The sequence below is a fragment of the Thiocapsa roseopersicina genome, from assembly GCF_900106925.1.
Classification (GTDB): Bacteria; Pseudomonadota; Gammaproteobacteria; order Chromatiales; family Chromatiaceae; genus Thiocapsa; species Thiocapsa roseopersicina.
The window spans coordinates 57,348-112,922 of the sequence record NZ_FNNZ01000016.1; the positions used below are offsets into that span (position 1 = coordinate 57,348).

The window sequence follows — 55,575 nt, forward strand, 5'->3', positions numbered from 1 at the left end:
CCGTCACAAGCGCCGCGACTCGGTAAGAGTCGAAGGCTCCGCGGCGATGGAAGGCGCTACTTGATCTTGCCTTCCTTATACATCACGTGCTGCCGGACGACGGGATCGAATTTCTTGATCTCCATCTTGCCCGGCTGATTGCGTTTGTTCTTGGTGGTCGTATAGAAATGACCGGTACCGGCGCTGGAATTGAGCCGGATCTTATCGCGTGCTGCCTTGGCCATGGTGTGCCCTCCGGTTAGACCTTATCGCCGCGTGCACGGATCTCGCCGAGCACGATGTCGATACCGCGCTTGTCGATGATGCGCATGCCCTTCGTGGAAACCCGCAGCTTGACCCAGCGCTTCTCGCTCTCCACCCAAAACCGATGGTCGTGGAGATTGGGCAGAAAACGCCGCTTCGTTCTGTTGTTCGCGTGCGAGACGTTATTGCCGGTAATCGGGCGCTTACCGGTGACCTGGCATACCTTGGACATGGCGGAATCCCTAGAATTCGGAGGTCGTGCTTCGGGGTAGAAAGAAGCGGAAAGCTAACATGTTTCCGCGATTCGACGCAACGCAAAATTCCTTGTCGTCGTCATCGGCCGAACCGTGTATGCGTTTTTTTGCCGCCCCGAGCCCGTGACAAGTGCGCGCAGCACGACTATACTTTCCGGCTCGGGCTGAGTGGCAGAGTGGTCATGCAGCGGCCTGCAAAGCCGTGCACCCCGGTTCGATTCCGGGCTCAGCCTCCATCATCAATCCCCGCCGGAACTCTTCGCCGATTGTTTGCTCGTAGGGTGTCGCCCCTTGTCTAGTTAAGGATCGCACGACGCACGAGCAGACGGACTCATCCGACAACCTAAACGGACGCCGCGCCCGGGTGGCGAAACTGGTAGACGCAAGGGACTTAAAATCCCTCGACTTCGGTCATGCGGGTTCGAGTCCCGCCCCGGGCACCATCCCTCTTCGGACGGACTCATGTCGGAGCAAGATCCCCTCAAAGAGCTGCACATCGACCGCGCCGACCGTGACGGCGGCGGTCGCCGCGGGCTTTGGCTCATTCTCGCGATCGTCCTTGTCGGCGCCCTCGGCGGCGGCGCCTACTATAGGGTCTCGGAAAGCCCGATTCCGGTGGATGTCGCGATCGCGCAGGCACCGTCCGCGGGTCCGACGGCCGTCCTGGATGCGACCGGTTATGTGATCGCCCGCCGGCAGGCGACGGTGTCGAGCAAGATCTCGGGCAAGCTTGCCGAGGTCTTGATCGAGGAAGGTGTGGAGGTCGAAGCGGATCAGGTGCTTGCACGTCTCGACGACACGGACGCAAAGGCGCAGCTGGATCTCGCCCGGGCGCGTCTGGCGGCAGCCCAAGCCCGCCTCGGCGAGATCCAGGTCCAGTTGGAGCAGGCCCGTCGAGGGCTCGAGCGACAAACCGAGCTGCGTTCGCGCCAACTGGCTTCGGAGGAGGCGCTCGAAACCGCCGCGACGCAGGTCCAGACCCTCTCTGCCCAGCTCCAGGCACAGCGCAGTCAGGTCCGGGTGTCCGATGCCGAGGTCGCGGTCGCACAGGTCGCCTACGACAACACGGTCGTGCGCGCCCCCTTCGCGGGGGTCATCGTCGCGAAGGCGGCCCAGCCCGGCGAGATCGTCTCGCCGATGTCGGCCGGCGGCGGCTTCACCCGCACCGGGATCGGGACCATCGTGGATATGGATTCGCTGGAGATCGAAGTCGACGTCAACGAGGCATTCATCAATCGTGTCAGACCCGACCAGCCGGTTCAGGCGGTGCTCGACGCCTATCCGGATTGGACGATCCCGGCATCGGTGATCGCGATCATCCCCACGGCGGACCGCAGCAAGGCGACGGTGCGGGTGCGGATCCGGATCGACGCGAAGGACCCGCGCCTGATCCCGGAGATGGGCGTGCGGGTGTCCTTCCTTCAAGACGACACCGAGATATCGGACGGTGCGACCGACGGGGTGCTGATCCCCGCGGGCGCAATCCGTGAGCACGGCGAAGGCGGCCTCGTCTTCGTCCTGGACGGCGATCATGTCCGCGAACGGCAGGTGGCCGTCGGCGAGGAGATCGGCGATCGACGCCGCATCGCGCAGGGCCTGACTGCGGGCGAGCGCGTCGTGCGCGATCCGCCTCTCGCGTTGGCAGATGGGATGCGAGTGTCGCCGCGAGGTGAGGTTGAAACCCCGTGACGCCGAACAGATCGGATTGAATCTCCGGCCCGAAACCATGTCCGAGGTGACCCCGACCCCCGAATCCCACGGCCCCGAACCCTTGGTCGCCATCCGCGGCGTCAGCAAGGTCTACGAGCGCGGAAGACAACGCATCGAGGTCCTGCATCATGTCGACCTGGATATTCCGGAGGGCGATTTTCTCGCCTTGATGGGGCCGTCAGGATCGGGCAAGAGCACGCTGCTCAACATGATCGCAGGGCTGGATCTGCCGACCGAAGGCTCCTTGAGCGTCGCCGGACATCGGATCGATCGGATGTCCTCCACCGAGCTCGCACGCTGGAGGGCGGCTAATGTCGGCTTCGTCTTTCAGTTCTACAATCTCCTGCCGGCACTCTCGGCACAGAAGAACGTCGAGCTCCCGCTGCTGCTGACCCGGCTGTCCGGGGCACGGCGCAGGCGCAACGCGGCGATCGCGCTTGATCTGGTCGGACTCGCCGACCGCGCATCGCACAAACCCAACGAGCTCTCCGGCGGCCAGCAGCAGCGCGTCGCAATTGCCCGCGCGATCGTGTCGGATCCGACGCTCTTGGTCTGCGACGAGCCCACGGGCGATCTCGACCGTCACTCCGCCGAGGAGGTGTTGACCCTCCTGCAACGGCTCAACCGCGAGTACGGCAAGACCATGATCATGGTGACCCACGATCCAAAAGCGGCCGAGTTTGCGCGACGGGTCCTGCATTTGGATAAGGGGATTCTGGTCGAGCAAGCTGACATCGGAGCGTGAAGGATGGGTTTCGCTGTGCTCTACCCATCCTACGTGCTGCTCCCGACGTCGGTCGGCAGGAGGCCGGAGGCAGGCGGCAGGCGGCTCCCCCCGAGATGAAATACCTCCCCCTCCTCTTCGCCGCGCTCATGCGCAAGAAGACGCGCACACTGCTGACCCTGCTTTCCGTAGCGGCGGCCTTTGCGCTCTTCGGCATGCTGGATGCCGTGCGGGTGGCCTTCAACGCACCTCAGAGCGTGATCGGGATCGATCGGCTCATCACCTCCTCGCGCCTCTCGCTGATTCAGCCTTTGCCCTACGCGGATCTGGCCCGGATCCAGTCGACGCCCGGCGTGGAGGCGGTCACCTATGCGAGCTGGTTCGGCGGCATCTATCAGGACCCGAAGAACTTTTTCCCGAACTTCCCGGTCGAGCCCGAGAGCTATCTCGACATGTATCCCGAGCTGGTCCTGCCCCAAGCGCAGCGCCAAGCCTTCCTCAAGACGCGTACCGCGGCGATCGTCGGCGAGGCGCTCGCGGATCTGCACGGTTGGAAGGTCGGCGACAAGATCCCCTTGCGCCCGACCATCTATCCGCATCGCGACGGCGGGGAGGTCTGGACCTTCGACCTCGTCGGCATCTTCAAGGCTGCCCAGCCGGAGCTTCGCGGCTCCGAGAAGCAGCTGTTGTTTCACCACACCGCGTTCGACGAAGGGCGCGATATCGGACAAGGCACGGTTGGTTGGTACATCGTGCGGGTCGAGGACGCATCGAAGGCTGACCAGGTCGCGCAGGCGATCGACCGCCAGTTCGCCAATTCCGCCTTCGAGACCCGCACCCAGAGCGAGCGCGAGTTCCAGCTCTCCTTCGCGAAGCAGATCGGCGACATCGGGCTCATCGTCACGGCGATCATGGCGGCGGTCTTCTTCACCCTGGTGCTGCTCACCGGCAATACCATGGCGCAATCCATCCGCGAGCGGATCCCCGAGCTGGCGGTGCTCAAGACACTCGGGTTCACCAACCGCGCGGTCCTGCTTCTCGTCATGGCCGAGGCCCTCGTGCTGCTTCTGCTCGGGGGTCTGATCGGACTCGCGCTCGCCACTTTGGCCCTTCCGGTGATCGGCGAGGCCAGCTCCGGACAGCTCGACGTGGCGATGCGTCCGGAGAGCTGGGTGCTGGGGATCGGGCTGATGTCGACCATCGGCATCCTGGTCGGGCTGCCGCCGGCGCTCAAGGCGATGCGCCTTGGGATCGTCGATGCGTTGGCGGGCCGATGAGCGAGCGACCGACCGCGTATAGCATCGCCCTGACTCGCATGCGCTCGACGCTGCCGACGGTCTCCGCCGGGCTCGCCATTGCAGCCTTCTTCGGAACCTGGATCCTGGCCCCGAGACTCATGATCCCGGTCGCGTTGATCTTCGTCGGCTGGCTGGCGCTGACGCGAACCGGGCGGCAGGCGCTCGCCGTCGCCCGGGTCGGGTTGAGCACGGTACCCGAGCGTCTCGGGGCGACCTCGGTCGTGGTGGTCGGTATCGCCGGGGTGGTCGGGGTGCTGGTCGCCCTACAGGCGATGGCTGCGGGCTTCGAGGCGACACTCAGTGGCGCGGGCAGCGACGACACCGCGCTGGTGCTGCGCGCCGCGGCCAATGCCGAGCTTTCTTCGGCGCTGGATCGCCCGTCCACGACGCTGATCATCCAGGCACCGGGCATCAAGCGCGACGCGAACGACCGCCCCGTCGCATCGGCCGAGGTCGTGGTCGTCGCCAGTGTCCCGAAGCGAACGACGGGGACGGATGCGAATCTCGAGGTCCGCGGGGTCGGTCCAGCCGCCTGGCAGATCCGTCCGCAGGTTCGGATTGTCGAAGGACGCCGCTTCCGGGCGGGGCTGCGCGAGCTGATCGTCGGTCGGGGCGCGTTGCAGCAGTTCAGCGGGGTCGAGATCGGCGACAGCATCGTCCTCAACAACCAGAACTGGTACATCGTCGGCGTCTTCGCCTCGGACGATACGCACGAGTCCGAGGTCTGGGGCGACGCCGAATCCATCGCGGCGGCCTATCGGCGCAACGGCTTTCAGTCCGTCGCCGTGCGGTTGACCGAGCCGGCGGCAATCGAGCGTCTGCGCACCGCCTTGAGCGCCGACCCGCGCCTGAGGGTCGAGGTGCAGACCACGCGCGAGTATTACGGCAAACAGTCGGAGCGCCTTACCCGTGTGATCCGGGCGGTCGGCATCGGGATCGCCGTCATGATGGCGCTCGGTGCCGTCTTCGGCGCACTCAACACCATGTATGCGGCGGTCGCGAGCCGCGCGCGCGAGATCGCCACCTTGCGCGCGCTGGGCTTCACCGGACTGCCGGTCGTCGTGGCCGTCATGCTCGAGACCATGGCCCTGGCCTGTGCCGGCGGGATCCTCGGGGCGGGGATCGCCTGGGCCTTGTTTCACGGCTTCACGGTCTCGACCCTGGGATCGAACTTCAGCCAGGTCGTCTTCCAGTTCCAGGTGACCCCGGAACTCCTGATTCGCGGCCTTCAGTGGGCGCTCGGCATCGGATTTATCGGGGGTATCTTCCCGGCGCTCCGCGCTGCAAGGCTTCCGGTGACGACGGCGTTGCGGGAGTCTTGAGCGGCAGCGTCCGCGCGCCGAGTTTAATTTGATCCCCCAGAGACGGCCGACTAGACTCGGCGTCCGAGAATTCGGAGTCGCGCGACTGCACGTGACCTGAAGCAGGCACCCAAACACGCGGGGAAAGACGTCCGATGTCCCATACGCTCGTGCGCTACTCGAAGGTCGTCGAGATCGTCGGCGACCTCCTCAAGGTCCTGGTTCCGCCCCCGGTGTCCGAGCAGGGCCAACGGGTCGCGTTCGGCGACCTGGGATTGGTCGAGGACCCGAGCGGTTTCAAATCGATGGCGCGCGTGATCAGGCTCGAAGGCGAGCTGGTGTCGCTTCAGGTCTTCTCGGGGACGAAGGGACTCTCCACGCAGGCGTCGGTCCGCTTCCTCGGTCATCCGATGCGGGTGACCTACTCGCCGAACATCCTGGGTCGCGTCTTCCGCGGCGACGGCACCCCCTTCGATACCGGACCTGGGCTCGCTCAAGACCCCAAGATCGAGATCGACGGCCCCTCGGCAAACCCGGCGCGACGCTCGCTCGCATCCAAGATGGTGCGCACCGACGTCCCGATGATCGACATCTTCAACTCACTGGTGGAGAGTCAGAAGATCCCGATCTTCTCGGTCGCCGGCGAGCCCTACAACGCCCTGCTCGCACGCATCGGCATCCAGGCGGATGCGGACATCGTCGTCTTTGGCGGACTCGGGCTCATCTTCGATGACTATCACTTCTTTCTGCGTCGCTTCGAGGACGCGGGCGTGTTTGCCCGCACCGTCATGTTCGTCAACCTCGCCTCCGACCCCGTGGTCGAGCGCCTGCTGGTTCCCGATATGGCCCTTGCGGTCGCGGAGCGGTTCGCGGTCGAGGAGGGCAAGCGTGTCCTCGTCTTACTGAGCGACATGACCGTCTATGCCGACGCCATGAAGGAGGTGGGTATCGCGATGGAGGCCGTGCCGTCCAATCGCGGCTACATGGGCGATCTCTATTCTCAACTTGCGCGACGTTACGAGAAGGCCGCCGACTTCAAGGACGGCGGCTCGCTCACCATCCTCACCGTGACCACCATGCCGGGAGGCGATGTCACGCACCCGGTGCCGGACAACACCGGCTATATCACGGAAGGCCAGTTCTATCTGCACGACGGCATGCTCGACCCCTTTGGCTCGCTCTCGCGCCTGAAGCAGCACGTGATCGGCAAGGTCACGCGCGAGGACCACAGCCAGATCATGAACACCATGATCCGCTTCTACTCGGGTGCCCGCGATGCCGAGCAGAAACAGGCGATGGCCTTCGATCTGTCCGAATTCGACATCCGCTTGATCAAGTTCGGGAACCTCTTCCGGGAGCGCTTCATGGACATCGATGTGAGCATCCCGCTCGAGAAGGGGTTGGATCTTTGCTGGCAAACCCTGGCCGAATGTTTCAATCGCGACGAGCTGCTGATGAAGGAGAACCTGATCGACAAGTACCTCCCGACGCTCGATGAGGACGAGCCGATTCAAGCGGCGGCTTGACGCGGAGCAGACCATCGCATGTCACGCGTCAGTCTCAGCAAGTCGTCGCTCGCCAAGCAGAACCGTGCCCTGCAGACCTACGAGCGCTACCTGCCTTCGCTCGATCTGAAGCGCAAGCAGATCATGACCGAGCGCGCCAAGGAGGTCCTGGCCCAAGCGGAGACCCATCGCAAGATCGCGGCGCTGCGCGAGCGCGTGACCGAGAACCTGCCGATGCTCGCCAATCGCGAGATCGCGCTGAGCGACCTGGTGCATGTACGCGGCGCGCGCCTCGGCGAGGAAAACCTCCTCGGAACGCGACTGCCCGTGCTCGAAGGGCTCGATCTCGTCAAGCGCGGCTATGGCTTCCTGAGCAAGCCGCATTGGGTCGAGGTCCTGGTCGATGCACTCTCCGAGATGCTGACGCTCCAAGCGCAACTGGCGCTTCACGATCGTCGTCTCCTCCTGCTCGATGAGGCGGTCCGCAAAGTGACACAGCGGGTGAATCTCTTCGACAAGGTCTTGATCCCGCGCACGCGCGAGAACATCAAGCGGATTCGCGTCCATCTCTCCGACGCCGAGCGCGCGGCGATCGTGCGCTCGAAGATCGCGAAGGGCAAACGACTCAGAGAGGCATCGGCATGAGCATCCAACGTCTGACGCGCCTGACCCTGGCCGGTCTCGCCACCGACAAGGATGCCGTCCTCGAGCAGCTCCAAACGCTCGGCTGTCTGCATCTGATCCCGTTGCGACCGGCGCCGCGGGAGCCCGAGAAGGAGCCGGCCAGCCACGCCGTGGAGGCGCTGCAGGCACTACGGTATCTGCAGGATATGCGCGAGAAGCGTCGGCAGGTCCGAGACCCGGCGGGCTTCGATCTGCCCGGGACGGTCGCAGCCGTGCTGGAGAATCAGCAACGGCTGCGCGACACGAGCGATCGCCGCGACGCCTTGGTCGAGCGCATCGCCGAGCTCGAGCCCTGGGGCGATTTCACCCTGCCGCCCACTCGGGATCTGGCCGCGCGCAAATTTTGGTTCTATATCGTGCCGCAGCGCCAGATGGCGCAGCTTGCCTCGCTGGATCTGCCCTGGCAGGTGGTGCATCGTGACAACCGTCAGTCCTGGGTCGTGGTGATCCACCCGGACGAGCCGCCCCGCGACGCCCTGCCGGTGCCACGCACCCTGGCCGGGGCCTTGAGTCTCTCCGAGGTCCGCCGCCGTCTCGAAGCAGCCGAGCTGGAGCTCGAAGAGATCCAGGCCGAGCATGTTGCTTTGACGCGCTGGATCTATCTCATCTCGACACATCTCGCTCAAGCCGAGGACGCGGCGCAGCTTCGCCATGCACAGGCGCAGACGCGCGACGAGGAGTCGCTCTTTCTGGTGCAAGGCTGGGCGCCCGAGGACGCGGTCGCGCCGGTCCAGGTGTTAGCCGAGCAACAGGGCCTGGCACTGCTGATGGAAGAGCCCGGACCGCACGACGCACCGCCGACACTGCTCGATAATCCCGGCCCCATCGCCGCCGGCCAGGACCTGGTGGCCTTCTACCAGATGCCGGCATACGATGCCTGGGATCCCTCGCGCGTGCTTTTCTTCTCCTTCGCGGCCTTCTTCGCGATGATCCTCTCGGATGCCGGCTACGCCGCCCTCCTGGGTGTCCTGCTGCTGGCCTATTGGCGCAAGATCGGCGCTAGCGCGCTCGGCGGGCGCCTGCGTATCCTGGCCGCGGCGCTGGTCGGGACATCCGTGGTTTGGGGTGTTTTGGTCGGCAGCTATTTCGGTTTCGCGCCGCGGCCGGACAGTCTCCCGGGACATCTGCATCTGCTCGATATCAACGACTTCGAGGTCATGATGCGTCTGTCGGTCGGGATCGGCGTGGTCCACCTGATCCTTGCCAATCTCGAAATGGCGGGCGCCCAGCGCGGCCGCGCCGCGGGACGTGTGGCGATCGGCTGGATCGCGGTGATGTTGGGCGGCTTCACCCTCTGGATCGCGGGCGATGCCGGTGCACCCGAGTGGGTGGTCCTCGCGGCACGGATTCTGATCGGCCTCGGGTTCGCCGTGGTCTTCCTCCTGGGTAGCGATCGCCGCGTGGACGGTGTGAAGGCGCTCGCCCTGCGCGGCTTCGACGGCCTGAGCAACCTGGTGCGGGTGACGCAGGTCTTCGGGGACGTGCTCTCCTATCTGCGACTCTTCGCGCTCGGCCTGGCCTCAGCCTCGATGGCGATGACCTTCAACGGCTTGGCCCGCGATGTCGCGACCGAGCTGCCCGGTCTGGGACTACTGCTCGCCATCCTGATCCTCCTGGCCGGTCACACGCTCAACCTGATGCTCGCGCTCATGAGCGGCGTGGTCCACGGGCTGCGCCTGAACTTCATCGAATTCTACAACTGGGCCTTGGCCGGCGAAGGCTACCCCTTTAAACCCTTTAAGCGGACGGAGTTGCGCGAATGAACGAATTTGTAACTGCGCTGGGCTGGGCCGGACTCTTCGCCCCCATGGCACTGGGTGCGATCGGCAGCACCATCGGCTGCGCGGTCGCCGGACAGGCGGCGATCGGCGCCATGGTGGATACGGATTCCGGCTACGGGCGCTACATCGGTGTCTCGGTGATGCCCTCCTCGCAGGTCATCTACGGCATCGTCATCATGTTCAGCCTGCAGCGGGACGTCACCCCCGAGACCGCACCGGCCCTCTTCGGCATTGGCCTGCTCTCGGGTTTCGCGCTGCTCTTCTCGGCGATGCGTCAGGGTCAGGCGTGCGCCTCGGCGATTCATGCGAGCAAGACCAAGCCCGAGATCTTCGGACTGTCGTTGGCGCCGGCCGCCATCGTCGAGGGTTTTGCCGTGTTCGCCTTCGTGTTCGCGCTGGTGTTGGCCGGCGGGATTCCCGGATGAGCCGCACCAGCAGCGAGGGGCGCGACACCATGAGCACAGAAGAGAAGGGCGCACTCAAGGGACTCGCATCCTCCGGCGTCGAGGCGCTGATCGAGCGACTGCGCGACGAGGGTGTGCAGGTCGGTCAAGCCGAGGCGCAGCGGATCGAGGCGGAGGCGCGGCGCGAGGCCGCCCGCATCGTTCGCGAAGCCGAGAACCGCGCCAAGGCCATCCGCGAAGCGGCCCAACAGGAGGTCGATGCGCTGCGCAAGGGCGGCGAAGAGGCGCTGCGGATCGCGATGCGCGACACGGTGCTGCGGCTCAAGGCCGATCTCGCCGATCGTTTCAGCGACGAGGTCAAACGGCTGATCGCCGCCAAGATCGAGCAGGAGGCATTCCTTGAGCGATTGATCCTGGAAGTGGCCGCCAAGGCACGCGCGGAGGCCGGGATCGACACCGGACAGGCCGTCGAGGTCCAGTTGCCGAAGGCGCTGGTGAGCCCCGAGGAGCTTCGCCGCAACCCGCTGGAGCTGCGCGAAGGATCCTTGTCGCACTTCGTCCTCTCCTTGGCGGGCAACATCCTGGCCGAGGGCGTGACCTTCGGGGTTGCCGCCGGAACGGACGGCAAGGGCATTCGGCTCGCACTCAAGGGGAAGGACGTGCACATCGACCTGACCGACGAAACGGTCGCCGCCACCCTGCTTGCGCACCTGCAGCCGCGCTTTCGGGCGATCCTCGAAGGCATGGTGAAGTAAGGATACGAGGCAGCCGTGGCGCACTCCGACCGTTATGCGATGCTCCTGAGCTCCCTGCCGTATCACGGCCCGCTCTTCGGTGCAAAGCAGACCCCATTGTCGCGGATCCGGCTGAACCAGCGTCTCGCCTTGTTGGATCCCGTCGAAGCGGAGTGTCTGCACCACGCCAGACGGTTGCTCGAATGGGCGCAACAGGAGCCCGACCGGACCGACGCGCAAGCCGTGGTCCGAGCGAAACAGGTCATCGACGGGATCACGAACCCCTTCATCCGGGACCTGGTGACCTGGCGTCTCGAGCTGCGCACCCTGATCGCCGCCCTGCGGCGGCGGCACCGGGGCGAGTCTGCGCCGCGCGACCGCCGCTGGGGCTTCGGCCGCTGGGTGAGCCGGATCATGCAGCACTGGAACGAGCCCGCCTTCGGTCTAGAGCATGCCTTTCCCTGGCTGCCCGAGGCCGAGCGTCTGCTCGCCCGCGGCGCCACCGTCGATCTCGAGCGCCTGCTGCTCGGCGCGGTGTGGAACTACTTGGAGCGCCGAAGCGACGGGCACTATCTCGATTTCGAGGCCGTCGTCATCTACGTCCTGCGCTGGGACATGATCGCGCGCTGGACGACGTACGACGGCGAGGAGGCCGCACGACGCTTCGACGAGCTGGTCGAGCAGGCGATGGCGGGGGTCGAGAAGAGCCTACACCCGCCCGCCGCCGCTCCCCGATCGGAACGCACTTAAACCGCGCCCGGTGCGGTATGTGTCATGTGTTGGAGTGGCTTGGCCGCGCCAGCTCCGACGACTGTCGGAGCTGGCGCGGTTTAAGGTATTCAAAAAGATTAAGTTTTAAACTGCGTCTCACCGAGATCGAGGACATCTCCAAAGTCGAACGTAAAATGAGAATGACGCATGTCACTCTAGACGCGGTTTAACCCTGTCGACCGCTGGCTCGACGTCGGCGCCCTACTGGATCTATTCATGGCAAGACACACGACCCGAGGCAAGCCCAGGCACGAGGAACGGCCGCGTGCGTCCGAAGGCGCCTCACCGACCCAGGATCTCGCCGAGATGCGCGACGACGACTCGACCGCACCGCCGGCGCCACCCGTGCAGGCCGATGCACTCGCCCGTGTCGTGGCGGTGCAGGAGAGCTTGGTGACCATCGAGGCCGGTTGGGAAAACGGGACACGTCGCTCCCTGATGAAGAACGAGGTGGTCCTCATCCTGCCGGGGCGGGCCGCCGCCGACGGACGCCAGGAAAGGCTCAAGGCCGAGGTCCTGCGGGTGCGTGGCTATACCGCCGACGTACAGGTGTTCGAGGACACGCGCGGCATCACCATCGGCGACCCGGTCGAGCAGACCGGCGAGATGTTGTCGGTCGTCCTCGGCCCCGGCTTACTGGGCCAGGTTTACGACGGCCTGCAAAGTCCGCTCGACAAGATCGCCATCGAGCATGGCATCTTCCTGCCGCGTGGCGTCGATCTCGATCCGCTGGACCGAGAGCGCAAATGGTCGTTCGTCCCCGCCGTGTCGCAAGGCGCGCGCTTGGGGGCCGGCGGTCTGCTCGGCACGGTCGCGGAGGGCCGCTTCAAGCACAAAATCATGGTGCCGTTCGACCAGGCCGGCGAGGTCGAGGTCACCTGGATTCAGGAAGGGAGCGTGACGCTCGACACCCCGGTCGCGCGCATCCGCGATGCCCGGGGCGAGGAGCACTCGGTCGACCTGACCCAGCGCTGGCCGGTCCGCCGCCCGCTGACCGAGCACATGCTGCGCGAGCGCACGACCGAGCGGCTCTATCCGAACGAGCCGATGATCACGACCATGCGCACCATCGATACCTTTTTCCCGGTCGCGCGCGGCGGGACCGCTTGTATCCCGGGCCCCTTCGGTGCCGGCAAGACGGTGCTGCAGCATTCGCTGGCCAAGCATGCGGACGTGGATATCGTACTGGTGGTCGCCTGCGGCGAGCGTGCGGGCGAGGTCGTGGAAACCATCCAGGAGTTCCCGCGCATCAAGGATCCGGCGACCGGCGGATCGCTGATGGACCGCACCATCATCATCTGCAACACCTCGTCCATGCCCGTGGCGGCCCGCGAGGCGTCGATCTACACCGGCATCACCATCGGCGAGTATTACCGCCAGATGGGCTATCACGTCCTGCTCCTGGCGGACTCGACCTCCCGCTGGGCGCAGGCGATGCGCGAGACCTCGGGGCGTCTGGAGGAGATCCCGGGCGAGGAGGCATTCCCGGCCTATCTGGAGTCGGCGATCCGCAGTGTCTACGAGCGCGCCGGCCTGATCCGCGGCGCCGACGGCAGCTTGGGCAGCCTGACCATGATCGGTACCGTCTCCCCGGCCGGCGGCAACTTTGAAGAACCCGTCACGCAGGGGACACTCAGCACGGTCAAGAGCTTCCTCGGGCTCTCCTACGATCGTGCGTATCGCCGCTTCTACCCGGCGATCGATCCGCTGATCTCCTGGTCGCGCTACCTGGAGCAGCTGTCCGACTGGTATGCCCGCAACCTTGACCCGACCTGGACCGAGCGCGTCAAGGCATTGAAGGATCTGCTGGTTCGCGGCGACAGCGTCCAGCAGATGATGCAGGTCACGGGCGAAGAAGGCATCACGACCGACGACTATGTGGTCTATCAAAAGGCGCTCTTCCTCGACATGGTCTTCCTCCAGCAGGACGCCTTCGACGATGTCGACGGCGCGGTTCCCATGGATCGCCAAAAGCTCACCTTCGACCGCGTCTGGGGCATCGTCGAGCAGGAGCGCAGCTTCGCGGACAAGACCGCGGTGCGACACCACTTCAACAAGCTGACGGGGCTCTTCAAGAACTTTCACTATGCCGCACCCGAATCGCCGGATTACACGCGTCTGCTCGCCGAAATCGATGCCATGACGGCCTGAAGACTGACTCACTCCTCACACCTCGTTACTCACTCCTCTCCACCATGACCCCTGAATTCTGGCTTGAACGTTGGCGGCACAGCGAAACCGGTTGGCATCTCCCCGAGGTCAACGTTCATCTCCAGGAGTTCTGGCCCGGTCTCGGGCTTGCGCCCGAGACCCTGGTCTTCGTTCCGCTCTGCGGCAAGACACTCGACCTCCTCTGGCTCGCCAGCCGGGGCCACGGCGTGGTCGGGGTGGAGATCAGCGAGCTGGGGGTGACGGAGCTCTTCGCCGAGAACGGGCTGGAACCGCGCGTGACGGAGACACCGCCGTTTCGCACCTATGCGGTCGACGAGCTGCGGGTGCTCGTCGGCGACTACTTCGACCTCACCCCCGCGCATCTGGAGGGCGTCGGTGCCGTCTTCGACCGCGCCTCGCTGATCGCCCTCCCGCCGCAGATGCGTCCGGCCTACGCCGAGCACTTCAAGACCATCGTGCCCGCGACTGCAAGGAGCCTCCTGATCACGCTCGAGTATGATCAAGCCGAGATGTCCGGCCCGCCCTTCTCGGTCGGTCGCGACGAGGTCCAAGCGCGTTTCGGGGACCGTTACGGCATCGAGCCGCTGGCAAGTTTCGACGTGATCGACGAATCACCGGGCTTTCGCAGACGCGGCCTCACCGCGCTCGCCGAGCACGTCTGGAAGCTGGAGCCGCGGCCCCGAGACGTCGCATGCTGACCCTTTCAGCCCAGTTACCGAGACCCCCGAGGCCCCCGAGGCCTCTCGGTGCAGACTGAGCCGGCAGCCGGTTCGACTCGGATGCGCGATCCGGATGCTCGCGAGAAGGTCGTCTTTTCCGTCAGAGACCTCACCAAGATCTACGTCATGGGCGAGGTCGAGATCCAAGCCCTGCGCGGCGTCGACATCGAGCTTTATGCCGGCGAGCTGGTGGTCATGCTCGGGGCATCGGGCTCCGGAAAATCCACCCTGCTGAACATCCTCGGCGGACTCGACCGCGCGTCCGGAGGCGAGGTCCGCTATCTGGACCAGGACCTGACAGGCGCCGACGACAAGGCCCTGACCGCCTTCCGGCGCCGCCATGTCGGCTTCGTCTTCCAATTCTACAACCTCATCTCCAGCCTGACCGCGCGCGAGAACGTCGCCATCGTCACCGAGATCAGCCCCGACCCCATGATCCCGGAAGACGCCCTCGCCCTAGTCGGGCTAGAAGACCGTTTGGATCACTTCCCCTCTCAGCTCTCCGGCGGCGAGCAGCAGCGCGTCGCCATCGCACGCGCCGTCGCCAAGCAGCCGGCCGTCCTGCTCTGCGACGAACCAACCGGCGCGCTCGATTCCAAAACGGGCATCCGCGTGCTGCAGGTCATCCAACAGATCAACCGTGAACTCGGCACCACCACGGCCGTCATCACACACAACGCCGTGATCGCCGACATGGCCGACCGTGTGATTCGCTTGGCCGACGGGCGGGTGCAGGAGGTTCAGGGCAACGCGCATCGACGGGATCCCGCCGAGTTGAACTGGTGATCTCAACCGCGTGCCACGCCGCCGCCGCGGCTCAACGACCGGGGTTGAGGGCCGGCAATGCAGCGCGTTTGATTCGCAAGACGCGACTCTTGCGCGGGCGAAGCCCGGCGCCGCGGCCGACTTGCCGCATGAAGTCGCGCTTCCATCGCGCGAAGTCGAGGCCCTGCCGGCCGTAGAGCGCGGCGTCCAGCTCCTGCATCAGCCGGGTCAAGGTTGCCGGATCTGCGTGCGGACGTAGGCTCAGGATGAGTCGGGTCAGGTTGGGCTGTGTGGCCTCGCCTTGGAAGCGCAGCCGGCTGCGTGCATCGGCTTCGAAGCGGTCGCACCAGTCGATGGGGTCCGCTGCGCGATTGGCGTGGCGCACGCAGAGCAGGAATCGGCTGCTCGGCGGGAGTGCTGCGGCCGCGGCGGCGCGCATGCGCGCAACCAGCGGCGCGGGTCGCAGCCGACGGCCGACGCGATTCCACCCGTTGCCGATCAGGGCACCGAATGCGCTGAGTCTGCCGACTAGCCCTGCCGCCGTGCGGGCGCGTGGCCGATCTTTCGTCTGCGGCTTGGTGGCGTAGATGACGCCGCCCCAGTAGCCGGCGAGCAGCAGCAGAAGCCCCGTCAGCGGGAGCCACACGACGCTCCAGTCCTCTGCGCTCATGACGGAGGAGGGCATGCCGAAGGGGCCGCTCTCGCCGCCGATACTCAGGGTGCGCATCGGCAGAGTCGCGACCTCTCGCGTGCCCAGGCCGGTATTCCACCAGGGAACGCCGATCTCGGGCAGGGCCAGTCGACCGGATGACTGAGGGACCAGGGTGTAGTACTCGGTGCGGCGCGCGACCAGATCGCTGCGGTCCGCCGAGAGGCCGCTCTCGGTCAGCACCTGCTCGCGATAGACCCGGTGATCCGGTCCGGCGAGCTGGTCTTCCAAGCTCGGCAACTGAGCTGCAGTGCCTCCTGTGGCGAGAAGCTCCAACGCCAAGGTGACGGGCTGCCCGGGGGCCAGGTCGGTCTCGCGGTCGATCTCGGCCTTGAGACTCAGTGATTTCAGGGGCAGCCACGGCGTCACCGCGCTCATGGCAGGTCTGACCCGTAGGCGAATCGGTCGGTCGGTGACCGACTCGAAGCGCTGCATGCCGCCACCCATGCCTCGAACGGTTCCGGTCACCTTGATGGGTGGGATCTCGATATCGCCCGGCCGCAACGGGATCAAGCTCAGGATGAAGGTGTTGACGATCTCGCGTCGGCCGCCCTCTGCGGAACGTGATTCCGGGGTCGGTCCATCCACGCGCTGCAGCAGCGCGTCTCCGGTCGCCGGGAGATCGAGCGTGGCCTCGCCGGGATTCTCCGAGGTGACGAGCCGAAGACGCAGCAGCAAGGGTTGCTGCACATAGGGCTCCGGCTCGTCGAGCGTGGCTTCGAGCCGAGGCGGTGTGACTTGAGCCTGTGTTCGGTATTGCCCCGGATATTGCCTGGGCATCTGGTTCGGCATCTGGCCCGGAAACTGGCCGTAACCGGGTGCCCGCATCTGGCCCGGAGGATAGGCCGGTGGAACACCCTGCGGATAGGCAGGCGGGGTGCCTTGCGCGTTGGTCGGCGCCTGGGGGCGGAACTGCCAGGCTCCGGCCTGCGGCGGGGGTTGGCCGTAGGGGCCCTGCGGCTGGAAGGGCTGCTGTCCCGGGGGGGCGTAGGGCCAGGCGCTCGCCGCTTGCCCGCACAAGGCCAGCATAAGGCCCAGTATCAGACCCGGAATCAAGCCCGGCATCGGACTCGGCCCCGGAATTATCGGCCCGGATAGCCTGGTCGGACGCCGCAGACCAGCGATGCGCATCACCACGGGCGATTCTCCAAGATGGGCGCCCCCGTGGTCTGCATCCAACGCAGCTCCTCCAGACGATACTGATTGCGGATCAGGAGTGAGGGGTCCCCCTCCACCTGCTTGAGCCGCTGCTCCATCACGGCCATGCCTGCGCCCAGTGCGGGCGATCCGTCGATCGCGCCGCGTTCGTCCGTCGCGTCCTCCCCCAATTGGTCGCCGGGCCGGTCGCCGAGCTGATCGAAACGCTCTGCGGCCTCGGGCTGGGTCTCGGTGCCGAGCGTCTCGGGTGGCTTGACCTCTGCCGGACCGGGCGGACCCTTACGGGGTGTTCGGCCGGTGGCCTCGTCTGTGCCACCGTCATCGCGATCGGGCTGGCTCGGATCCGAGCCGGGGGCGTCCGAGCGTCCCTGATCGGCGGAATCCGGCTCTTCGCCGTCCTGTTCGGGTGATTCGGGCTCGTCGCGACTCGGGTCGCGTCCGTCATTTGGATCATCCTCGGAGGATGGGGCCCCGGACGACTCGTCTTGCGGTGCTTGCGTCGGGTCTTCCTCGCCGTCGGCGGGCTCGCCCGCTTGCTGCGGTGTTGCGGAGGTTTCGGTCGATGGCTTGGATTCGGACTCGTCCTCGCCGTCCTCGCCGCCGGCGTCGCTCGCATCGCCGGGCTCGCCGTCCTTTCCGGACTCGGATGCGGATGCGGTCTCCTCGCCGGACGTGCCGTTCGGCGTGGTCCGGTCCCCGGTGTCGCCTCGATCGCTCTCGCTCTCCGTTTGGTCGGACTCGCCGGTATCCGAGTCGGTTGCGCTGTCCGGTGCCGAGCCGGTCTTGTCGGTGTCGTCGGCGCCACGCGCGTCGCTGGACTCGCCCTGCGCCTGACCCTCGGTGGATTCGGAGCTGTCGCTGCCTTGGCCTTGACCCGTCTCGTCGCCTTCGCCCTCGGTTTGCGACTCGCTTTGCTGGCCGGAGCCCTCGGAGAATTGATCCTGCGAGCCGCTGTCCTCGCTTTGCTCGTCGCCGGACTCTTCGCCTTCGGATTCTTGTTGCTGCTCCGCGCCTTCTTGTTGCTCGGATTGCTGTTGCTGCTCGCCCTGCGACTCCTCCTTGGACTGCTCGTCCTCCTTGGATTCCTGCGCCTCCTCGGACTTTTGCTGCGGCGATTGCTGCTCCTGTTGCTCTTCTTCTTGTGATTCACGATCGCGCTCTTCGGGGCTCGGTGTCGGATCGTCGCCTTCTTCCTGTTTCGCCTCCTCGCGAAATTGCTCCTGCTCAAGCCTCGCCAAGGTGGCGCGAGTGACCGCGAGGTTATGGGCCGCATCCGCGTGGCTCGGATCCTCGCGCAGAACCGACTCGTAGGCAGATGCTGCGCCCGTGTAGTCGCCGCGCTCGAATCGGGTGTTGCCGAGGTTGTAGCGGGCCGACTGGCCCTCCTTGCCCGGTTCGGCCTCGCCGAAGGCCCGTTCTGCTTCTTCGAGTCGTCCCGCGCGATAGAGGGCCACGCCTTGTCGATAGGGATCCGAGAAGGCCTCCGCCGCGGCGTCGAAGTCACCCGCCTGATAGGTCTCGAGCGCCTCCTGCTCTGAGGTCTTGAACCATCCGGCGACTGCCTGGTACGGCAGACAAACGGCGAGCATCAGGAGCGCTGCGCCCGAGCAGGGCTGAACGCCGTGGCGCAGGATCGACGCGATGCTCATGAGGATGTTCTCCGCCGAATCGGTGCGCGGAACCGGGTCAGCAGAAGCAGCATGACGAGAACGACGGGGATCCAATAGCGCTCGTTCCACACCCGGGTGCGCTCGTCGCTCGATTGCGGCGGCAGACGCGAGACCGAGACCGCGCGCAGGATGGCGTCCGAGTCCGAGTCACGATAGTCGGAAATCCGATGGATGCCGGCGCCGGCCTCCGCCAGATCCGCCAAAAGCACGGCATCGAGCGAGGAGCGGACCGGCTCGCCGCTGAGATCGCGGATGAATCCGCCGGCCGGCCCCGGCACCAATCCGCCCTCGGCTGTGCCGATCCCCAACGTGTGGATGCGGATCCCTTGCGATGCCAGTCGTGCGAACTGCTCGGGGAGATCAGGCTCCTCGAAGTCGCCGTCCGAGATCAAGAGGATGGAGCGGGCACTGTCCTCGGGCAGACCCGCCAGGAGCAGCTCCGCGCGCGCGAGCGCCGCCCCCACGCGACTGCCCTGCAGGTTTGGATTGGCAAGCTCGCTCGACAGTGCAGGCAGTGCATTGAGGATCGTCTGGGTGTCCTCCGTGATCGGCGAGATGACGTGCGGCACGGAGGCGAAGACGATGAGCCCGAGACGCGCCTCGCGGTTCTTGCCGATGAGATCGCTGATCTCGTGACGGGCGCGGCCGAGGCGGTTCGGGGTGACGTCGGCGACCTGCATGGAGCGCGAGATATCGAGCAAGATCAGCAGGTTGTTCCCTGGGTGGAAGAGCCGCACGTCGGTGGCATCCCAGCGCGGGCCGGCCATCGCCGTCAGGACGAGCGCCCACAAGAGAGCCCAGCTCAGGTATCGGCCCCAACGCTCGGTGGTGCGTAGATCGCGCGTCCCGGTCAGGTGCGGCAGCAGATGCGGATCGGCATAGCGGTGCAGCGGGCCTTGGGCGGCGCGTGCTGCACTGCGCTTGAGCCAGTAGGCGACCGGGAGCAAGGCCAGGAGGCCGAGGAACCACAGTGGTTGCTCGAAGTGAAAACCGCCGTCAAACACCCGCTGTTCTCCCGACGAAACGCTTGCGACCTTCGGGGAAGAGACCGAGACCGAGCAAGGCGATCAATGCGAGTCCGAGTGGCCAGCGGTAGAGCGGTTGCGGCAGGTAGGCGGTGCGGGTCTCCGCCTCGGTCTTCTCGAGCTGGCCGATACGCGCCGAGATCTCTTCGAGCGCGCGGGTGTCGGTCGCGCGGAAATACGCCCCGCCGGTCAGCTCGGCGATCTCTTCGAGGACGCCTTCGTCCATGGTCAGATCGTCGCGATACCGCACCACGCCCTCTTCGAGGATCGGGATGCTCGCCTGCTTGCTGCCGACCCCGATCACGTAGACGCGTACCCCGTTCTCTCGGGCGACCGTCGCCGCTTCGGACGGTGCGAAACGCCCGGCATTGTTGTCACCGTCGGCGATGACGATCATGACCCGTGATCCCTCGGGGCGCTCGCGCAGCTTCACCACCCCGAGCGCAATGGCGTCGCCCAGCGCGGTCGCCGGGCCGGCGATGCTCGGGACGATTCCGTCGAGGAGTTGACGCACCGCGAGCCGGTCCAGGCTCAGGGGCGAGAGCACGAACGCTTGGCTGCCGAAGACCACGAGACCGACGCGATCGCCGCTGCGGCCCTCGATAAAGCGGCCCATGACCCCGCGCACGACGCTCATGCGGTTGACCGGGCGGCCATCGACCGTGAAATCCAGCGCCTCCATCGAGTGCGAGGCGTCGACCGTGATCATGAGGTCGTAACCCGGCGTGCTGATCTCGGTATAGGGCGTCAGCCACTGCGGCCGCATCAGCGCCAAGACCAGTGCGATCCAGAGCAGATAAAGCAACGCGCGGTAGAGCCAGCCGGTGAGCTGCAGACCGGGGCGTCGCGCGGTAAAGGCCGCCTGGAGTGCGATGATCTGCGGGTGCAGCAGGGTGACACGCTGACCTTCGAGCGTCGTCTCGGCGGGATCCTGTCCGCGCTCCGGCCAGAGCCAGGGCAGGAGGAGCGGAAAGGGCAGAAGGAGTGCGGCCCAGGGCCAATGAAACTCAAACATGGCGGATCTCAAGCACGGGCATTCCCCCGCGCCCTGCGCCACGGCAGGCGCCGGGTCAGGCCCTGGATCGCGCGTTGGCTCAGGCCGTGGCGTCGACCCTGCGGAGCGTCGCGGACCTCGACCCAGGCGAATGCCGCGTCGATCAAGGACAGGAGATCCTTCGCGCCGACGCGGCTGCGCAGCGCGTCGGCCGGTGCATAGGGTGCGTCGATCAGGACGCGTCCCCGCTCGGGCCAGGGAAAACCGTTCGGATCCTGTGCGGCGAGCCAATCGAGCCAAGCCGTCCCCGTGAGGCCCGCGCAGACCGGGCGTCCGAGCCTGGCCATGGCGATACGCCGCAGCAGCTCGGAGAGCTCGCCGAGGATCTGTTTGGCATCCTGCCCCTTGCCGGCGCGGCGTCTGAGATCGCGCAGCGCGGCGGCGGCCTCCCAACGCCAGGTGCCGAGCGTGATGCCGGGGATGGGGATGCGTAGACTGATTCGGGCACGCGAGCGCCAAACGAAGATGACGAGCAGCGTCAGCGCGATCGCCAGCAACCACCAGCCGGGGGCCGGCGGCCACCAGTGGATGGGCGGTATGTCGTGGATATCGCGCAGCATCGCGATGGGCGGGGAGGGGGGGAGGATCGGGTCCATCACACCGCCCGCGAGCGTGCCCGCTGCTCCAAGGCGCGGATCAGGCTGAGATGGATCTCGGCATCGGTGCGCACCGGGAGCAGGATGATCCCGAGACGATGGACCACCGCCTGGAGCAGGGCGCGCCGATCTTCCCATGCCGCACGATAGCTGCGCCGGGCCTGTGGGTCGTCGGTGTCGACCTCGACCAGGGTGCCGTCGGTGCCGGTGAAGGTGGTGATGCCCATCGCCGGGATCTCCCAATCCGCCGGGTCGTCGACCGGGATCAGCGCGACCGAATTGCGTTGTCCCAGATCACCGAGGATCGCCTCCAGGCCCATGGCATCACGATTGAGATCGGCGATCACGAAGACGAGCGAGCCGGTGGGCAGACCCGAGGTCGCGCGCCGCAGCGCGCCGCCGAGACAATCGACCGATGGATCCAGCTCGGCACCGGGCACGGTGAGGGTGCGCAGCAGTTGCCAGAGTGCGCGGCGACCGCGCGAGGGACGAAAGTGTTGGAGTCCGGTGGAGGGATCGCCGAAGACGAGCCCGCCGACCCGGTCGTTGAGCCGACTCGCCGCCCAGCCGATCAAGGCCGCCGCACGGGCCGCCTGCACCGACTTGAAGGTCCCGCGCGTGCCGAAGGCCATATGCGGACCCTTGTCGACACAGAGCACCACCGAGCGCTCGCGCTCCTCGCGGAAGATCTTCATGTGCGGCTCGTTGGTGCGGGCCGTCACCTTCCAATCCATATAGCGGATGTCGTCGCCCTCGCGGTACTCGCGCACCTCCTCGAAGTTGACCCCGGCGCCGCGAAAGACCGACGCGTAGAGCCCGGCGAAGGTCGAGTTGACCAGATGATGGGAGGGAAGGCCGAGCGTGTGCGCCTGATGGCGCAGCTCCAGCAGGTCGTCGAGACGGGGATAGAGGCTCATCGTCAGCCGGCCGATGTCAGGGGATGGCCACCAGGGTCAGGAGTCGGTTGACGAAGACGTCCGTGGTGACCCCCTCGGCTTCTGCCTCGAAGGTCAATAGCAAACGATGGCGCAGGATCTCGGGGACGACGGCCTGGATATGGTGCGGTGCGACGAAGTCGTCGCCGTCGAGCCAAGCCCGCGCGCGGGAGCAGCGGGCGACGGCGATACTGGCGCGCGGCGAGGCACCGAACCGGCACCAGCGTCCGAGGTCGCGGTCATAGAGCTTCGGCTGACGGGTCGCCTGCACCAGGTCGACGATATAGCTGTGCAGCTTCGGGTCCAGATAGAGCCCGGCGACGTCGCGGCGCATCGCGAAGAGATCGGCCTGGCTCAGGCGCTCGACCGGCGCGGTCTCGGGCTCCTTCTGCTGGCGGGCGTCGAGCTCGAGGATCTTCAGCTCCTCGTCGCGGCTGGGGTAGGTCACGACCGCCTGCATCAGGAAGCGGTCGAGCTGCGCCTCGGGCAGGTGGTAGGTACCTTCCTGCTCTACTGGGTTCTGGGTCGCCAAAACCATGAAGAGCTTGGGCAGCGGATAGGTCTTCAGGCCGACCGTGATCTGGTGCTCGGCCATCGATTCCAGCAAGGCCGATTGGACCTTGGCCGGCGCGCGGTTGACCTCGTCGGCGAGCAGGATGTTGTGGAAGAGCGGGCCGGGTCGGAACTCGAATTCGCCCTTCTCATGGCGATAGATGTCGGTGCCGATCAGATCCGACGGCAAGAGATCCGGCGTGAACTGGATGCGGTGGAAGTCGCCCTCCAGTGCATCGGCCAGCGCCTTCACGGCGGTTGTCTTGGCCAAACCCGGCATGCCCTCGACCAAGAGATGCCCGTCGCTCAGCAGGCAGATCAGCATGCTGTCGATGAAGGACGCTTGTCCGATGATGCGGGATGCGATGTGGTCGCGAACGGGCTTGAGATCGCTTGGCGTCATGCTCTTTTACGTCTTGTCCGGGTGGCTGACTGCTTGAGGGGGGCTGGACCGCCGATTCTTCCGATCGGTCGCGTCCGGCCACTTATGCTGTGCCTTTTCCGGGGCAAGTGCAAGCCTCGTCCGGACCTGCGGGCTTACCTGATTTATCAGCATATTCAGATGTTTTCATCCGGTCGCCTGCCGTATCGGCGCTGGCTGAGACATGCGCATGGGATGGCAATGTCCGTCCGTCGACTCGACAGCGAACAGACGTCGCGCAAGCCTTGACAAACCGGTTGTACACATGGGCTCGGAACCTCTTCTCGCCGAGCCTTTGATCTTTTGAAGAGTCGAGCATCGATCGGCCACGAAACGTCAATCAATTGGTTTTTAATAGCGAATTTTAGGCGATCAAGATCTGACCGATCTGTTTTCAGTCGAGCAACCGCGAGCCTTCCGGCGTGTTGATCAGGCGTTCTCCACATACTTATCCACAGGTTCTGTTGGCATCTCCGAAATGCCTACTGGGGCGGATGTGTTGCCGTGCAGTTGCGAGTCCGGGACGCAAGTGTTGCCGCTAAGTTGCGAAAAGCCTGAGTTCCGGTTCGGCTCGACTGGCCGGCGTGTTGGATGGCGGACCGGTGCGACCCTGCAGGCGTTTGCGTCGCATCCTATCGGCGGACCGATCAATCCGGCTAGGCTTGCGGGCGCGGCGGCTGATGGCCGAGCTGCGCGGAGATCTGCTCGGCGGCCTCGATGAGGTCCGTGGTCCACTCGAGCCGGCGTCGATCGATCGGCGCGGAGACCGACAGCCCGGCGCTCACGTTGCCGGTGCTGTCGTAGAGCAGGACGCCGATACAGCCGACATCGAGCTCGGCCTCCTCGTTGTCCAAGGCATATCCCTTCGCCAGCGACTCGCGGCACTCGGCGAGCAGGCGGGGGAGGGTGCTGACGGTGTTGCGGGTGTAGGCGGGCAGATTGGTGCGTGCGGCATAGGCACGAATCGCCTCCTCGCCCGCGGCGCCCAGCATCAGCTTGCCCACTGCGGTGACGTGCAGCGGAGCGCGCGAGCCCACCAGTTGCTGCACGTGGATCATCCGGTTCGGCGTCGCCTTCTCGATGTAGACCACCGCGTCGCCTTCGCGGATGGTCAGGTTCACGGTTTCGCCCAACCGGTCGCGCAACGACTCCATTACGGGCCGCGCGATGGCGCGGACATCCACGTTGGCGTGCAGCCTCACGCCCAATTGGAGCAACCGCAGCCCGAGACGGTAACGCCCGACCGCGTCCTTCTCGACGAACCGGTTCTGGATCAGCGAGGCTAGGATGCGATGCGCGGTCGAGGCATGCAGCCCCGTCTCGGCGGCCAGGATCTTGAGACTCACGGGCTCGGAATAACGGGCGATCGCGTCCAGGAGGGCGGCGGCCCGGTCGATGACCTGGATGTGGGCTTGGATCTGATCCGGTTTGGATTGATCGGTCATGGTCGGCTCAATCCAAGGTCTCGACCGCGAAGCCGACCAGCTGTCGGCGCTCGCGACTGAATTCCACGCCGATCAGATGCATGGGTTGGCCGTCGGCGCGGTACTTGTCCGCGTAGCCGCGGCCCTTGATCTGCTGCAAGGCCCGGCCCTCGGGCTCCAATTCGACGACCTTGAACTCGAACAGATAGATCTGCCCGTTGAAGCGCAGGGCCAAATCCAGCCGGCCGGCGTGACTGCTCTCCTCCGGGGTTAGATCCAATCCGAGTGCGGCGAAATAGGCGTAGAAGACGCTCGCGTAATAGCCTTCGTAGCGGGCGATCGGGTTGTTGCGATACCAGTCGTTGGGGATGCTCGCGAAGAAGGCGGTGAAGAGCTGCCGCAGTCCGTCAAAGTCATTGGCCAGCAGCAGGCGATAGAGGGATTTGCGGTGCTGGACCTCGGTCTGGTCAGGCGGGGTCCACGCGGTCAGCAAGGCGCCGTTGAGGCTTTGGTAGACCTCGCGATTGGGGTAGCGCAGTTGATAGAAATAGGTGCCGCTGATCTCCTCCTCGCGCTCGATGGTGAGATAACCGCTCTGGAAGAGCAGCGCCTCGGTCGCGATGTGGTCGACCTCGAAGGCGGAGAGCAGTGTGGCGTCGGTCTCCATGTGGCCGAGCCGGGGGAGCCAGGTCTCGCGTTCGGTGAGCAGGTCGACGAGAAAGGTCGGGGTGCCGGTCTCGAACCACCAGGGGCGGAACTGGCGCTCCTTGAACAGCAGCAGCACATCGAAGGGGTTGTAGACGGCCTCGCCGGTCCAGTTGTAACCGTTGTACCAGAGCCGGATCCGCTCTCGATCCAACCCCTCGAGCTCCGGGGCGAAGACACAGTCCAGATCCGTCTCGGTATAGCCGCAGATGCCCGAATATTCGCGTGACAGGGTGACATCGCGCAGATTATTGAGCCCCGAAAAGAGGCTGACCTTACTGAATTTGCTGACCCCGGTCAGAAAGGCGAAGCGGATATGGGCGTCGGAGTCCTTGATCACCGAGTAGAGGTTGCGCAGCCCGTCGCGCAGCTCGCGGGCGACCTCCGGGTGGCCGAGATTGTCGAGGATGGGTTTGTCGTATTCGTCGACCAAGACGACAACGCGTTGGCCCCTCGTTGTATGCGCGGCTTCGAGTAGCTCGGCGAAACAGCCGACGATGTCGGTCTCGTCCGAACAGCTCAGATCCAGAGCCCGGCGGTTCTTCTGCAGGAGTGCCAAGATACGCCGATCAAGCTCCCCGCGCGTCTGAATCACCCCGCCGCCGAAGCTTATTCGGATGACCGGATAGCGCGTCGCCCAATCCCAGTGCTCATGAATGTGAAGGCCGCGAAACAACGGCTCGGTGCCCGCGAACAGCTCGCCCAGCGTGTCGAGAAAGAGCGACTTGCCGAAGCGACGCGGGCGCGACAGGAAGTAATATTTGCCCTCGCCGATCAGACGCCGAGCAAAGTCGGTCTTGTCGACATAGTAGTGGTCACCGTCGCGGATCTCGCGAAAGGTCTGGATGCCGATGGGCAGGATCTTCCGGGTCATGGCAGGGGTCTGAACGGTGAGTGAGCATCCCGGGATTGTAGACCCTGGCGAGCACGCGACGAACTCGACGGACCGAAACACCGCTGGCGTTGGCCGTTTCTGTTCGAACCACCGATTTGATCACCGAGCTGGTCGGGTTTGTGAGCAAGACCCGCAGCTCGACCGCCGTACCCATGCCGTTTGCCGGGAGGTCACGAAATGCGTGCCGGTGCACAATCATCATCGATCGCATGAACCATATTTCGACGCGGACCGCCGACTGCACGCGGACCCTTTCGATCATCCAAGGACGACACTCATGATCCTCTTCAAGCTCCCCGTCAAGCTGATCCTCCTGGTCTTGACCGCTATCGCGGCAGGTGTGCTCTGGCAGCAGGCGCAATTGAGCGTCCTGGCCTTGAGCCGTATCGATCCCGTCCCCGAGACGCGGGCGATGGTGGCAGAGGAACGCTATGCCGATGCGGCCGGCTATCTCGACTTTTTCATGGCCTATGACTACGTCAATCAGGATCCGGCCGCCCGAGCGCTGCACGCCGAGATCCAATCGGTGCGCGACAGCTTGAGCTATCAGGCCGGCAAGTTGTCCGAGGGTCTGATCAGCGGCAGCAGCGACGAGAACATCGGCAGAGGCGCAGGTGTCATCACCGACCTCTTCGTCATCGGCGATATCCGCGATCTTGCCAACCAGGCGACCAAATTCGTTCAGGGCGAGGACGTCGACGAGGTCGTCACCGCGCTCGCGTCCATCGGCCTGGTCGCTACGGGCGCGCAGCTCGCGAGCATTGGGGCCACAGCTGGTACCGCCGGGGCCGCGGCCCCGACCGTTGCTGCGAGCACGACGGCCAAGGGCGGCATCATCATCCTCAAGGCCGCGCGTAAGCTCGGCAAGCTCCCGCCGTGGCTCGGCAAAGCCATCATCAAAGGCGCCAAAACGGTCAAGCAAACCAAGAAGCTCGACGCGGTCACCGATCTCTTCAACGACGTCTATCGACTCGCCAAGACCCGCGGGGGGCTGACCCTGCTGAGCAAGACCACTGACGCCGCATCGTTGCGCCGCATGGCCAAGCTTGCCGACACCTTCGGCGATCAAACCGCGACCCTTTATCGCATCGGCGGCAACAGCTTCGTCCGCGCCGCCGGGCGCGCCGGGGATCTGGGTGTGGACAGCATCAAGGTGGCGGCGACCTACGGCAAAGGCGGCCTGCAGGTGCTCGACAAGGTCGGTGCATTGAAGTTTGCGAAGTTCACCGCCCGCGGCAGTAAAATCGCCTACAAAGGAGACGTCGTTCAATTGCTTGCGCGTCTGTTCCTCAAGGTGCCCGATTGGGTGTTGTATCTCCTGGTCGCGCTCGGTGCCTTCGTCTGGGTGCCTTGGCGGTGGCTCGGGCGGCTCCGAAGGACGACGAGGCAAATCAGGGTCTCGATCGGTCGCTCGGTCGCTCGGTCCGTCCGGTGATCACGAGATGATCTGCGTGCGAATGGGATGGCGACGTGAGGCGGGCTCAGATCCGTTCGGCTTGCGCCGGAGTGCATCGAGGCGGACTGATCGAGGCGGACTGGCGGAGCGATGCAACCGCATGCTCGCGGGCCGGAGCCGGGGGTTGCCGGTCGAGTGAGGTGCGAATGGGAAACATCGGCCGATGCAGCAGCTGCTAAGCTGTCGCTGTCCGGTCTAGACCCGGCATGGCTCCACCACACACATCGCCTACACCGACACGTTCCGAACGCACATGGCACACCCACACCCGCAATCATCGTCTCGCGCCTCGCGAGGCAAGACAGCGACCCAATGCCCCTTTGACTACAGTCGACTCAAGGCACGTTGGGCCGAGCAGAGGCAGGAATCCGCGAATCTGTCCGAATGCCTGCTGGATCAGGTGGAGCGCGAGGGTGCGGCCGTCTTCAGTCGTTATCACGCGACGCGCGCCATCGCGTTCGGCTCATTGGTCGAGGGTCGAGTGCACCCGCGCTCCGATATCGACTTGGTGGTCTTGGGAACGGACCCCACGGACTACTGGGCGCTGCGCCGCGATCTGGAAGAGACGATCGGGCGCCCGATCGACCTCCACACCGAGTCTGACGACGCCCGTTTTGTTGCCAAGGCCATTGATCGAGGCAAAGTGATTTATGCCGCATAACATCGCACTGTTGCGTGCCGACATCGAAGATGAGTTGGCCAAGCTCGAAGAGTTGGCACGGGTCTTCGACACGGTCCGCGAAAAGCTTGATCTGGAGCCGGCCGAGGTCTCCGTGTACGATCGAGGCGCCATCGGCTACTTGCTGCACAATTTCTACAGCGGCTGCGAGAACATGTTTCGGCGCATCGCGGCCTTTTTCGAGAACGACATCGGTACGGACACCTGGCATGCCGACCTGCTGCGCCGCATGAAGCTGAATGTCGAGGGCTACCGACCGGCGGTCATCGATGACGAGCTGTACCGACTTTTGCAGGATTTTCGCGGTTTTCGTCATGTATTCCGCAACGCCTACTCGTTTGAGCTGGATTGGGAGCGCGAGCGGCTGGTGGCCCTGCGTTTCGAGACAACGCTGAACCTGGTCCGAGAGCAGGTCGCAGCGTTTCTGGATGGATTGGATGAATTGCGATAGAGACGACTCCCGCGACAAGCGCTACGCCGCCGACCGAAAAATCCGTCCCGAATAGCGACGCCGGCGCGGGCTCACTTGACAGCGACGGGCCGCAAGGGAATCCCGAACTCGCGTCAAATACCCGCGAAAAGAAACCAACAGGCGGCGACAGCCGCGATGACTGCAACCAGATCGGCAGTGAGTGCCGCGGCCAGCGTATGGCGCATCCGCCGGATCCGCACCGCGCCGAAATAGACCGCGAGCACGTAGAAGGTGGTTTCGGTCGAGCCCTGGATCGTCGAGACCAGATAGCCGACATAGCTGTCCGGGCCGATGGCGGGGTCGTTGATGATGGAGGCCATGACGCCATAGGCGCCGGAGCCCGACAGCGGGCGGAGCAGGGCCATCGGCAGGGCCTCGGCGGGTAGTCCCACCCGGGAGGTGAAGCCGCCGAGCAGGTTGACCAGCACGTCCATCGCACCGCTCGCGCGGAACATGGCGACCGCGACCAGGATGGCAACCAGATAGGGAATGATCCGCAGCGCGACCTGAAAGCCCTCTTGCGCCCCTTCCACGAAGACCTCGTAGACACGCACGCCGCGCAGCACGCCGAACATCAGAAATCCCAGCATCAGCGAGGGCACGATCCAGGGCGAGACACGGTCGCCCCAGAGGATCGCCGCCGGGATGAGCGCGACTACGCCGCCCAAGGCCAGGATCGAGACCCAGATCGGATAGGCGCCGGAGTCGGCGGGTAGTTCAGCCGGCGGATCGGCACCGGCCGGGGTGTCCTCGACCGGAGTCGTCGCCGTGATCGTCGTGCTTGGCTCGGGCGGTCCGAGCGGTGAGAAGCGCTGATAGGCACGCGCGGCGAGAATGGCGGCGATGGTGGCACACAGGGTCGCGAAGAGTGTCGTCGGCAGGATCCCGGCCGGATCGTTCGACCCCGCGGCGGCACGCAGCGCGATCACGCCGGTCGGCAGCAGGGTGACGCTCGAGGTGTTGATGGCGAGAAAGAGCGCCATCGAGTTGGTCGCCGTGCCGGGCCGCGTATTGAGCTTGTCGAGCTCCTGCATTGCGCGGATGCCGAAGGGCGTGGCGGCGTTGCCCAGCCCGAGCGCGTTCGCGGACATGTTCAGGATCATAGCCCCCATCGCCGGATGGTCGGGCGGAACCTCCGGAAAGAGGCGCGTCATCAGCGGGCGGATCAGGCGCGCGATGACGACGAGCATGCCGCCGGCCTCCGCGACCTTCATCAGTCCGAGAAACAGCGTCATCACCCCGACCAGGCCGATGGCCAACTCCACCGCACCGCTCGCCGCCGCCAGCATCTCGCTCGACAGCACGGCCATCGGCGTCTGTGCGCCCTCGACTACGGGTAGGGTCAGCTCCCGCCAGGCGGTGGCGAGGAAGCCGATCAGGACGATCCCGAAGAAGATCCCGTTCATGTAAACCGCGTCATGTGCGACATGTGTTGGTTTGGGGTTGGGATTGATGTCGCCGCATCCTGCGACCTCAGTCGGTGACGCGGTTTAGATATTTGGAATTCTTTATCTCCGAAACGCGTCGCGCAGAGGTCGTGAATTGAGCCACGCTCAAGCCCAGCTCGACACGACCTGACTTCAACGAAACGCGTTTCGGATGGTACCTCGCAGGGGGGCTACAGGGCTTGCAGGGATCGCCGGAATCGGCAGTTCGTCCGGAATCCGGAGGAGGGGTCGAGTTGTCGAAATCCCAATATTTTGCATTGTGAAATCAAATGTCGGCACACTTTTCCGGAGTAGGTACGCTTCAAAATATTGATTTTAATATCGTATTTCTCGCTCGCGAGAAATATTCCGTATTGTGATATAGATTACCTATTGCGGAATCTCTCCCTCGTTTCTAGTTTGCATCCAACGCCGCGGCGCATGTGATCACGGCCGACGCGACAACCAACCAGAAACGACCAGAAACGAGGAGAGACACCATGACCGCATCTGCGACGACACCCGATTTCTGCAACGGCGTGCTGCACTTCGCCAACCTGCCGTCCGACTTCGAGTGCCTCGGCGCGCGTCCGGCGATCCCGGAGGGCGCCCATCGGATCGAGGAGATCGACGCCGCGGCGGTCTATCAGACTCGGCTGATGGCCGATGCACTTCGCTACACGACGCTGCAGCTCTGTGCGTCCAAGGAGTCCGGGCATCCGGGCGGCTTTGCCAGCTCGGCCGATGCCTATGCGGCGCTGGTGATGCTCGGGCACACCAACATCCTGACCGAGGTCGGTCACCACGCGCCGGGCTTCTACAGCGCCATGTTCCTGGACGGATCGCTGGAGGCCATGGGTATCAGCGACATGCATCAACTCCAGACGCGCTTCCGCGAGCGCGACGGGCTGCTCGGTCACCTCTCGGGGGCCATCCCCGGCCTGCTCGCACCGGCCGGTCCGCTCGGCCAGGGCCAGCACTTCGCGATGGCCGCGGCCTATCTGCATCGCGAGACACTCTTCCCCGTGACGATCGGCGACGGCGGCTTGGGCGAGCCCTACATCCTCTCGGCCTTCAAGCACTTCCATACCGCTTATCCGGAGGTCACGAACTTCCTGCCGGTGCTGATCTGGAACGGCTTCAGCCAAGAGCATCACTCGATGGTCTCGCTGATGGACAACGAGAGGATGCTGGCCTACTGGCGTGCCCACGACTTCGGGCGAGTGATCCTCATCGACGCGAAGGACTACGATGATGCCGGGCAGGAGGGCGACTATGTCGACAGCACGCTCTTCGGCAACGCCGCCCGTTCGGCCTTCACCCGCGCGGTGCTCGAAGGCATGCGGGAGGCCGAGGCCTCCGCGCTCGGGGGCACCATGACCTGCTTCATCGTCAAGCAGCTCAAGGGCGCGGGCGTCCATGCCACGGGGGCCAAGTCGCACAACCTCTATCCGGGCGACAACGCGACCAAGCCGAGCATCGCCGCCGCGCTGGAGCGCGGCGCGCTGGCCCCGGAGGCCTGGGCCCTGGTGCGGACCAACATGCAGCGCGCCGGCGGCGGCCCGGCCGGCGAGACCGCGGTGACCGAGTCCGAGCGGGTGCCGAGCGACATCGGAACCCTGCCGACCCGCGCCTTCGCGGTGGGCGAGAAGGCGGTGCCGGCCAGCGCCATGGCCGAGATGGTGGCCGAGCTGGGTCGGCGCGATCCGCTGTTCGTGGTGACCAACGCCGACGGCAACGAGGCGTCGAACATGAAGGCGATAAACGAGGCCCTGAAGATCCGCCATCCGACCGAGGACGCTCTCTACAACCAGTCACCGACCGGCCAGGTCTACGAGCCGCTGAGCGAGGACGCCTGTGCCGGATTCGCCGCCGGTCTGGCGCTGTTCGGCGGGCGTTCGCTCTGGCTGTCCTACGAGAGTTTTGCGATCAACGGTTGGCCGATCATGCAGACCGTCGGCCAGGCGATGGCGGAGCTGCGGCGCAAGACCCCGGCCCTGGTGTCCATGTTTACCGCCGGCGCGCTCGAGCAGGGTCGCAACGGCTGGACCCATCAGCGCCCCGAGATCGAGAACTACATCGGCGGTCAGATGCGCAACGGCAACGTCTACCTGCTCTATCCGGCGGACGCCAACCAGATGCAGGCGGCCTATGGCTGGGCGACCGAGCAGTTCAACAAGTGCATCAGCATCATCGCGTCCAAGTCGGCACTGCCGGTCTATTCGACCCTGGAGCAGGCGCGCGAGGCGATCGAGCAGGGTGCTGTCTGTCTCGCCGACACCGGGCATGGTCCGGCCGGGACGGTGGTCTTCGCGTTGACCGGGGACATGGTGGCGCTGCCGGTCTTCGCGGCGAAAGAGACCCTGGAGAAGTCAGGCTACCGGGTGCGCATCGTCGCCGTGGTCAACCCGCGTCGGCTCTATCGTCCAAGCGATGTGGCCTGGCGCCATTCGGCCGAGCCGGACGATCGCTTCATGTCCGAGGCGGATTTCGAGGCGCTCTTCGCCGGCGATGCTCTGATCGGCGTGAGCGGCGGCGGCACGGTCGCCCTGGAGCCGGTGCTCCTGCGCAGTCGTGCCGCCGTGCGCGACCTTTTCGGCTGGCAGCGCGGGGAGACCACGGCGAGCCCGGCCGAGATCATGGCCTTCAACGGCATCACGGCCGAGACGCTCGACCGGCGTGCCCGCGACCTGATCGCGGCGGCTCGACCCGCGCTCGACAGCGCCGCTTGACCGGAGTCGTCCGGCGATCGGCGCACGCCTTGCGCGTGCGCCGATTTAAGGGAAAGGTGAAAGGCGAAAGGTGAAAGGTAAAAATCCCAATGTTCGTCGGGCGGAGATGACTCTCATGACCAGCCACTCAAACACCAAGATCATCGTCATCGACGACGACCCGACCGGGTCCCAAACCGTCCACGGCTGTTTGCTGCTGACGCGCTGGGATCCGGATACCCTGATCGAGGCGTTCCAGGACGCGTCGCCGCTCTTTTTCGTCCTGAGCAACACGCGCGGCATGGACGCCGCTGAGGCGGCGCGGGTGACGCGCGAGATCTGCGTGAATCTGCGCACGGCGATGGATCGGCTCGCGGAGGACGGGCGGGGGATCCAACCTTTGATCGTCAGCCGCTCGGATTCCACCCTGCGCGGCCATTATCCGGTGGAGACGGATGTCATTGCCGAGGAGCTCGGCCCCTTCGATGCCCACTTCCTGGTGCCGGCCTTCTTCGAGGGCGGGCGGATCACGCGCGATGGGGTCCACTATCTGATCGTCGACGGGGTGCCGGTGCCGGTCAACGAGACCGAGTTTGCGCGTGACTCGGTGTTCGGATTCAGCCATGCCTTTCTGCCCGATTATGTGGAGGAGAAGACCGGCGGGCGCATCGCGGCGCAGGCCGTCGAGCGTTTCGGTCTGGAGGATGTCCGTGGCGACTTGGGACCACGGCTGCGCGCCTTGACCGGGAACGTCTGCGGCGTTGTGGATGCCGAGCGCCAGTCGGATCTCGACGGCTTTGCCCGCCAGGTCCTGGACGCGGCAGGGGAGGGCAAGCGCTTCCTGTTTCGCAGCGCGGCGAGCCTGCTCACCGCGCTCGCTGCACTGCCGCCCCAGCCGGTCGCCCCGGCGGCTATGTCGACCTATGTCCGCGACGGACGCTCGGGCGTGGTGTTGATGGGATCGCATGTCGAGAAGTCGACCCGACAGCTTCGGCATCTCATCGATCACACCGACGTCGTCCCGGTCGAGATCGACCTGGATCGCTTGATCGCCGAGGAGGATGTCCTGCTGAAGGATCTACTCGGACGGCTCGAGACCGCCCAACAGGAGGGACGCGGCGTCGTGCTCTTTACCAGCCGAGGCGAGCGACAGTTCCCGAGCACGGCGGAGCGGCTTGCCTTCGGCGAGCAGGTCTCCGGTTTCCTGGTCAAGATCGTACGGAATCTCCCGCAGGAGATCGGCTTCCTGATCAGCAAGGGCGGCATCACCTCCAACGATACCCTGAGCCGGGGTCTGGCACTGCGCACCGCAAGGGTGCTCGGACAGATCCGCGCCGGCTGCTCGGTGGTGCGCTGTCCGGAGGATCATCCGCGGTATCCGGATCTGCCGGTGGTGATCTTTCCCGGCAATGTGGGCGGGGACGAGGCGCTGGCGGAAGCTTACGAGATCCTCGCAGACTCTAAACCGCGCCAAAGGTGACCCACGACGTCTTCACGGGGATGCGAGCTCAGCGCGACTTCCAGACCTCGGAGTCGACGCGGTTTAGAGGATTTAAACTGGAGTTGTGGTGGTTTGACGGGCTGTATCGGTGCCGACCATACTCATGGATGTCAACATATGATCCGGGGCCGGGCGATGCCGAGACCGCAACCCATTGTGCAGGATGACGCTCGCGCGTCCTATCCCGCCTACGACGACGACCTGGTCGGGTGGGCGGCGGCGAATGCCGCCTTACTCAGAGCAGGCTGTCTCTCGCAGGTGGACGCCTTGCACCTTGCCGAGGAGTTGGAGGACTTGGGAAAAAGCGAGCGTCGGTCCCTGACGAGCCATCTGGGCAACCTGATGCTGCACCTTCTGAAATGGCAGTTTCAGCCCGGGTTACGTGGCCCGAGTTGGCGGCTCTCGGTCAACAATGCCCGTGCGGCGGCTGCCGAGATCCTCGACGATAGCCCGAGTCTGCGCCCGGCCTTGCCGGCTCTCATCGACAAGGCTTACCCGCTTGCCCGTCGCAACGCACTCGCCGAAACCGGGCTTCCCGAGGCGACGTTTCCGCAGGATTGCCCCTACGCAATCGAGCAGTTGCTCGACGATGGTTTTTGGCCGGAGTCTTAATCCCACCGTCGAATCTCTTGCAGAATCCACCCCATTCGTTATATTGCTGCGCAGCAGCATAGACGCGAGCCGATCTCGCCCCGTTTCCTTGGCCGTTTCGACGGTCGCTCCAGAGGCAAACCGATGCTTCGAAAGATCCTGATCGCCAATCGCGGCGAGATCGCGGTGCGTGTGATTCGCGCCTGTGCCGAGATGGGCATCCGCTCGGCGGCCATCTACTCGGACGCCGATCGTCATTCGCTCCACGTGAAGAAGGCCGACGAGGCCTACTGCTTGGGAAGCGACCCGCTAGCCGGCTATCTCAACGTCCACAACATCGTGAATCTCGCTGTCGCCACCGGTTGTGACGCCGTCCATCCGGGCTATGGCTTCCTGTCGGAAAACCCGGAGCTGGCGCGAGCCTGCGTGCGGCGTGGTCTGACCTTTATCGGTCCGACCGCCGAGGTGATTGCCCGCATGGGCGACAAGACCGAGGCGCGGTTGGCGATGCAGAAGGCCGGTGTTCCGGTCACGCCCGGCAGCCCCGGCAATCTCGAAAACCTCGACGCCGCGCTGCGCTGTGCCGAGGAGATCGGCTATCCGGTGATGCTCAAGGCGACCTCTGGCGGCGGCGGGCGCGGGATCCGTCGTTGCGACGACCCCCAAGCCCTGCGCAACAACTTCGAGCGCGTCATCTCGGAGGCGACCAAGGCGTTCGGACGGGCAGAGGTCTTCCTGGAGCGCTGCGTGGTCAACCCGCGGCACATCGAGGTGCAGATCCTCGGGGATCATCACGGCAACTGCGTGCATCTGTTCGAGCGCGACTGCTCCATCCAGCGGCGCAACCAGAAGCTGATCGAGATCGCCCCCTCGCCGCAGCTCGACGAGGCGCAGCGCCAGTACGTGAACGGTCTGGCGGTGCTCGCGGCGCGCGCGGTGGGCTACACCAATGCAGGCACCGTCGAGTTCTTGCTGGACGACGACGGACGCTTCTACTTCATGGAGATGAATACCCGCATCCAGGTCGAGCACACCATTACCGAGACCATCACGGGTGTGGATCTGGTCGAGGAGCAGATCCGTGTCGCGGCGGGATTTCCGCTGCGCTTCAAGCAGCATGAGATCGCACGGCGCGGCTATGCGATTCAGTTTCGCGTCAACGCCGAGGATCCCAAGAACAACTTCCTCCCGAGCTTCGGGCGTATCTCCCGCTACTACGCGCCCGGCGGTCCGGGCGTGCGCACGGACGGGGCCATCTATACCGGGTACACGGTTCCGCCGCACTATGATTCGATGCTGGCCAAGGTCATCGTCTGGGCCCTCAATTGGGACGACGTGGTCAACCGCGGTCACCGCGCCTTGCGGGACATCGGGCTCTATGGCGTGAAGACCACGATCCCCTTCTATCAGGAGATCCTGCGGCATCCGGATTTTCGCTCCGGGCATTTCAATACCGGATTCCTGGAGTCGCACCCGGAGCTTCTGAACTACTCGACCAAGCGCCGCCGCGAAGACATCGCCGCCGCCCTCGCCGCCGCCGTCGCGGCGCACGCGGGTCTTTAATACCGAACCGAGCCGAGATCGACACATGCCCAAGATCAACATCACCGATGTCATTCTGCGCGATGCTCATCAATCTCTGATCGCCACGCGTATGCGCACCGAGGACATGCTGCCGATCTGTCCGAAGCTGGATGCGATCGGCTATTGGTCCCTGGAATGCTGGGGCGGCGCAACCTTCGACGCCTGCGTGCGGTTCCTCAAGGAAGACCCGTGGGAGCGTCTGCGCAAGCTGCGCGAGGCGCTGCCGAATACCCGGCTGCAGATGCTGCTGCGGGGTCAGAACCTCCTCGGTTACCGGCACTACTCGGACGACGTCGTGCGCGCCTTCGTCAAGCGCTCGGCCGAAAACGGCATGGATGTCTTCCGCATCTTCGATGCCCTGAACGATCTGCGGAACCTCAAGACCGCGATCGAGGCGACCAAGGCCGCCGGCAAGCACGCACAGGGCACCATCTGCTATACGGTCAGCCCGGTCCATGATGTGCCCGGCTTCGTGCGGATGGGCAAGGAGCTGGCCGCGATGGGATGCGACTCCATCGCCGTCAAGGACATGGCAGGGTTACTGACGCCCTTTGTCGCCGCCGACCTGGTCAAGGCCCTGAAGGACAGCGTCGATCTGCCGCTTCACCTGCACTCGCACGCGACTTCGGGCCTGGCCGACATGTGCCATCTGAAGGCGATCGAGAACGGCTGCGACACCGTCGATACCGCCATCTCGTCCATGGCCGGCGGCACCTCCCATCCGCCCACCGAGAGCATGGTCGCCGCGCTGCGGGGAACCCCGTACGACACCGGCCTGGATCTGGAAGCGATCCAGGAGGTCGGCATGTACTTCTATCAGGTGCGCAAGAAATACCACCAGTTCGAGAGCGACTACACGGGCGTGGATACCCGGGTCCAAGTCAATCAAGTGCCCGGCGGCATGATCTCCAACCTGGCCAACCAGTTGAAGGAGCAGAACGCACTGGACCGGATGAGCGCGGTGCTCGAGGAGATCCCGCGCGTGCGCGAGGATCTGGGATACCCGCCGCTGGTCACCCCGACCTCGCAGATCGTCGGCACCCAGGCGGTGCTCAATGTCCTGACCGAGAAGCGCTACCAGACCATCACCAACGAGGTGAAGCTCTATCTTCAGGGCCGTTACGGGCGCGCACCCGGCACCGTCAATCCGACCCTGCAGCAGCAGGCGATCGGCAACGAGGAGCTGGTCGAGTGTCGACCGGCCGACCTGCTCAAGCCGGAGTTTGAACGTCTGGTCGAAGAGATCGAGGGGTTGGCGACCTCCGAGGAGGACACGCTCACCTATGCCATGTTCCCGGAGATCGGTCGGGCCTTCCTCGAGCACCGTGCCGCCGGGACGCTGCATCCGGAGCCGCTGGAGCCGCCGCCGAGCGCCGTCGGTGCTCAATCCGCGCCGACCGAGTTCAATATCGCCGTCCACGGCGAGACCTACCACGTCAAGGTGACGGGCGCAGGCCATAAGGGACTCACCGAGCGCCACTTCTATCTGGACATCGACGGCATCCCCGAAGAGGTGTTGGTCGAGACCCTGGACGAGGTCGTCCTGACCGGCGGCGCGGACGGCGCCGTGAAGAAGGCGATCGCCGGCAAGCGGCCGAAGCCGACTCAGCCCGGTCACGTAACCACCTCCATGCCGGGCAACATCGTCGATGTCCTCGTCAAGGAGGGCGAGACGGTCACGGCAGGTCAGTCGGTCTTGGTCACCGAGGCGATGAAGATGGAGACCGAGATTCAGGCGCCGATCGGTGGAACCGTGACCGGGATCTTCGTCAGCAAGGGCGATGCGGTGAATCCCGACGAGGTCTTGCTCGAGATCGGTGCGGCTTAAACCGCGTCTGTCGAGAACCAAAGGCCGCGCATTTTGAGATCCTGCCGAGAAGAGGCCGTATATGACTTCGGACGGGTTGACCGCCAGATTCGCGATCTTGATCGCCGCCGCGGCACTGTCCTCGGGAAGCGGCGCGACGTGGGGCCTGGATTTGTCCGAGCAGTCCGCCCGAGAAGGATTGCCGTCGGCGCCGCAGAGGCCCGTCGGCCAGATGAATGCGGTTGCCGAGGCCGGCGAAAGCACAGCGACCGAGGTCGCCTTCTATCGCTGGATCGACCAGGCCGACACCGGGACCAAGATCAAGTTGCGCCTTCTTTGGAGCAAGACCACCAACAGCCGAACGATCCATGTCGACGTCGGCGACGAGAGGGTCATCTTGACGGGCGTCGTCGGCACTCGGCGAGAAAAGGAGATGGCCCACCGCACCGCCTCCCGCATGGTAGGTGTTGTCGGTGTCGACAATCGATTGGACGTCGATCCGGATGCGAGCCGCGTTGATCAAGGTGACCCATTACCGGACAAGTCCGATCCGGGAGTCTTCGATTCGTGGATTACCACCCGCATCACCGCGTCCTTGAGCTTCGACCGCACGATCGATCATGCACTCATCCGTGTGGCGAGCCACTCGGGCATTGCCACACTGAAGGGCCAGGTGCCGACATCGATGCAGAAGCGCGACGCAGGCCTCATCGCGGCAGATACTGCAGGCGTCGAGCGCGTCGAGAACGATCTGGTGGTCGCTCCTCGGATGTGAGAGCCCGTCGGAAGGCCCGTCGGACCGGTTGTCTACCCTGAGATTCGCGCTCCGCCCCTACGGCTCTCGATCCGTATGACGAGGCGAATCGATCGAGTGACCTACCAGATGATCTCCCCGGCATCATGCGCTGCAGCGACCGCGCGTCCGCGGCCCTCGTCGACGCGCAAGGCGACAACCAGGGCGACCGCGAACAGCAGCACGCAGAAGAGGATCGCGGTCTGCAGTCCTACCAGGACCTGCAGGAGTCCGATCGCAAGCAGTCCGAACATCCCGGCCAGCTTCATGGACAGGCCCCAGAAGCCGAAGAGCTCGCCCGAGCGCGACAGCGGCGAGAAGAGTCCGACCAATGTGCGGGTGGCGGACTGACAGGCGCCGAGGCTCAGCCCCGCGACACAACCGACCACCAGAAAGATGTATTGCGCCGGCCAATCGTGCCCCAGGACGTCACGGGCGAGGTCGCTCAAGAGCGGCGTGAGATAGATGAGCGCGATCGCCAGCATCCACATCACCAAGGTGATCACATAGGTCCGCAACGCCCCGAGCCGGTCCTGGATGAATCCGAATCCGAGTGCGCCGACGGCCGCGGTGATCTGCACGAGGACGAACATCAGCGTGCGCACCGACTCGTCCCAGCCGATGACCTGCGCCCCGTAGATGAAGGCGTAGGCGATGATGATGTAGATGCCGCTCATCGAGAAGAAGACCGAGACGAAAAGCACGCCCAGATCGCGATGGGTGCGCAGACGGGTCAGCGTCTGGCGGACCCTTGCGATGCCCACTCGCATGATGCCGGTTCCGGGTGGCAGGGCGCGCGCCCGACCGCGCTCCTTCACCCAGAGAAAGGTCGGAATGGCCGTGATCAGGAAGAAGGCGGCGGCCCAGGGCCCGACCCAACGGATACGCTCGAAGTTCTCGGCGCTGACGTCGCCGAGGACCAGCAGCACGAAGACCGCCGAGACCATGCCGCCGACATACCCAAGCGCCCATCCGAATCCCGAGATCTTGCCCAGGTCCTCCGGCGGGCCGAGCCCCGGAAGAAAGCTCGCGATGAACGACTCGCCGATCGAATAGGCGAAGTTCGAGACGATCAGGAGCAGCACGCCGAGCAGGGCATAACCGGGTGCGACGAAATAGAGCGCCGCCGTTGCGACCACCGTGAGCAGATAGCTCACAAAGAGAAAGCGCTTCTTGCTCGCCGTGTAATCCATGATGGCGCCGGCGACCGGGGAGCAGACGACCACCAACAGATAGCTTGTGGAGAGCGCCAGGCTCCAGAGCAGATTGCCGAGGCGATAATCCGGTGCATCGCCCACGATGACCCGGGTGAAGAGGTCGCCGAAGACGACGGTGATGATCAGCAGGGTATAGGCCTGGTTGGCGAAATCGAACATCGCCCAACCAAAGATCTCGCGTTTCGATGCGCGGATGCGTGTCGTCATGTCGGCCCTTGATGGGTGGGTGTGCTCTGGGGCGGGTTCGGCGCGAGCCGGGTCATGATCTGCAGACAGATGAGCCCAAGCACCATCAATCCTGCCACGACCAGCAGGGATCCGTTGAAGGTTCCGCTGATCTCGGCGACCTCGCCCGCGAGGACGGGGCCGAGGATCTGGGCGATCCCGTAGCCCAGGGTCAAGCGCGCCATGATCTGCGCCGGGTGCGCGGGATAGCGTACCCCGACCATGGTCAGGACCAAGGAGACGATGCCGATGAATGTGAATCCGAACAAGGCGGCACTCAGGATCGCGGCGACGAGTGACCCGCTGACGACCGGCAGGACGATTCCGATGATCTGGAGGCCATAGGCGACCTGAAGCGTGCGCAGATAACCCAAGCGGCGGGCGATTCGGTCCCAGAGGATCGGGGCCGGGATCGCGGCCACACCGACCAGAAGCCACATCCAATCGCCCAAACCTTGCAGGAGCGGCTGCTGCTCGGTGATCAACACCGTGAAGGTCGCATTGATGACATAGCCGAATCCGGCGCACACATAGGCGCCTTGGAGCAGCCACAACCAGGATGCGCCGGGTTCGGGCGAGGCGCCGAGGTGGCGGGGCGTGAGGGGTTGACCGCGATCGGGCGTGGGCAGTCCCAGCCACGCCGGGATCAGAAGGACGGCGCCGACCAGTGTCAGGGCGAGCCACTGTCCTTGCCAGGACCAGAAGAGTCCCGCGCCGGCGACCACCAGGACGCCGACCACGATCCCCAATCCGATCCCGCTGAAATGCACGCCGAGCTCGCTGCGATGATCATGTCGGATCAGCCAATTGAGGATCAGACCCGAGCCCAACATCAGCCCCGCAGCACTGCTCAGCCCAGCCAGATAGCGGCTGACGCCCCAGAGGATCGGCGACTCCCCCATTGCCATCATCAGGGTCGTGATCACGGCCAGGAGCAGGCCGGCACGATAGAGCCGGTCCTTGATCCGAAGATCCCTGAGTCGGCTGACGATCAAGACCCCGGACAGGTAGCCGAGATAGTTCCAGCCGGCCAGCCAGCCGGCGAGGGCCTCGCCCATGCCGGTCTCGCTTTGCAGAACCGGGATCATGGGCGTGTAGGCGAAGCGCGCCACGCCCATGGTCAGGATCAGGGCACAGACCCCGGATGCCAGAACGCTCCAGTGGCTTGGTTGATGGTCGGGTTGATGGTCGAGATGTTTCACGCGTCGTGGCGCCCCGGACAGTCCCGAACGACATCCGCGACGAGACGCGAGCGCCAGAGGTAGACCGCTACCGCGAGACTCGCCAGCAGCGAGAGCAAGAGCGGCTCGTCGATCGCATCGCGCAGCGGCAGGCTCGAGCCTGCCAAGGTCGCGACCAGGAGACCGAGATACATGACGATCGACAGACTGAGGATCTCCCGTGCATGTCGCCAAATGCGGCGCACCCAGTCCGGACAGGGTCGCCGCCGTCGGAATCCCGCCGCCATGACGAGGGCCGCCGGGAGATCGGCGAAGACGAATTCGGGCCGCACGAGGTTGCGCAGCACCTCGATCTCCTCCCCGGTCGTCGGCAGAAAGGTGATCCCCAAGAGCAGCAGATGGCGCACCAGGAAGACCAGTGCCAGCCAGAGCAGGATCGGGACCTTCAGGAGCAGGTCGTCGTCGTAGCGATGGCTGGCGTAGCGCGGCCGGCGATCCGGATGCGCGACGCTCATGACGCCCCCGCAGCGGACGACGAGCAGTTCCCCGACGGGAGGCTAGAGTCGGCGCGTAAGCAGGCGGATGGGCTCAAGGCGGCGGCGCTTGGTCGAGCTGTGCATAGATGCAGTTCAACGCAGGGGTGTTCGTACCCGTCGGGAAGAAGCCGTTGATGTCGGTCGCGTAGGTGCTTCGGTCGATGCGCCCGTAATAAAGCTTGCTGGTCTCGTCGAGGAAATAGTCGTTGTCGTCGCCGTTGCTGATGTTGATGACATAGTTCAGGGGCTGATTGCCGAGCGAGTGATGCCCGCAGGCATCGGCGATCTGATTGTAGAAGTTCTCTACGCCCGGCTTTTCGATCAGGCTATCCGGTGCGACCAGGTCGCCGCCGCAGCCGGACAGCGCCAGCATGATGACGCCGGTCACGGCCAGGGTGGTCCGCCGGCGTGTGTGCTCGAGTGCTTGCATGAGTCGTTCTCCTCGGGTTGATACTCATCGAACCCAGCTTGGGTCGAACGGATCGGGCTGAAACGCTCGATATTGCGCGACACCGTACGCCAAGTGATGCACGGACTGAAGAAAATTCAGCTCCGCCCAGGCATCGAGCGGCCACCCGGTGCGGTCTCCGCGTTTGTCGAGCATGAGATCGGAGAACATCGCGTCAAACGTGTCGGGGTCGCCCCAGACGAGATCGAGGCGTTTGATGACATGTGGAAACCTTTCCTCCAAAACGCAGAGCATGGCCGTCGCTCCTCAGTGGCGCGTGTCGCTCTTGGCGAGCGTCTTCGGTGGCTTTGACCGTACGAAGCATTCGGCGAGCCAAATCTACAGTTCCAGCCTAACTCTCTGATCTAGATCATCATACTCTGCGCCTGCCCGACTTCGCGACGGACTCGCTCGACATGGGCCGCGCCAATGTGACCCGGATGGTCAGCGTCGCGCGGCGCGCCCGGGATCCGGCACGGCGCTCCCCGTGTGCGGAGCGCCTCACTCGTCCGCGATCGAGACGTCCTTGCCGGCCGCCGTGAGCTCGGCGGTCTTCACGTCGATATAGTCGAACGGACTGTCGGGGTAGCGCTCGTAGTGGCGGCCGGCGACATACTCCAAGACGCCGCCGAAGTGGTAGCGGTAGAGCATGCTCTCGATCCGGGTGATCTCGCGTCCCCGGTCGAACAGCACGATGCTCGGGGTGTATTGGATGCCCAAAGATTCGGCGAGCGCCTTCGGTGTGGTTGCGTTGCCCATGGGGTCGATGATAGGTGTCTCCGAGCGGGTGTCGAGACGCACGAGGGTCAGACCCTTCAGGATGTCCCGGATCTCAGGGTCGGCGAGGTGACCGTCGTGCAGTGCATCGCAGGCCACGCAGGCAACGTCCTCGAACAAGAGGGCGAGGGGACGGTCGGTGACGTTCGCGAGATCCTCGATCGTCCGGATCTGCGGATGTTCTCGGAAGCTGTACACCTCGCTCGGGCGTTTGGCGGCGGCATAGTCGTTCAGCGACTGTTGCAGGTAGGCCCGTTCCTGCACATAGTCGAGGACGACCTTGAAGTCATCGCGGTTGCGATAGCCGCTGACGCGCGCGACCGGGCGGTTGGATGCGTCCAGAAACACGACGGTGGGGGTGAAGCACACCTGATAGAGCTCCGCCACCTCCTTCTCCGACATCGACATCTCCTCGGTCACGGCCACCTCGCGATCGCCTTTCGTATTCAGGGCGATGACCTCGAAATGCTCCTGGATAAAGTCGCGGTAGGGCGAGGTCGCGAAGTTTTCCTGGATCAGCTTGTAGCAGTAAGGGCAGCCGTTCATTTCCATGACGAGGATGAGATGCTTGCCGGATTCGGCGGCCTCGCTCACGTCCTCGGGGAGATCGAGAAAACTCTCTTTGAACCAGCTCGGATGGCTGAGCATCTTGGCGCCCGTGACCTCGCCGGTCGAGGTCTGGTCCTGCGCGGCGGCGGGGACTGCGCAGAGGGCTGCAAGCAGCGAGCAAAGAGTCAGAAGCCTTGTCGGGGATTTCGGTGTTGTGCCGAGCATCGAGAGCGTCTCCTGTACGGTGCGTTCGGTTGCCGATCCTAACCGGGAGGACGGTTGCCGGGAAAGGCTCGGTCTATTTCCCGCGCGGGCGCCGACGCGCAAGAGCCGTTGACAGGTCCGCAGCGGCTCGCTAAATTCGCGCCCTCTTGAGGGGAGTAGTCGTCCTTGCGTCGTGGCCTCTGTCATGATCAAGGGGCTCGTGTCAACACACTTGGCGGTGACGCCATGGCACGCGCGGCCGGTCGGCTTGACGAGACCTTGGGTGCGGTATCACGTCCGGCGAGGGGTTGGGCGTGTGATGCCGTGTCCTTGGTTTTCTCGCCCGACCCCCAGCGACAACACGTCATGCATCATCTTCCCGCGCTTTTTCGCCGCCCGAGACGTCTCGTCTCCGCGTGCCACATCCTATGCTTTGCGCCCGTTTCTTCCGGCGAGCCTCGATCACTCCTCGGCGCCATCGGCTGTGCGCAGAGGGCTTCGCGGTGAGCGATCTCGCCTTCTCTGAGCTCTCCCGATGGCTCTGGGCCGCGGTCACGACCTTCGGCGTGATCTTTCTGGCCGAGTTGGGCGACAAATCCCAGTTGGTCTGTATGACCTTGGCGGCCCGTCATCGTCGATGGCCCGTCTTGATCGGTGCGGTCGCGGCCTTCGTGGTCCTGAACAGCCTCGCCGTCGTTTTCGGCGTGGGGCTCGCGCAGTGGATCCCGGAGCGCGCTCTGGCGGGCGTCGTCGCCATCCTGTTCGCCGTCTTCGGGGTGCTCGCGCTGCGCGCCGAAGAGGCCGACGACGACGCGCCGCAGCGCAACTGGAGCCATCACGGTATCGTCATGGCGACCTTCTCGATGATCTTTCTTGCCGAGATGGGCGACAAGACCCAGCTGGCGGTCGCCGGCTTGGCCGTTACCTTGCCGCCCGTCGCGGTTTGGACCGGTGCAACCCTGGCCTTGGCACTCACCTCCGCGCTCGGCGTTTGGGTCGGATGCCGCCTGCTGCAGGTCATGCCGCTGCAGCGACTCCATCAGCTGAGCGGTGTGGTGTTTCTGATTCTCGCCGGGATCGCGCTGACGCGCGTGTTTTGATCTGTGGGCGCGCTCGGGCGTGCCGCAGCCCTTACACCAAAGGGCCGACATAGGTCCCGAGTAGAAGCACCGCCGACGCGGCGACCGTGATGAGAATGTTGTCGTCGATGGGGCCGAGCTCGTAGCGCTCGATCCAGGTTGCCACGATCGCCGAGATCAGGCCCCAGACCGGGATGGCCGGCTCGGCGAGTCCTCCGATAACCCAACCCATGGGCGCGCAGACGATGAGCATGAAGACATTGCCGATCGGACTCTTGGAGCGACGCCGTACCAGCAGGTTGCGCGCGATCCCGGTCACCCCGTCGCCGAACGCCATGTAGAGCGCCGGAAGGATGGCGAGCCAGGGATTGTCGAGCAGCCACCAAAGGATCGCGACCGAAAGGGCCCACATGAGGGCGAATTTGACATCGTTGCGGTTCTCGTCCGTCTGGAACCAGTAAAACCGAAGACCGGTGGCATGGGCGCCGTAGGTGAGCAGGGTCAACAGGAGCCCGCAGATCAGCGGATACCAAGGGCTGTCGAAGACCAAGGGGACCATCAAGGATCCGACGCCGCCGGCCAGCATGTGCACGATCTTACGGTTGTAGTAGACCGCTCGGATCGGCTCCATCCCGCGTGCGACCATGGCCCGGTAGGGAATCCGGGTCACGAAGAGGATCGCGAGGACGTAGAGGCTGAGGCCGGCGGCCCAAAGCAATTGCGATGAGATGGTCATAGGTGTAACCGCGTCCGAGGTGACCGATAGCGTTGCCGCAGACCCCACCCGTCGCGGCGTTGACGAGTTGACGAGTCGAAGCGGCTTAAACCGCGTCCAGAGCGACATGCGACATTTGCGTTTTGCGTTTGGCTTTGGAGATGTCCTCGATCTCGGTGAGACGCGGTTTAAAATTTAATTTTTTTAATATGTTAAACCGCGCCGACTCCAACGGTCGTCAAGTCGGCCGGGGTCGATCCCATCCGAAAACATCGCATACCACGCTGGGCGCGCTTTAAAGAGCAAAATCGATACACTTGAGCTGCGTCTGCACCTGCGGTTCCGAGGTTGTCCAAGGCCGAATTACGCGACGACGGCGCATGTTTAACCGGACGCGGCTCAACATGGCTCAAAGCAGCTTCACCAGCGCGGCGATCGCCCCGACTTGGGCGAATAAAAGCGGGATCAGCCACAGCAATAGGGTGTTGCGGCTGCGCTCGATTGCGGCCATCACCTCGCCGCGCAACTGCTCGATTTCCGTCTTGACCTCGCCGCGCAACTGCTCGATCCGGATGGTGAGATCCGCGCGCACCTGCTCGATCTCTCGGGTCAGCCGCAGCTCGGATTCGCGCAGATGGCCCTGGGTCGCCAACTCGGGCAGATGCGGATAGCGCTCTTCCAGACGTTCAAAGGCTTCGGCGATGACTCGCGCACGCGCCCGTTCGTCCGGCGCGCTGGCCAGTGCTTCGTAAAGCTCGACAACAGAACTCATGGCAGGCGTCCTTCCGTCGACCGATCGTGGCGACAGTGTATCCGAGGTCGCGATCAAAGCGGGAGGCGCCGAGTCTCTGCGCCGGGTCTCTGGCCAGGCGGTACGAGACGTTATACTGTATCCAACGGTTTGACGATGGCCGATCCAACGAGGGCAATCCACCGATGCTGCGTCGCCTCTTCTTTATCCTGCTCGTGATCCCCTGCCTCGCGCATGGGGGGAATCCGCTGACGGTCTTCGTCACGGTGGCCCCGCAGGAGGCCTTCGTGTCACGCATCGGCGGTGAGCATGTCCGCGTCAACGCCTTGGTGCGGCCCGGGCAAGACCCGCATGCCTACGAGCCGACCGCGCGCCAGATTGCGGCCCTGGCCGATGCCGATCTCTACGTGCGTGTCGGTGTCGGCTTCGAGGATGCCTGGATGCCGCGCCTGCTGGCAGCCAATCCGCACATGCGCGTGCTCGACGCCCGAGACGGCCTCGATGTGCGCCGCAAGGCCACGGAGCACGACCACGGCGACGATGGTCACGACCATGATCATGGCGACTTCGACCCCCATGTCTGGACGAGTCCGGCACGCGTGAGGATCATGGGCGCCCGGATCCGCGATGCGCTGATCGATCTGGCTCCGCAGTTCGCCGCGGACTTCGCCGCCAACTACGATCGCTTTGCCGCCGATTTGGATGCGCTCGATACCGAGATCCGCGAGCGACTCTCGGGCGTGGAAAACCGCCGATTCATGGTTTACCACCCGGCCTGGGGCTACTTCGCCGAGGACTACGGTCTGGAGCAGGTCGCGATCGAGCGCGAGGGCAAGGAGCCGGGTGCGCGTGCCTTGACCGCCATGATCGAGCAGGCTCGGCGGGAGGGTATAAGGGTCATCTTCGTGCAGCCTCAGCTCAACCCGGCGTCCGCCGAGCAGGTCGCGCGATCGATCGGCGGCCGGGTAGCGGTGATCGATCCCTTGTCGGGCGATTATTTCGAGAATCTTCGGCAGGTTGCCGATCTTATCGCAGGTGCCGGCGCGCCATGATCGTCGGAAGCGGCGAAGTGCGGACGGAATCGCCCAAACAACCCGTCATCTCAATCCGTGATCTCGGCTTCTCCTATGGAGAGTCGCCTGTCCTCGAGGGGGTCGATCTGGAGGTCCTCGACGGCGAGTTCGTGGGTCTGGTCGGCCCCAATGCCGGCGGCAAGAGCACGCTCCTGAAACTCGTGCTCGGACTCCTCGAGCCGCAGCAGGGGAGCATTCAGGTGATTGGACAGACGCCGCGCCAAGCGGTGCGTCGTGTCGGCTATGTGCCCCAATTTCCGACTTTTCCGCGGGACTTCCCGATCTCGGTCGAGCAGGTGGTCCTGACCGGACGGCTTGGCTTCGGACCCATGCTCGGTTGGTACCGCTCAAGCGACCGCACCGCGGCGCGCCAGGCGCTGGCCGAGGTCGAGGCGCTGGATCTGGCGCGTCGGCGCATCGGGACCCTCTCGGGTGGCCAGCTGCAGCGTGTCCTGCTGGCCCGCGCGCTGGTCGCCGAGCCGCTGATCCTGATCCTGGACGAGCCCACGGCCAACATCGACCAACGCATGGAGGGCGATATCTTCGACCTGCTCGCGCGACTCAACGCGCGGCTGACCATCCTGGTCGTCTCGCACGATATCGCCTTTATTTCGGGCTACGTGGATCGCGTCGCCTGCCTCAACCGCACCCTGGTCTGCCATACGACCGAGCGCGTCGACGGCGATCTGATCCATCAACTCTACGGCGACAATGTCCGCCAAGTCGCGCACGCGGGATCCGGACACGGACACGCTCACAACCTCGGTCACCAGGGGCACTGATCCGATGCAGGACTTTTTACAGGCGCTCGGCCAACACGCCTTCCTGCAGACCGCCCTGCTGGCAGGACTCCTCGCCAGCCTAGGCTGCGGCGTGATCGGGACCTTCGTGGTGGTCAAACGCATCGCCTTCATGGCCGGCGGGATCGCCCATTCGGTCTTGGGCGGTATGGGTGCTGCGCTCTATTTCGGCTTCGATCCCTTGCTCGGCGCGCTCGCCGCCGCCGTGCTTTCGGCCTTGTTGATCGGCCTGGTGCGGCTCGCCTGGAACGCCCAGGAGGACACTCTGATCGGTGCACTCTGGGCGATCGGCATGGCAATCGGGATCCTCTTTATCGCCAAGACGCCCGGCTACACGACCGACCTCATGAGCTTTCTGTTCGGCAACATCCTGCTGGTTCCGCGCCGCGAGCTTTGGTTCATGGCCGGCCTCGACCTGGTGCTTCTGGTCACTGTCATGCTCTTCTACCGACAGTTGCTCGCCGTGACCTTCGACGAGGAGTTCGCCCGCCTGCGCGGCGTACCCGTCGCCTTCTTCTATCTCCTGCTGCTCTGTTTGGTCGCAGTGACCGTGGTCTTGCTGATTCAGGTCGTCGGCCTGATCCTCGTGATCGCGCTGCTGACCCTTCCGGCGGCGATCGCCGGACATTATGTCCATTCGCTCGGCGGGATGATGCTGATCGCGACCCTGCTCGGCGGGGTCTTCACCTCCGCGGGTTTGGCGCTCTCCTACGGGCCGGACCTGCCCGCGGGGCCGACCATGATTTTGCTGGCCGGGAGCGTGTATGTCGTCTCCGCGGTTCTCAGCCGCTTTCTTGCGCGGCGCCGAGCGCGGCGACGTCGGCTCCTGACCGCAACGGGAGGGTAGGCGGATGGCGTCGATATCCAACAAAGCAGTGCTCGATCGCGCCGATGTCCTCTGTCGGGCGCGCGGTGTGAGACTCACCGCCCAGCGACGCCGGGTCCTCGCGATCCTTTGCGCGTCGCCCCGTCCATTGGGCGCTTACGAGATTCTCGATGCCATGCGTGAGGGCACCCGGACGCTGGCCCCGCCGACCGTCTACCGCGCGCTCGACTTCCTTCTCGAGCAGGGCCTGGTGCATAAGCTCGAGAGCCTGCATGCCTTCGTCGGCTGCAACCATCCCGAGCATCCGCACTCGAGCCAGTTTCTGATCTGCAAGAGCTGTGGCGCGGTTGCCGAGATCGAGGACGAGGCGATTGCACGCAGCCTCGGCTCCGCGGCCAGCATGAGCGGTTTTCAACCGCAGCGGCGCGTTGTGGAAGTGATCGGGACCTGTGCAGGTTGTGCGCAAAAAGCACGTTGAATCGCGAGGACTCAGTATGAATCGAATCCGTACCTACGCCGTCTCCTTGACCGCAATCACGATGTGTCTCGCCGTCGCGACTGTGCCGGCCGAGGACACCGAGCAGCGTCGCCAGAGCGCGCATGTCCACGGGATGGCCCACATGACGCTTGCCGCCGAGGGCAACAAGGTGCTGATCGAGCTGACAAGCCCCGCGGCGAGTCTGATCGGTTTCGAACGTGCACCGCGAACCGACGATGAACGTGCCACTCTCGCGCTGGCCACGGAGAACCTCGAGGCCGGCGATGCCATGATCCGCCTGAACATCGAGGCCGGCTGCCGGTTGGAAACGGCCGAGATCGATGCCGGGTTTGCCGACTCCGGACAAGGCCGCGAGGCGAAGCACGCGCACGATCACGACGCCGATCAGGGCGCAGACGGGCACGCCGACTTCGTCGTGCACTACAGCTTCGTCTGCGACAGACCCGAAGCCCTGGGCTCGGCCGCGCTCGGCCTCTTCTCGGGCTTTCCGGCCCTGGAGCGTGTCCTGTTTCAATACGTGACCGCGGAGGGGCAGGGTGGGGCGGAGCTCACCCCGCGTGCGCCCGTCGTGACCTTCGTGCCGCTCTAAACCGCGCCCGGTGTTTGACGGACAGCTTCTGGGGGTCGCTAAACTCGGAGCGACGAACGCTGTAGGAGTTGGCGCGGTTTAGGTGAAGAATATCTCTAATCATCGGGTTAAGATTTTTCTTGATGCGTCGGCTCCCGGGTTTCGGCGTTGTTTCGTCGGGCCTTACGGGCAAAAGGAAAGCCCCGACCCTGACGAGCTCCGGGATAGCTCCGAACCGTCGCGGTATATCGGGCACCATTCGGGCCACCCCGCGCAAGGGAAGCATCGCGCGTTACGCAAACACGCGTACTCGAGACACCGCGCCGCCGTGCGTCTATCTCCCGGAATCGAATAGCAACCGTTCTCGCAAACCTTGCATGTGGACTTGGGACAATGGAAAAGCTCCTGATTCGCTCCCGAAGACACCCTTCCGCTGTACTCTTGGCTGTGCAGCTTCTCGGCGTACTCCTGTACCCTTTCGTTGAACAATCGCCGGTAAGCCATGTTGTGCTGAACATTTTCGGCCTTCTCGTGCTCGGCATTACAACGAACATGGTGCGAAACACCCCGGGATGGACATGGATCAGCGTCTGCCTGGCGATACCGATCGTCGTGATGCTGATTCTGCAGATGACCGATGAGATGCCGAACCTGTTGCCATGGTCGTCCGGACTTGAAGCGATATTCTATTTTTATGCCGCCGGCAGCTTGATCGCTTACATGATGGGAGATTACAACGCCACCATCGACGAGCTGTTCGCGGCGGCCGCGACCTTTACCCTTATCGTTTGGGGGTTTACGCACCTGTTTGTGATGACTCAGGCGCTTCAACCGAATGCCTTCGCGGAAGTCGGCTCCGATGCCACACCTAGGACGTGGTCCGAGCTCAATCATTTGAGTTTCGCCTTGTTGACAGGCACCGGGATGGGAAACGTCGTCGCCGTGTCTTCGCATGCGCGCGCATTGGCGAGCATTGAAATGATGGCGGGCTTGATGTACTTGGCCGCCGTTGTCACGAGGCTGATCGGATTCACGACGCATCCTGCTGACGGCGGGCAGTCGAAAAACAAGTAAACCCCCATGTGAAGCGCAATGGAAAACCCGCGAGCCGGCGGCGACCAGGGGACAAATCGGGGCAATCCAGAATTTCGAATAACACATTTTGTGTCAAGTCATGCACTCAGGTATATCGAGTTCTTCACTATGACCCGAGTTGACATAAACCTATAACTAGAGATGTCCGGCCGGGCCACGCCATCGCGCCGGAGCTCGCCCGGATGATGGTCGCACCCTGCGGACCGCATCCCGCGTCATCGACCAGAAATCGACGTTTGTGGATTTGACCGGGCTGCGGTATGTGTGCGCGCCAGGCGGCAACCCGCCAAAAAGACCAGCCGAATCACCTTCCGAGGAGAGCCGAGCATGTCGAGACGAGGCCGTCACCGTCCGTCCATCGTCACCTGGCGCGAGTACCTCCGCCAAGTGTTCGATCATGAGGGGTTCCCGACGTTTCCCGATCTGAATCTGCTCGCCGAAGGAGACTCCTGGTTCACCATCAGTGGCTTACCCCCCTATAACCTCCTCTTCGAGCTTCGTTTCCGTAAGCACACCCGCATCGTCAACTGCGGCACGCCGGGCGACACCATCGTCAGCATGGCCAGCATTGCCCGAAGCCAGCAGCTGCGCGAGGCGCTCTCGCCGGGGATCAAGCGCTGGGATGCCATCCTCCTGAGCGGCGGCGGCAATGATTTGATCAACGCGGCCGGCAATATCGTTCTGCCCAAGAACAACCGGCCGACCCATCCCGGCAACCCAGCCGACTTTTGCGACCAAGCGGCGCTCCAAGACCTGATCGAGGACGTCCAAGACGGATATCGGCGCATGGCCGCCATGCGCGACGTCCCCGGCGGCCCGAGCCGCGGGGTGCCGATTCTCGCCCATACCTATGACTACGCCACGCCCCGCGACGCGCCGGCCATCTTCGGGAGCCTCGGTCCCTGGCTCCATCGGGCGTTCAACGATCGGGAGATTCCGCCTGAGGACCGGGTCGAGCTTGCCGACTGCCTTACCGATCGCTTGGCCAACGGACTCCTGGCGCTCACCGCCGGGTCGCATCGAATCCCCGATCTAATCGTGGTGGACACCCGCGGCACCCTGACCCGAGCCGCGCTCGGGCACCGCGGCGACAGCCACGACTGGCAGAACGAGATTCACCCCAACGGCGGCGGCTACGAGAAGCTCGCCAAGCGCATCGAGCCGGTCCTCGAGGGGCTGCTGGGTAACTGACGGTGACGACAGCACGGGCGTGGCGCCGTGTTGCCCCCGGAGCCGAGGGCTCTTGCCGCGCACACCCCAGGGATGAGCGTGCCCTCCAGCCTACCCGGCACCTACGCCGTACTCCTTTCCCCGATCCATCAAGAACCGGTCCAGATCGGACGACTCGGAATCCTGATGCTGAGCACCGGTGTCTTCATCTACGTCGGCAGCGCGCTCGGCCCCGGCGGGATCGCCTCACGTTGCAGACACCACCAGCGGATCTCCACGTCCCCACACTGGCATTTGGATTATCTGAGACCCCACTGCGAGATCATCGGCTACTGGATCGTCTACGGCACCGAACGACGCGAGCACGCCTGGGCACACGCCCTGGGCAGGCTCCCCGGAGTGCGTCGACCACTCCCCGGCTTCGGCTCAAGCGACTGCGATTGCCCGACACACCTGATCGAGCTGAACGCCGCACCGCAGCCCTAGACCTTGATACGCATCCTGGGACCAGGCACCGCGTGGTTTCCCGAGCTGCCATGATTCCGCCGACGTACCCCGATCCTCGGTGCGACCGATCCCGGCCAACGGCAGCCACCAACCGGATCAACGCCTCATGACCAAGATTATCCTACGCATCCCCGAGGGCGCCGAATGGCCGGTGATCGGCCGAAACCCGGAGAACGGCTCCCTGATCCTCCGGCCCGGCTTCCTGATCGAAGCAGCCGAGGCATCCGGTTGCACCTTGTACGAGGACGGCAGCAACCGACCGCTCTTCACGGAAGACATGATTGCTGCCCTGCTCCTGGAGTGGTATCGCGAACGTCGCCAGATGGGCGCCCCTGCTTGTCCGATCATGGAAGCGGTCATCCAGGAGGCGCGAAAAGAGTCCATGCACTGATCGCCTGCTCTCCCGCACGACCGCGATCAGATAGCCACCGGCGAGCACCGCGACGCCTGCTCGATCCTCCTCCCGATACCAGCCGCCCCCACCTGCGCACGCCGCACTCCGGTTCAGCCACCATTCAGGTTCGCCCGCGTAACCTTGCACCACCCCGGCGCGGGCACCACCCTCGCCACGACCGCACCACCCAACCGACGCTCGACTGACGGAGATCCGAGCCATGTCCCCAGACCGCAGCCTCCTCGGCGCCACGCTCTTGATCATGATCGGCACCACGACCGTCTTGGCCGACCCACCGCACCAAGGCGACTCGCCGCAGGTTCAGCTCGCGCGCGGTGAGCCCCTCCTGCTAGCTTGGCGGGACCGAGCTGGTCAATCCGGCTATGGGTACGACGATGACGATGACGACGACGACGATGATGACGACGACGACGATGATGACGATGACGATGACGATGACGATGACGACGACGACGACAGCTATAGCTACAGGGAGCAGGATCGCTACGACTTCAGGGACCAGGATCGCTATGGCTACAGCGAGCAGGATCGATACGACTACGGCAGTTCAGCGCCCTACGATCAGTACGCACCCGAGCCTGTCGATGATGCCGTATTTCGCATCATCCAGGATGTCAGCGATCTGACGGAACGCCTATCACGATAGACCCGGCCCTAATCACACCCGCCCGCTCTCCTGGCTTCAACGAATGAAGCGGTCGCGGCGAGCCTCGACCCGCCCTGATGGTCCACCGTGGCTGGTTCCCCGCAAGAGCGGCCGAAACCGGAGGGATTCTCAGCGGCGGTCTCGTCACGGCCAGTCGATAGCCTGCAACACCTTCCCGACCGAGACCCCGGCTCGTCCGGCGCACGCTCATCCCGATGCCACCCCGCCCCGCACCTCCGCACGGCACCGGGACAGGCAAACAACGCCTGACCCGGCGCCGCGCTCCGGTCCGGGGCTCCTCAGTCCGGCGCACCCTCGTCAGATGAAGAGCGTGCCCCTGTCACCCGCCTTGCAGATCAGCACCCAACGGCGCCGCAGTCTGATTCGGGTGGTGGCGGCCCCGTCGGGCGCCGGCAAGGCGGGCGCCAGGGGCACGACCATGTGGACATCTCCCCCCCGGCCCCCGCTGGGGGTGGATCGAGCGTGGCCAACCGGCTCTTGGCACACGACGCCAACAGCCGGTTGGCCACGACCCGAGGATTTTCATGCGGGAGGGCCCGCACCCCGGCCCTGCGGGGTCGCTGCGCTCCAAAAGGTGCGTCTGCCCCCGCCGGGTCGTGCCCGGCAAACAACGCCGGTCACTCCTTTCCGGCGGGGGCAGCCGAGCCCGAGGATTTTGATGCCGGTGTGCGCACGCACGGCAGTGATCCTCGGTCCACCCTGCCGCGCCGAGGTCGGGTCGGCTCATCCGCGCGCGACTCGCCGCCCTGACGGGCGTCTCGCCGGGCGCGCGCAGCGTCGGCGCGGCTGATAGGTCCGCGAATCGGGCGCCCGGCTCCGACGCCGGGGTAACGAGTTAGCACACCGCCGCGAAGACGGCTACGCCACTTCGCGGCGCATGCCCTCGGAGTGATGCAGACCGTCGGAGCAGGGCCGCTCTGCTCGGGTCTCCTAAAGTTTAGCGCGGGTTGAGTGCGGTCAGCGATTTTGATGGTTTCGCGATCAAGTTGCGTGATAGGGGTCGGCGAAGCGCTCCCCCGGTCTCGCGCGGCCGGGGTGTGGGC

The 55,575-nt window shown here is 64.8% G+C and carries 53 protein-coding genes, 2 tRNA genes and 1 riboswitch; of the genes, 35 read left to right on the plus strand and 20 right to left on the minus strand.

Annotated elements, in window-relative coordinates; translation table 11 throughout:
- Positions 1-56: 56 nt before the first annotated feature.
- Both rpmG and rpmB read right to left on the minus strand, forming a co-directional pair.
- Entirely contained in the window at positions 57-224 is a 168-nt protein-coding gene (gene rpmG / locus BLV04_RS16275) for a 50S ribosomal protein L33 (protein ID WP_093034499.1), read from the minus strand.
- A 14-nt stretch (positions 225-238) separates the two neighbouring features.
- Positions 239-475, minus strand: coding sequence for a 50S ribosomal protein L28 (rpmB, locus tag BLV04_RS16280; RefSeq protein ID WP_093034502.1), 237 nt, complete (start codon positions 473-475; stop codon positions 239-241).
- A gap of 184 nt (positions 476-659) precedes the next feature.
- On the opposite strand from rpmB, the gene BLV04_RS16285 reads away from it, so the two are divergent.
- The 15 genes from BLV04_RS16285 to BLV04_RS16355 all read left to right on the plus strand — a co-directional run bounded on the left by BLV04_RS16285 (position 660) and on the right by BLV04_RS16355 (position 15,086).
- Positions 660-733, plus strand: a tRNA-Cys gene (locus tag BLV04_RS16285).
- Between the two features lie 122 nt (positions 734-855).
- Positions 856-940, plus strand: a tRNA-Leu gene (locus tag BLV04_RS16290).
- A 19-nt stretch (positions 941-959) separates the two neighbouring features.
- Positions 960-2,186 carry an efflux RND transporter periplasmic adaptor subunit gene (locus BLV04_RS16295; RefSeq protein WP_093034505.1) on the plus strand — a complete coding sequence of 409 codons (1,227 nt, stop codon included), beginning with the start codon at positions 960-962 and terminating at the stop codon, positions 2,184-2,186.
- Between the two features lie 37 nt (positions 2,187-2,223).
- Positions 2,224-2,952, plus strand: a complete 729-nt coding sequence (locus BLV04_RS16300; RefSeq protein ID WP_093034645.1) for an ABC transporter ATP-binding protein — start codon at positions 2,224-2,226, stop codon at positions 2,950-2,952.
- 95 nt (positions 2,953-3,047) lie between these two features.
- Positions 3,048-4,208, plus strand: coding sequence for an ABC transporter permease (locus BLV04_RS16305; protein WP_093034508.1), 1,161 nt, complete (start codon positions 3,048-3,050; stop codon positions 4,206-4,208).
- On the plus strand, positions 4,205-5,551 hold the full coding sequence (locus BLV04_RS16310) for an ABC transporter permease (protein ID WP_245731926.1): 1,347 nt from the start codon (positions 4,205-4,207) through the stop codon (positions 5,549-5,551). The genes BLV04_RS16305 and BLV04_RS16310 overlap by 4 nt, the downstream gene beginning before the upstream one ends.
- A 134-nt stretch (positions 5,552-5,685) precedes the next feature.
- Positions 5,686-7,056 (plus strand): V-type ATP synthase subunit B, encoded by a 1,371-nt coding sequence (locus tag BLV04_RS16315; protein ID WP_093034511.1) that lies wholly within the window; start codon positions 5,686-5,688, stop codon positions 7,054-7,056.
- An 18-nt stretch (positions 7,057-7,074) separates the two neighbouring features.
- Positions 7,075-7,680, plus strand: a complete 606-nt coding sequence (locus tag BLV04_RS16320; RefSeq protein ID WP_093034514.1) for a V-type ATP synthase subunit D — start codon at positions 7,075-7,077, stop codon at positions 7,678-7,680.
- Positions 7,677-9,482: a V-type ATP synthase subunit I gene (locus BLV04_RS16325; protein WP_093034517.1), complete on the plus strand. Its 1,806-nt coding sequence runs from the start codon at positions 7,677-7,679 to the stop codon at positions 9,480-9,482. Before BLV04_RS16320 ends, BLV04_RS16325 begins: the two co-directional genes overlap by 4 nt.
- A complete protein-coding gene (locus BLV04_RS16330; RefSeq protein ID WP_093034520.1) occupies positions 9,479-9,925 on the plus strand; it encodes an ATP synthase subunit C in 447 nt (148 codons plus the stop codon). Before BLV04_RS16325 ends, BLV04_RS16330 begins: the two co-directional genes overlap by 4 nt.
- Positions 9,922-10,659 carry a hypothetical protein gene (locus BLV04_RS16335; protein WP_093034523.1) on the plus strand — a complete coding sequence of 246 codons (738 nt, stop codon included), beginning with the start codon at positions 9,922-9,924 and terminating at the stop codon, positions 10,657-10,659. Before BLV04_RS16330 ends, BLV04_RS16335 begins: the two co-directional genes overlap by 4 nt.
- Before the next feature lie 15 nt (positions 10,660-10,674).
- Positions 10,675-11,388 carry a DUF2764 family protein gene (locus tag BLV04_RS16340; RefSeq protein ID WP_175534665.1) on the plus strand — a complete coding sequence of 238 codons (714 nt, stop codon included), beginning with the start codon at positions 10,675-10,677 and terminating at the stop codon, positions 11,386-11,388.
- 327 nt (positions 11,389-11,715) lie between these two features.
- Positions 11,716-13,560 (plus strand): V-type ATP synthase subunit A, encoded by a 1,845-nt coding sequence (locus tag BLV04_RS16345; protein ID WP_093034654.1) that lies wholly within the window; start codon positions 11,716-11,718, stop codon positions 13,558-13,560.
- A gap of 44 nt (positions 13,561-13,604) precedes the next feature.
- Positions 13,605-14,279, plus strand: coding sequence for a thiopurine S-methyltransferase (locus BLV04_RS16350; protein WP_093034526.1), 675 nt, complete (start codon positions 13,605-13,607; stop codon positions 14,277-14,279).
- Positions 14,280-14,360: 81 nt separating this feature from the next.
- Positions 14,361-15,086 carry an ABC transporter ATP-binding protein gene (locus BLV04_RS16355; RefSeq protein WP_093034528.1) on the plus strand — a complete coding sequence of 242 codons (726 nt, stop codon included), beginning with the start codon at positions 14,361-14,363 and terminating at the stop codon, positions 15,084-15,086.
- Between the two features lie 31 nt (positions 15,087-15,117).
- On the opposite strand, the gene BLV04_RS16360 is transcribed toward BLV04_RS16355, so the two are convergent.
- From BLV04_RS16360 to BLV04_RS16400, 9 genes are all read right to left on the minus strand, one after another.
- Positions 15,118-16,839 carry a BatD family protein gene (locus BLV04_RS16360; RefSeq protein WP_175534666.1) on the minus strand — a complete coding sequence of 574 codons (1,722 nt, stop codon included), beginning with the start codon at positions 16,837-16,839 and terminating at the stop codon, positions 15,118-15,120.
- Between the two features lie 65 nt (positions 16,840-16,904).
- Entirely contained in the window at positions 16,905-18,581 is a 1,677-nt protein-coding gene (locus BLV04_RS16365) for a tetratricopeptide repeat protein (protein ID WP_093034532.1), read from the minus strand.
- Positions 18,578-19,606: a VWA domain-containing protein gene (locus BLV04_RS16370; protein ID WP_093034534.1), complete on the minus strand. Its 1,029-nt coding sequence runs from the start codon at positions 19,604-19,606 to the stop codon at positions 18,578-18,580. The genes BLV04_RS16365 and BLV04_RS16370 overlap by 4 nt, the downstream gene beginning before the upstream one ends.
- Positions 19,599-20,642: a VWA domain-containing protein gene (locus tag BLV04_RS16375; protein WP_093034536.1), complete on the minus strand. Its 1,044-nt coding sequence runs from the start codon at positions 20,640-20,642 to the stop codon at positions 19,599-19,601. The genes BLV04_RS16370 and BLV04_RS16375 overlap by 8 nt, the downstream gene beginning before the upstream one ends.
- An 8-nt stretch (positions 20,643-20,650) precedes the next feature.
- A complete protein-coding gene (locus BLV04_RS16380; protein WP_093034538.1) occupies positions 20,651-21,277 on the minus strand; it encodes a DUF4381 domain-containing protein in 627 nt (208 codons plus the stop codon).
- Positions 21,277-22,194, minus strand: coding sequence for a DUF58 domain-containing protein (locus tag BLV04_RS16385; protein WP_093034541.1), 918 nt, complete (start codon positions 22,192-22,194; stop codon positions 21,277-21,279). The genes BLV04_RS16380 and BLV04_RS16385 overlap by 1 nt, the downstream gene beginning before the upstream one ends.
- A gap of 16 nt (positions 22,195-22,210) precedes the next feature.
- Positions 22,211-23,167, minus strand: coding sequence for an AAA family ATPase (locus BLV04_RS16390; RefSeq protein ID WP_093034544.1), 957 nt, complete (start codon positions 23,165-23,167; stop codon positions 22,211-22,213).
- A 674-nt stretch (positions 23,168-23,841) separates the two neighbouring features.
- The gene (locus BLV04_RS16395; RefSeq protein WP_093034547.1) at positions 23,842-24,630 is read right to left on the minus strand and encodes an IclR family transcriptional regulator; all 789 of its coding nucleotides are present in this window, start codon (positions 24,628-24,630) and stop codon (positions 23,842-23,844) included.
- A 7-nt stretch (positions 24,631-24,637) separates the two neighbouring features.
- A complete protein-coding gene (locus tag BLV04_RS16400) occupies positions 24,638-26,188 on the minus strand; it encodes a PD-(D/E)XK nuclease domain-containing ATP-binding protein (protein ID WP_093034550.1) in 1,551 nt (516 codons plus the stop codon).
- 298 nt (positions 26,189-26,486) lie between these two features.
- Between BLV04_RS16400 and BLV04_RS16405 the strand changes: the two genes are divergently transcribed.
- The 3 genes from BLV04_RS16405 to BLV04_RS16415 all read left to right on the plus strand — a co-directional run bounded on the left by BLV04_RS16405 (position 26,487) and on the right by BLV04_RS16415 (position 28,795).
- Positions 26,487-27,644, plus strand: a complete 1,158-nt coding sequence (locus BLV04_RS16405; RefSeq protein WP_093034553.1) for a hypothetical protein — start codon at positions 26,487-26,489, stop codon at positions 27,642-27,644.
- A 274-nt stretch (positions 27,645-27,918) separates the two neighbouring features.
- On the plus strand, positions 27,919-28,326 hold the full coding sequence (locus BLV04_RS16410; protein WP_093034556.1) for a nucleotidyltransferase family protein: 408 nt from the start codon (positions 27,919-27,921) through the stop codon (positions 28,324-28,326).
- Positions 28,316-28,795 (plus strand): ribonuclease toxin HepT-like protein, encoded by a 480-nt coding sequence (locus tag BLV04_RS16415; protein ID WP_093034559.1) that lies wholly within the window; start codon positions 28,316-28,318, stop codon positions 28,793-28,795. The genes BLV04_RS16410 and BLV04_RS16415 overlap by 11 nt, the downstream gene beginning before the upstream one ends.
- Positions 28,796-28,908: 113 nt before the next feature.
- Here BLV04_RS16415 and BLV04_RS16420 read toward each other — a convergent pair whose 3' ends face one another.
- Positions 28,909-30,222 (minus strand): spore maturation protein, encoded by a 1,314-nt coding sequence (locus BLV04_RS16420; RefSeq protein ID WP_093034562.1) that lies wholly within the window; start codon positions 30,220-30,222, stop codon positions 28,909-28,911.
- A 521-nt stretch (positions 30,223-30,743) separates the two neighbouring features.
- Here BLV04_RS16420 and BLV04_RS16425 point away from each other — a divergent pair.
- The 6 genes from BLV04_RS16425 (at position 30,744) to BLV04_RS16450 (ending at position 39,212) form a co-directional block, all read left to right on the plus strand.
- A complete protein-coding gene (locus tag BLV04_RS16425) occupies positions 30,744-32,975 on the plus strand; it encodes a phosphoketolase family protein (protein ID WP_093034565.1) in 2,232 nt (743 codons plus the stop codon).
- 115 nt (positions 32,976-33,090) lie between these two features.
- The gene (locus BLV04_RS16430) at positions 33,091-34,434 is read left to right on the plus strand and encodes a four-carbon acid sugar kinase family protein (protein ID WP_093034567.1); all 1,344 of its coding nucleotides are present in this window, start codon (positions 33,091-33,093) and stop codon (positions 34,432-34,434) included.
- Positions 34,435-34,590: 156 nt separating this feature from the next.
- A complete protein-coding gene (locus BLV04_RS16435) occupies positions 34,591-35,067 on the plus strand; it encodes a DUF29 domain-containing protein (RefSeq protein WP_093034657.1) in 477 nt (158 codons plus the stop codon).
- A gap of 123 nt (positions 35,068-35,190) precedes the next feature.
- Positions 35,191-36,609 carry an acetyl-CoA carboxylase biotin carboxylase subunit gene (locus tag BLV04_RS16440; protein WP_093034570.1) on the plus strand — a complete coding sequence of 473 codons (1,419 nt, stop codon included), beginning with the start codon at positions 35,191-35,193 and terminating at the stop codon, positions 36,607-36,609.
- A gap of 25 nt (positions 36,610-36,634) precedes the next feature.
- Positions 36,635-38,458 (plus strand): sodium-extruding oxaloacetate decarboxylase subunit alpha, encoded by a 1,824-nt coding sequence (gene oadA / locus BLV04_RS16445; protein WP_093034573.1) that lies wholly within the window; start codon positions 36,635-36,637, stop codon positions 38,456-38,458.
- Positions 38,459-38,534: 76 nt separating this feature from the next.
- Complete coding sequence (locus BLV04_RS16450; RefSeq protein ID WP_175534667.1) at positions 38,535-39,212, plus strand: BON domain-containing protein; 678 nt, start codon at positions 38,535-38,537, stop codon at positions 39,210-39,212.
- A 101-nt stretch (positions 39,213-39,313) separates the two neighbouring features.
- On the opposite strand, the gene BLV04_RS16455 is transcribed toward BLV04_RS16450, so the two are convergent.
- The 6 genes from BLV04_RS16455 to BLV04_RS16480 all read right to left on the minus strand — a co-directional run bounded on the left by BLV04_RS16455 (position 39,314) and on the right by BLV04_RS16480 (position 44,388).
- Positions 39,314-40,654 carry an MFS transporter gene (locus BLV04_RS16455; RefSeq protein ID WP_093034579.1) on the minus strand — a complete coding sequence of 447 codons (1,341 nt, stop codon included), beginning with the start codon at positions 40,652-40,654 and terminating at the stop codon, positions 39,314-39,316.
- The gene (locus BLV04_RS16460; RefSeq protein ID WP_093034583.1) at positions 40,651-41,874 is read right to left on the minus strand and encodes a YbfB/YjiJ family MFS transporter; all 1,224 of its coding nucleotides are present in this window, start codon (positions 41,872-41,874) and stop codon (positions 40,651-40,653) included. Before BLV04_RS16460 ends, BLV04_RS16455 begins: the two co-directional genes overlap by 4 nt.
- On the minus strand, positions 41,871-42,368 hold the full coding sequence (locus BLV04_RS16465) for a DUF2919 family protein (RefSeq protein WP_093034586.1): 498 nt from the start codon (positions 42,366-42,368) through the stop codon (positions 41,871-41,873). The genes BLV04_RS16460 and BLV04_RS16465 overlap by 4 nt, the downstream gene beginning before the upstream one ends.
- A gap of 73 nt (positions 42,369-42,441) precedes the next feature.
- Positions 42,442-42,819, minus strand: coding sequence for a hypothetical protein (locus tag BLV04_RS16470; RefSeq protein WP_093034589.1), 378 nt, complete (start codon positions 42,817-42,819; stop codon positions 42,442-42,444).
- Between the two features lie 24 nt (positions 42,820-42,843).
- The gene (locus tag BLV04_RS16475) at positions 42,844-43,092 is read right to left on the minus strand and encodes a hypothetical protein (protein WP_093034592.1); all 249 of its coding nucleotides are present in this window, start codon (positions 43,090-43,092) and stop codon (positions 42,844-42,846) included.
- 246 nt (positions 43,093-43,338) lie between these two features.
- Complete coding sequence (locus BLV04_RS16480; protein WP_093034595.1) at positions 43,339-44,388, minus strand: thioredoxin family protein; 1,050 nt, start codon at positions 44,386-44,388, stop codon at positions 43,339-43,341.
- Positions 44,389-44,530: 142 nt separating this feature from the next.
- Positions 44,531-44,717: riboswitch (yybP-ykoY riboswitch) on the plus strand.
- Between the two features lie 153 nt (positions 44,718-44,870).
- Here BLV04_RS16480 and BLV04_RS16485 point away from each other — a divergent pair.
- Entirely contained in the window at positions 44,871-45,467 is a 597-nt protein-coding gene (locus BLV04_RS16485) for a TMEM165/GDT1 family protein (RefSeq protein WP_093034660.1), read from the plus strand.
- A gap of 31 nt (positions 45,468-45,498) precedes the next feature.
- Here BLV04_RS16485 and BLV04_RS16490 read toward each other — a convergent pair whose 3' ends face one another.
- Positions 45,499-46,182, minus strand: coding sequence for a hypothetical protein (locus tag BLV04_RS16490; protein WP_093034598.1), 684 nt, complete (start codon positions 46,180-46,182; stop codon positions 45,499-45,501).
- 388 nt (positions 46,183-46,570) lie between these two features.
- Entirely contained in the window at positions 46,571-46,933 is a 363-nt protein-coding gene (locus tag BLV04_RS16500; RefSeq protein WP_093034604.1) for a DUF1640 domain-containing protein, read from the minus strand.
- A gap of 164 nt (positions 46,934-47,097) precedes the next feature.
- Between BLV04_RS16500 and BLV04_RS16505 the strand changes: the two genes are divergently transcribed.
- From BLV04_RS16505 to BLV04_RS24985, 10 genes are all read left to right on the plus strand, one after another.
- Complete coding sequence (locus BLV04_RS16505) at positions 47,098-47,964, plus strand: metal ABC transporter solute-binding protein, Zn/Mn family (RefSeq protein ID WP_093034607.1); 867 nt, start codon at positions 47,098-47,100, stop codon at positions 47,962-47,964.
- On the plus strand, positions 47,961-48,767 hold the full coding sequence (locus BLV04_RS16510) for a metal ABC transporter ATP-binding protein (RefSeq protein ID WP_093034610.1): 807 nt from the start codon (positions 47,961-47,963) through the stop codon (positions 48,765-48,767). The genes BLV04_RS16505 and BLV04_RS16510 overlap by 4 nt, the downstream gene beginning before the upstream one ends.
- A 4-nt stretch (positions 48,768-48,771) precedes the next feature.
- Positions 48,772-49,632: a metal ABC transporter permease gene (locus tag BLV04_RS16515; RefSeq protein ID WP_093034613.1), complete on the plus strand. Its 861-nt coding sequence runs from the start codon at positions 48,772-48,774 to the stop codon at positions 49,630-49,632.
- A gap of 4 nt (positions 49,633-49,636) precedes the next feature.
- The gene (locus BLV04_RS16520) at positions 49,637-50,089 is read left to right on the plus strand and encodes a transcriptional repressor (RefSeq protein WP_093034618.1); all 453 of its coding nucleotides are present in this window, start codon (positions 49,637-49,639) and stop codon (positions 50,087-50,089) included.
- A gap of 16 nt (positions 50,090-50,105) precedes the next feature.
- Positions 50,106-50,699: a DUF2796 domain-containing protein gene (locus tag BLV04_RS16525; RefSeq protein WP_093034620.1), complete on the plus strand. Its 594-nt coding sequence runs from the start codon at positions 50,106-50,108 to the stop codon at positions 50,697-50,699.
- A 372-nt stretch (positions 50,700-51,071) separates the two neighbouring features.
- Positions 51,072-51,752 (plus strand): Ion channel, encoded by a 681-nt coding sequence (locus BLV04_RS16530; RefSeq protein WP_093034623.1) that lies wholly within the window; start codon positions 51,072-51,074, stop codon positions 51,750-51,752.
- Positions 51,753-52,100: 348 nt separating this feature from the next.
- Positions 52,101-52,964 (plus strand): SGNH/GDSL hydrolase family protein, encoded by an 864-nt coding sequence (locus BLV04_RS16535; protein WP_093034626.1) that lies wholly within the window; start codon positions 52,101-52,103, stop codon positions 52,962-52,964.
- 72 nt (positions 52,965-53,036) lie between these two features.
- Positions 53,037-53,429, plus strand: a complete 393-nt coding sequence (locus tag BLV04_RS16540) for a GIY-YIG nuclease family protein (protein WP_093034630.1) — start codon at positions 53,037-53,039, stop codon at positions 53,427-53,429.
- Positions 53,430-53,556: 127 nt separating this feature from the next.
- The gene (locus BLV04_RS16545; protein WP_139191950.1) at positions 53,557-53,841 is read left to right on the plus strand and encodes a hypothetical protein; all 285 of its coding nucleotides are present in this window, start codon (positions 53,557-53,559) and stop codon (positions 53,839-53,841) included.
- 223 nt (positions 53,842-54,064) lie between these two features.
- Positions 54,065-54,511: a hypothetical protein gene (locus BLV04_RS24985; protein WP_093034636.1), complete on the plus strand. Its 447-nt coding sequence runs from the start codon at positions 54,065-54,067 to the stop codon at positions 54,509-54,511.
- The last annotated feature ends 1,064 nt before the right edge of the window (positions 54,512-55,575 follow it).

Bases quoted from the DNA above. Each gene is read 5' to 3' on its own strand.
- rpmG (WP_093034499.1), bottom strand. From the start codon at position 224: ATGGCCAAGGCAGCACGCGATAAGATCCGGCTCAATTCCAGCGCCGGT.
- rpmB (WP_093034502.1), bottom strand. From the start codon at position 475: ATGTCCAAGGTATGCCAGGTCACCGGTAAGCGCCCGATTACCGGCAAT.
- BLV04_RS16295 (WP_093034505.1), top strand. From the start codon at position 960: ATGTCGGAGCAAGATCCCCTCAAAGAGCTGCACATCGACCGCGCCGAC.
- BLV04_RS16300 (WP_093034645.1), top strand. From the start codon at position 2,224: ATGTCCGAGGTGACCCCGACCCCCGAATCCCACGGCCCCGAACCCTTG.
- BLV04_RS16305 (WP_093034508.1), top strand. From the start codon at position 3,048: ATGAAATACCTCCCCCTCCTCTTCGCCGCGCTCATGCGCAAGAAGACG.
- BLV04_RS16310 (WP_245731926.1), top strand. From the start codon at position 4,205: ATGAGCGAGCGACCGACCGCGTATAGCATCGCCCTGACTCGCATGCGC.
- BLV04_RS16315 (WP_093034511.1), top strand. From the start codon at position 5,686: ATGTCCCATACGCTCGTGCGCTACTCGAAGGTCGTCGAGATCGTCGGC.
- BLV04_RS16320 (WP_093034514.1), top strand. From the start codon at position 7,075: ATGTCACGCGTCAGTCTCAGCAAGTCGTCGCTCGCCAAGCAGAACCGT.
- BLV04_RS16325 (WP_093034517.1), top strand. From the start codon at position 7,677: ATGAGCATCCAACGTCTGACGCGCCTGACCCTGGCCGGTCTCGCCACC.
- BLV04_RS16330 (WP_093034520.1), top strand. From the start codon at position 9,479: ATGAACGAATTTGTAACTGCGCTGGGCTGGGCCGGACTCTTCGCCCCC.
- BLV04_RS16335 (WP_093034523.1), top strand. From the start codon at position 9,922: ATGAGCCGCACCAGCAGCGAGGGGCGCGACACCATGAGCACAGAAGAG.
- BLV04_RS16345 (WP_093034654.1), top strand. From the start codon at position 11,716: ATGCGCGACGACGACTCGACCGCACCGCCGGCGCCACCCGTGCAGGCC.
- BLV04_RS16350 (WP_093034526.1), top strand. From the start codon at position 13,605: ATGACCCCTGAATTCTGGCTTGAACGTTGGCGGCACAGCGAAACCGGT.
- BLV04_RS16355 (WP_093034528.1), top strand. From the start codon at position 14,361: ATGCGCGATCCGGATGCTCGCGAGAAGGTCGTCTTTTCCGTCAGAGAC.
- BLV04_RS16360 (WP_175534666.1), bottom strand. From the start codon at position 16,839: ATGCCGGGCTTGATTCCGGGTCTGATACTGGGCCTTATGCTGGCCTTG.
- BLV04_RS16365 (WP_093034532.1), bottom strand. From the start codon at position 18,581: ATGAGCATCGCGTCGATCCTGCGCCACGGCGTTCAGCCCTGCTCGGGC.
- BLV04_RS16375 (WP_093034536.1), bottom strand. From the start codon at position 20,642: ATGTTTGAGTTTCATTGGCCCTGGGCCGCACTCCTTCTGCCCTTTCCG.
- BLV04_RS16380 (WP_093034538.1), bottom strand. From the start codon at position 21,277: ATGGACCCGATCCTCCCCCCCTCCCCGCCCATCGCGATGCTGCGCGAT.
- BLV04_RS16385 (WP_093034541.1), bottom strand. From the start codon at position 22,194: ATGAGCCTCTATCCCCGTCTCGACGACCTGCTGGAGCTGCGCCATCAG.
- BLV04_RS16390 (WP_093034544.1), bottom strand. From the start codon at position 23,167: ATGACGCCAAGCGATCTCAAGCCCGTTCGCGACCACATCGCATCCCGC.
- BLV04_RS16395 (WP_093034547.1), bottom strand. From the start codon at position 24,630: ATGACCGATCAATCCAAACCGGATCAGATCCAAGCCCACATCCAGGTC.
- BLV04_RS16400 (WP_093034550.1), bottom strand. From the start codon at position 26,188: ATGACCCGGAAGATCCTGCCCATCGGCATCCAGACCTTTCGCGAGATC.
- BLV04_RS16405 (WP_093034553.1), top strand. From the start codon at position 26,487: ATGATCCTCTTCAAGCTCCCCGTCAAGCTGATCCTCCTGGTCTTGACC.
- BLV04_RS16410 (WP_093034556.1), top strand. From the start codon at position 27,919: ATGGCACACCCACACCCGCAATCATCGTCTCGCGCCTCGCGAGGCAAG.
- BLV04_RS16415 (WP_093034559.1), top strand. From the start codon at position 28,316: ATGCCGCATAACATCGCACTGTTGCGTGCCGACATCGAAGATGAGTTG.
- BLV04_RS16420 (WP_093034562.1), bottom strand. From the start codon at position 30,222: ATGAACGGGATCTTCTTCGGGATCGTCCTGATCGGCTTCCTCGCCACC.
- BLV04_RS16425 (WP_093034565.1), top strand. From the start codon at position 30,744: ATGACCGCATCTGCGACGACACCCGATTTCTGCAACGGCGTGCTGCAC.
- BLV04_RS16430 (WP_093034567.1), top strand. From the start codon at position 33,091: ATGACCAGCCACTCAAACACCAAGATCATCGTCATCGACGACGACCCG.
- BLV04_RS16435 (WP_093034657.1), top strand. From the start codon at position 34,591: ATGCCGAGACCGCAACCCATTGTGCAGGATGACGCTCGCGCGTCCTAT.
- BLV04_RS16440 (WP_093034570.1), top strand. From the start codon at position 35,191: ATGCTTCGAAAGATCCTGATCGCCAATCGCGGCGAGATCGCGGTGCGT.
- oadA (WP_093034573.1), top strand. From the start codon at position 36,635: ATGCCCAAGATCAACATCACCGATGTCATTCTGCGCGATGCTCATCAA.
- BLV04_RS16455 (WP_093034579.1), bottom strand. From the start codon at position 40,654: ATGACGACACGCATCCGCGCATCGAAACGCGAGATCTTTGGTTGGGCG.
- BLV04_RS16465 (WP_093034586.1), bottom strand. From the start codon at position 42,368: ATGAGCGTCGCGCATCCGGATCGCCGGCCGCGCTACGCCAGCCATCGC.
- BLV04_RS16470 (WP_093034589.1), bottom strand. From the start codon at position 42,819: ATGCAAGCACTCGAGCACACACGCCGGCGGACCACCCTGGCCGTGACC.
- BLV04_RS16475 (WP_093034592.1), bottom strand. From the start codon at position 43,092: ATGCTCTGCGTTTTGGAGGAAAGGTTTCCACATGTCATCAAACGCCTC.
- BLV04_RS16480 (WP_093034595.1), bottom strand. From the start codon at position 44,388: ATGCTCGGCACAACACCGAAATCCCCGACAAGGCTTCTGACTCTTTGC.
- BLV04_RS16490 (WP_093034598.1), bottom strand. From the start codon at position 46,182: ATGACCATCTCATCGCAATTGCTTTGGGCCGCCGGCCTCAGCCTCTAC.
- BLV04_RS16500 (WP_093034604.1), bottom strand. From the start codon at position 46,933: ATGAGTTCTGTTGTCGAGCTTTACGAAGCACTGGCCAGCGCGCCGGAC.
- BLV04_RS16505 (WP_093034607.1), top strand. From the start codon at position 47,098: ATGCTGCGTCGCCTCTTCTTTATCCTGCTCGTGATCCCCTGCCTCGCG.
- BLV04_RS16510 (WP_093034610.1), top strand. From the start codon at position 47,961: ATGATCGTCGGAAGCGGCGAAGTGCGGACGGAATCGCCCAAACAACCC.
- BLV04_RS16515 (WP_093034613.1), top strand. From the start codon at position 48,772: ATGCAGGACTTTTTACAGGCGCTCGGCCAACACGCCTTCCTGCAGACC.
- BLV04_RS16520 (WP_093034618.1), top strand. From the start codon at position 49,637: ATGGCGTCGATATCCAACAAAGCAGTGCTCGATCGCGCCGATGTCCTC.
- BLV04_RS16525 (WP_093034620.1), top strand. From the start codon at position 50,106: ATGAATCGAATCCGTACCTACGCCGTCTCCTTGACCGCAATCACGATG.
- BLV04_RS16530 (WP_093034623.1), top strand. From the start codon at position 51,072: ATGGAAAAGCTCCTGATTCGCTCCCGAAGACACCCTTCCGCTGTACTC.
- BLV04_RS16535 (WP_093034626.1), top strand. From the start codon at position 52,101: ATGTCGAGACGAGGCCGTCACCGTCCGTCCATCGTCACCTGGCGCGAG.
- BLV04_RS16540 (WP_093034630.1), top strand. From the start codon at position 53,037: ATGAGCGTGCCCTCCAGCCTACCCGGCACCTACGCCGTACTCCTTTCC.
- BLV04_RS16545 (WP_139191950.1), top strand. From the start codon at position 53,557: ATGACCAAGATTATCCTACGCATCCCCGAGGGCGCCGAATGGCCGGTG.
- BLV04_RS24985 (WP_093034636.1), top strand. From the start codon at position 54,065: ATGTCCCCAGACCGCAGCCTCCTCGGCGCCACGCTCTTGATCATGATC.